Source organism: Clostridioides sp. ZZV15-6598, from assembly GCF_020657705.1.
In the GTDB taxonomy this organism is placed as follows: Bacteria; Bacillota; Clostridia; order Peptostreptococcales; family Peptostreptococcaceae; genus Clostridioides; species Clostridioides difficile_F.
Window position 1 is genome coordinate 1 of the sequence record NZ_JAGWCS010000014.1, and the last position, 55,108, is coordinate 55,108.

Below are 55,108 nucleotides of genomic sequence, written 5' to 3' on the forward strand. Positions count from 1 at the left end.
GTTGTATATAGTATTATAAATTATAATATAATTCCAAATAAAAATATGGATATTGCACCTACAGCTATTGATACTGCAATAGATTTAAACTTATAAGCTACTAATAGTACTATTATGCCTGAAATAATCTTAGGATTAGTAAATGAAAGGTATAGATTATCTCCGCTAAAGAAAATATCTTTTGCTATTAGTGAACTAAGTATAGCAATAGGTATAAATTTCATGACATCTTTAATAGATTCAGGCATATCATTTTTTGAGAATATTATCATAGGTAAAATTCTTGGAATATAAGTAACAATTGCCATGCCTAAGATAACGATAATTATGTAATTATTATTCATAGTTGCCTTCCTTTCTATGTGTTAATTTCTGAATATAAAAACCAAATAAAGCAGATAAAATAGATGCTATTATAATAACTAAACTATTCTTAAAGAAAGTATATAAAACCACTGATAATAATATAGAAAGTATAGAAACAAGTACATATATTTTATTTTTAATTTGATTAACTATTAGAGTAATGAACATAGCTGTCAGTAGAAAGCCAGCAACAGAATCGCTTATATGAACAATCTCTCCAAGAAATGCACCCACGAAGCAACTTACAGCCCATACTATTATACAAAGGTTATTTAAGTATAAAGCATGTGTATCAGTCCAATTTCCATAAGTATATTTTTCTAAGTTTATAGCAAATGTTTCATCTGTAACACCATGACAAAAATACATTAAAAATTTCATGTTCTTATTTTTTATGTGCATATGTAAGTTGGAGCTCATTAGAAAGTTGCGCAGATTTAATATAAATGTAGTTAAAATTATTGAAGTAATACTTCCGTTTGAAGCGAGCATAGAAGCAGCTACAAATTGTGAGCTACCAGCAAATACTATAAATGACATAAACAATATATAGAAGGCTGGTAGACCTGCTTTTTGAAGCATAATACCACAAATAAGTCCTAAGGGAATATATCCTAGAAATATTGGGATTGATGCTAGAAAGCTTTCTTTTAAGATTTCTCTTTTCGACACGTCTTTTTTCAAATACAATCACCCCTTAAAAATAATGAATATTTATAAAATTCTATAAATAATTGTTTCATTTTATTATAGCTATTTTAGCTAGTTATATCAATGATTAAGATGATAGTATGTAAGTATCAAAAAATTCACTTATAGTCTGTAGAACTTATGGTAATGATTTAATAAATAGTTTAATTCTATTAAAAGATTTCCTTTTATGCAATTTATTTATTGAAATATGATATAATGTATAGGTATATGGTATTATTTAACATGCAAGAGAAATTTCATTTGATTGGATTTTTTAGATACTAACAAAATCTAGTTTTTAATATTACTTTTTAATATTACTTACTGATATTAATTTTTAGAATAGTGCTTAAATGGGTTGTACAACATATAAAGATAATTATTCCCCTAGATAAATAAAATTAAGATATATAATATTTAAATTACAAAATATGAAATATAATTAATAATTAATTGTGAATAATGAACAATAAAATATACAAGGGGATTGTCTAATAAAAAAGGCAGTCCCCTTTTTACAAATAATTCTAAATTGTGATATAAATCTAAAAATTTTATCGTAATATTTAACAATTTAATGACAATAATTGATATAATTAATATAAATTAAGTATATAGTGTACTTATTTTATGTTTTTAGCAACAAATAGAGCATTTAAAAGATAAATTGTGCCACTTAAATTAAAGTTTAAGATGAACTATTAATGTAGATATATTAAAAACTTTTAGTAATGGAGAATATATGTGATATGAATAATAAAGTTAAGGTTGCAGTATTAGATACAGGAATAGATAAAGAACATGATTACTTAAAAGATAACTTAGTTGGAGGAATTGCTTTTGAATGTATACATGACTATATCTTTATATCAGACAAATTTGATGATGAAGATGGTCATGGAACTGCTTGTGCATCAATAATAAAAAAGGAGTATGAAGATGTAGAGCTATTTGTGATAAAAGTTTTAGGTAAAGATAGTATTGCAAATATAAAAGTTCTTGAAGAGGCATTAAAATACCTTTTGGATACTAATATAAGACTGATTAGCTTAAGTTTATCAGTTATAGGTGTAGAAAGTGTTAAAGGCTTATTTGAAGTTTGCTATGAATTGTTTAGAAAAGGAAAGATAATAGTATGTTCCTTAGCTAATAACTTTGACTTGAGTTATCCAGCTATGTTTAACAATGTTATAGGTGTAAGGGCTTCTACTTTGGATATAGAGAATTCTTTTTGGTACAATAAAAAATATGATGTTCAATGTGTTATGGATAGTAATTCATATATAAGTTGTGATATAAATAATTCTTTCAAATTACCGCCAAAATGTAATAGTTATGTAGCTGCAAAGTTTACTGGGAAAATAGCTAAAATATTGTCAGAAGAGCCAAACATAACAGTATCTGCGTTAAATAAAAAACTTGAGTCTCTAGCAACTAAAAATTGTTGGAGTAGTAGTGATTTAGACAACTATAGTAGGATTCCAGATTTTAAAGTGGATTTATATGATAAGGAAAATGCTCTGCTTATGGAAGTTGCTGATGTTATTAGAGATTGTTTAAATACTGAGGCTGATAATGAAAAATTATTTCAATGTAGCCTTTTTAATAAAGAGATAGGATTAGTTTATGATAATTGTTTTAATCTATTAGAAAAATTAGAGAACAGATTTGATTTGAAATTTAATTATATGGATATATCAAAATATGACTTAGTTTCCATATATACATTAACTGAATTAGTAGAAAGATATACAAATACAAAAGATAAATAAAAATTTATAAACCAAATATTAATGTAGAAGGTGTTAGATTATATGTATTCTTTGTCAGTAGATTAAAAGTGAAAAATATACTATAATTAGATAACATAAAATAAAATGCCAATACAGGGGGAATTAGATAATGAAATATGAAGAAGCATTAGAATATATATCACAAACCAATAAGTTTGGTATAAGATTAGGTTTAGAGAATATTGGGAAATTATTAGAACTGTTGGGAAATCCGCAAGAAACTTTAAATATAATACATGTAGCTGGAACTAATGGAAAAGGTTCGGTGTGTTCTTTTATTTCTAATATACTAAGAGAAAGTGGATATAAGGTCGGCCTATACACATCTCCGTATCTAGAAACTTTTACTGAGCGTATAAGAGTAAATGGAGAGAATATACCACAAGAAGATGTCGCTAGGATAATTGGTTTAATAAAAGAAAAGATAGAAGTTATGGTAAGTCAAGGTTATGTATATCCAACTGAATTTGAAGTGGTCACTGCAATGGCATTTTATTACTATTCAGAGCAAAAAGTAGATTTTGTAGCTTTAGAAGTTGGATTAGGTGGAAGATACGATGCTACAAATATAATAACAAAATCACTTGTAAGTGTAATAACATCTATAAGTTTAGACCATACAGGAATACTTGGAGATACAATAGAAAAAATAGCATATGAAAAAGCTGGTATAATAAAGGAAAATGGAATAGTACTTGTATATAACCAAACTGATGAAGCAAAGGATGTTATAAAGTCGGTTTGCAAAGAAAAAAATGCAAAATACATAGAAGTTAATTTTGACAGTATAAATATAAAAAAATCAAACATAAACTCTCAAGTGTATGATTGTAATGTAATGGGAGAAACTTATAAGAATCTTGAAATAATGTTGATAGGTGAACATCAAATAAATAATTCTATATTGGCAATGAGTGTACTAGAATATCTAAAAGATACAAAAAAATTAGATAATGTAAGTGAAGAATCTATAAGAAAAGGTCTTATAACTACCAAATGGCCAGGAAGAATAGAAAAAATAAAAGAAAGTCCAATCTTTATAATAGATGGAGCACATAACGAAGATGGAGCGAAATCTTTAGCAAAAGCACTTGATAAACATTTTAAAGATAAAAAACTAACTTTATTAATAGGCATGTTGGAAGATAAAGATATTGATGGTGTTTTAGATATACTAATGCCTAAATTTAGCAAGGTAGTGACGACAACTCCTAATAATCCAAGAGCTATAAATTCAGATATATTAAAAGAAAAAATATTAAAATATGTAAGTGATGTAACATCAAAACATGAAATAGAAGATGCAGTTAATTATACATTAGAAACATCAAACAAGGATGATATTATAATAAGTGCAGGTTCTTTATATATGATAGGCACAGTGAGAACTTTGGTAAAGAAATTATAATCTTATAAGATAAATACATAGAAATAAATATATAGATAAAAATAAAAGATATATAAAGAGGAGTTGGCTAAAATAATAGACAACTCCTTTTTTAATAAAATCAGTTTTTAGATGAGTTTATTACTATATATTAGTAATATCTAGATAGATTGGCGAATGGCTTTAGATAATTGGTCTGGGCAAGAAGTACCTTTGCCACCACAATCAATACCATTTAATTTATCAGCAATTTCAAGAGCATTTTGACCAATTATTAAACTCTTAAGTCCTAATAAATTTCCATTACATCCGCCTATAAACTCAGCATCAACAATCACATTATTTTCATCAACTTCAAAAAACATTTCTCTACAACAAACACCACTTGGGTTAAAAGTAACTTTCATAAAAAAGACCTCCATTAATTATTATTTCATTGTGTCAACATCAATAATAATACCAAATATATGTATAATAATGCAACTATAAAGCATAATACAAGCTAATAAAATAATATATTATTGTAGTATATGTATTGTAGAGAGGAGGGGTTATGTGAAAATCTATATTTCTAACTACCTATCAAAGAGCATTAGTATAGTTGATTATTCTACACTTGAACTAGAAAAAGAAATAGTATTAGAGGATAATATATATCCACATCATTTTTGCATAGAAAAGGAAAAAAATTTGATATACATACCTAGTTCGAGCAATGGAATACTATATGTTTTAGACTTAAATAATGATAAAATAATTGATACTGTTTCTATAGGAGGAAGTCTTAGTCAAGTTATGCTTAGTGATAATGAGTTATTTGTAGCAAATGAAGATTCAAATAGCATATATGTATTGGATAAAAACACATTAAATCCAATAGGAATCATTGGTGTTGACAATATGCCACATGGATTTGATTTTGACAGAGAGAGTAAAAAGCTATATGTACCATGTATAAATTCGATAGTATGTATAGACACAATAAATAAAAGTATACAAAAGAAAATCAATATGGACTTTAGAGCATGGCATATAGCACTTGATAAACAAAAGAAAGAAATGTATATATCAACACTTGATGGAAAGCTTGTAATAGTTGATGAAGTAAGTATGGATATAAAAAAGGTATTATATGAATTCTTATTGCCAGTAGAAATAAGGTTTAATTATAGTGGGAAAAAAGTTTATGTTGCTGACTTGGGTTATAATAATGTAAGAATTTTGGATTATACAACAAGTAAATATATTGGAAATATTGAGATAGATGGAATTCCTCAGGGATTAGAAATATCTAAAGATGAAAAGTTATTATTTGTATCGGATACTCAAGAAAACTCAGTTAAAGTCTATGAAACTGCAAATAACAAATTAATAAAAGTAATCAAGGTAGGAAAAGAGCCTACAACTATAGTTTGTTTGTAGGCCTTAATGTATGTCTCTTATAAGTAAGTCGATAACTTCAGCATACATATAAGATGCATTGTTTTTCCAATTGTTACAAATAAGTTTTGCTTGTTTCTCTGATGAAACATTTAGATTTAAATCTATTAAGTTAGATTGATTTTCTATGACTCTAAGATTGACAATAAATTCATTATCACTTTGTTTTACGAAGCTAGATTTTACTTGAGTATCTGCTAGTAAATTTTCTTTATTAGAATCTATATACTTGTCTATTTTTTCAGTAACACTAGTAGGTATTCGATTAAAAAAGTATTCTAGACTTTCTACGCCTCTTTGAGTAAGAGCATAATATTCTCTGTCAGAGTCTTTATATGTAGTCAAAAACTTAGATTCCATAAGCTGAGATAAAAGCTGTTGTAATGAAAAGTAATTCATCATTTCAGTCTCTAATACTACTTGAGTTATTTGAGAATTAGTTAAGTCCATTTTAATTTTTTCCAATATATACAAAATTAAAAGTTTGTGATAAGCTAATTCTTCAGATGAGTTTTCAAACATAAATATCATCCTCCGTCAAACTATTTCTATATATAATATATTAAACTAATTTATACAAAATTAAAAGAATAATTTATATAGTATCATTAATCTTTAACAAATTATATAAAATTAATTTTATAAATAAAGATAAGAAAACAGGGCTACCAATCGGCAGCCCTGTTGATACCCAGGTGTCAAAATTTACTATCTATTTTCCAGCCATTTGTCTTTCAGCCATTTCAACTAATTTCTTAGTCATGTATCCACCAACATATCCATTTTCTCTAGCTGTTAAGTTACCTTTATCTATGTTTTCATAGTTAGATAAACCTATTTCGTTAGCTATTTCTAATTTCATTTGATTTAAAGCAGCTTTTGCTTCTGGCACTACTGTTCTGTTTGAATTTGACATAGTAAATTTCCTCCTTAAATAATTAGTTTATGATGTCTAACAACACTTTTATTTATGTGATGTTAATACTAATTTCTCCAAAATAAAAACAATATATACAGAAAAATAAAGGTAAAAATGTAAAAAATATAAAAAAAATTAAAAAAAGTAGTGTTTTAAAGAATTTAATCGCCTAATATAGAGTTTATTTTTTTATTTGTTGTCCTATAAATTAAATATTACAGTACTTTTTTGAGCTAAAAAAAAATAAATTTTAAATATAGAAGAATTTATTTAAAAGGGGGAATAGTATGAAAAGAGAAGTTAAGAAAACTAAAGCTTTAATATATAGTGTTTTATTTTTTTCATTGTTATTGGTATTAATATTTGCTCTTGTTTATGGGATAAAATATGTGTGCTCTAAATCTGATAACTCAAAAATGCCTATATATAGAGTTGATACAAATGAGAAAAAGATAGCTCTAAGTTTTGATGTTGCTTGGGGGACTGATAACATGGATGATATTCTTAAAATTTTAGATAAACATAACATAAAAGCTACTTTTTTTCTAGTTGGTAGTTGGGTGGATGATAATGAAGAAATTGTTAAAGCTATAGACGAAAAAGGACATGAGATTGGAAATCATTCAAATACTCATGCTAATTTAAAAGAGATATCAAAAGAGGATATAACAGGAGAAATAGAAACTACATCAGAAAAAATATTTAATATAACAGGTAAAAAGACCAATTTATTTAGACCCCCTTTTGGAGATGTAAACAATAAAGCTATGGACATTTGTGGAGATTTAGGTTATAAAGTAATTAAGTGGGATGTAGATTCGATAGATTGGAAAGAGCTTGGCCCAAATCATGTAATTGAAAAAGTAATAAAAGAAGCTCAGCCTGGTTCAATAGTTTTATTTCATGCTAATATAAATGATGTAGATAACTATTTAGACACCATAATAAATCGACTTAAAAAAGATGGATATAGCTTAGTAAAAATATCTGATTTATTATATAAAGATAATTACATAGTTGATTCTAATGGAGTACAAAAAACAAAAAATTAATAATCAAAAAATGTATATTTTTAGCAGTGTTGTGGAAAATTGTATAGTAGATGTTAGAAAAGTGTCGATAAAAAGACGGTGTCTATTTTTTGACACTTTTTTATGTATGTATGTAATATCAATAATTATAGATTAAATCAGTAAAAAAAGCGTCTAATAATTGACTTTTTTTTATTGGGTTTAAATGATTAAATTGAATTGCAAAGGCTGAAAGATAGTATTTTCAAAGGGTATAACTTTGTTTAAAAGTTGGCATAGAAATTGCTTTGATAATAAGCGATATGTTCTATAGAAATAAACAATATGTTAAAGTCTTGTAATAGAAAAACAAGATTAATATTATTTGAACAGCTTATAAAAAAAATTAATATATTTAAGGGGGCGTACTAGTTGAACAAACTATATTCTATTTTATTAAAACAACACGTTGGTGGTCCAGATAAGCCAGTAGTAAGTGTTGGAGATGTAGTAAAAAAAGGAACTCTAATCGCAGAACCAGCTGGATTAGGAGCAAATATTTATGCCAGTGTTAGTGGAAAAATAAGTGAAATAAATGACCAAGCTATAGTAATTGAAGCTGATGAAGCACAAGATGATACTTTTGAACCATTAAAAGGAGAAAGTATACTTGACTTAATTAAAGAAGCTGGAGTTGTAGGAATGGGTGGAGCAGGATTCCCTACTCATATAAAATTAAACATAGATTTAAAAGGTGGAACAATATTAGCAAATGCAGCTGAATGTGAACCTTTATTAGCTCATAACATAAAAGAAATAGAAGAAAATCCAGAAATAGTTTACAAAGGTATAAAATATGCTATGGAAGTTACTAATGCTGGAAAAGGTATGCTAGCAATAAAAAGCAAACATCCAGAAGCAATAGCAGCATTCAAAAAAGTAATAAAACCAGGAGATAATATAGAAGTTGCTGAACTAGTTGATATGTACCCAATGGGAGAAGAGAGAGCTATAGTAAGAGATGTTCTAGGAAAATTACTTGAGCCAACTCAATTACCTTCAGAAGCTAACGCAGTAGTAATAAACGTAGAAACATTAACTAGAATAGTAGAAGCTGTTGAGCAAAAAAGACCAGTTATATCTAAAAATATAACTGTAGTTGGTCAATTAAACAGTGGAAAAGAATCTATAGTATTTGAAGATGTGCCAATCGGAACTACTGTTGGAGAATTAATTGAAAGAGCTGGTGGAATAAAAGGTGAATATGGTGAAATAATCCTAGGAGGACCTTTCACAGGAAAAGCTACTACTTTAGATACTCCAATAACTAAAACTAGTGGTGGTATAATAGTTACTATGCCATTTGTTAATGAAAAGAGAAAGATGGGTCTTTTAGTCTGTGCATGTGGACCTAACGAAGAAAGAATGAGAGACATAGCAGCTAAAATGGGCGTTACTAATATAGTATCAGTTCAAAAATGTAAACAAGCTCAAGAAATCAAAGGTGCATTAAAATGTGAAAATCCAGGACACTGTCCAGGACAAGCTCAAAAATGTATAGAATTTAAGAAAGCTGGAGCAGAAGTTATATTAATAGGTAACTGTACTGACTGTAGTAATACAGTAATGGGTTCTGCACCAAAATTAAAATTAGGTGTATATCACATAACTGACCATGTAATGAGAACAGTTAATCACCCATTAATAAGAAGAATAAAAGGTGACGTAAGATTAAAAATAAAATAATTAATTAATGTAAAATCATATAATAAAAACATCTTTAGAAGTGAATCTTAAAAATTACTTCTGAAGATGTTTTTTGATGTAACATACAAATTAAATTGATAAACTATGTAAATAAAATGGAAAAAATAGACAAAAATTAATCTATATTGTATAATAATGACAATAGCTATTAAAATTATATCAGGCAAAAATAGTAAAGCTCAAGTATGTGATTTGTATTGACATATATAAATTAAATTTAGTCAACTATCCAATAGAGTAAAAGTTTTTGTGTTATTTAAAGATACTCCATGGTATCTTTTTTAGTATAGAAACGAATTTTTGTCTTATATTAGAAAAATTATTTTGAAATATTAGTTTGTATTTTAATAACAGTTATAAAAAGTGCACTTAGAAAATTAAAACATTGAATAAAGCATTAAAAAAATAAAAATTACAAAAACCTATTTATAGAAACTGTGAAGTATATCTTAAATTTGGGCACTTAAGGGATATATGGAGTTAGTAGTGCAACCTGCTATAAATATAAATAGGAGTAACTTTTAATTATCAAAAATATATAAACAGATATAATAAAGTACATAAATCATAGTAAATATAAATAAATATAAAATATATTTTTGAAATAGCTCCCTACATTCATAAAGAGTGTAGAGTGGTAGAATATCTGCCCAAAACTCCTTTAATTGCTGGAAGTTCCTAAAGCTAACTAAACCACAACATAATCATGAAATAAGGATAGGTGTGATAGAGTGTCTATTTGCTAGATACTTGGCGGTTACGAAAGTAGAAAAAATTAGTTAGATAGCATAGGGTTAAATCCTAAGTGCCTTAAAAATGGATAATCAGCAGGTAAGCTTCGAAAAGAAGAAACTTCAACGACTAGAGAGAAATCTCGTACCTACAAGTGTGGGGAAATGGGGAGTACCTAATTATTAGGTAATGATATAGTCTGTGCTTAATAGAAATATTAAGAAGTTCATTAGAGAACTGGTTAGGATTAACGACCCTAATTGAACACGCTAAAGATGTATTGTGGAATCAAATCTATACAAGAATATAATATTTTGAATTATATTAGTATAGATACAATATATATTTTTAGTATCAGGAGAATTTTGAAAGTAAAAATTAAAAAATCAAGTATAATTAGTTTAGCCATCGTTTTTAGTATGGCATTTACTACATTTACACCAATAGTATCTTATGCTGCTGAAATGAATGGTAAAGATGTAGTACTTGATGGGGAGAAGCCATCAGAAGGACAAACTCCAGAAGGAGAACAGCCATCAGAAGGACAAACTCCAGAAGGAGAACAACCATCAGAAGGACAAACTCCAGAGGGGGAACAACCATCAGAAGGACAAACTCCAGAGGGAGAACAACCATCAGAGGGACAAACTCCAGAAGGGGAACAACCATCAGAAGGACAAACTCCAGAAGGAGAACAACCATCAGAAGGACAAACTCCAGAAGGGGAACAACCATCAGAAGGACAAACTCCAGAGGGAGAAAAGCCATCAGAAGAGCAGACTCCAGAGGGAGAGAAGCCATTAGAAGGACAAACTCCAGAAGAAAAACAACCTTTAGAAGAACTAGTAGTAGAGGAAGAGAACTTAAAGCAAAATATTGAGAAAATTCTTGATATGACTTTATCTCAAATAAATAAAATTGTATATAATTTCTGGGAAGATGAAGACTCTGTAAAAACAGATGAACAATCAGAAATTAGACAAATATTTACTCCACAAGATCAAAATTTACATCTATGGTATGATAAAAAAGCAAAAGTAAAAAATACATGTTTACTAAAAGAAGATGGTTCAGATAGACCTTATTATGATATAAGATTTGATGATACTACAAAGACACTAACTTTTGATTACATAGTAAAGGGTCTTATAGGTGCAAGTAGTAATAAAGATGGCAAATATATAATAGATGGAGAAGATGGCGAACAAACTGCTTTTTGTTATAATAATCATCTAAAACCTCCAACTAGTAATGGTAAGAGTCCATATTTACCAGCAGAAGATTTTAATGGTCAAGAAAATCAAAATGAAGATGCAGTTAAATCTATACTATATGCAGGTTCTGAATTTGATGGATTTGGATATAAACAACAATTTAATTTGGGTGGAGAAGAAAATGACTATATAGTTCATTCAGCTACTCAAAGTGCAATATGGATTATACTTGGACAAGTGGATGAACAAGAGAAACTTAAACAATACCAAAAAAGTATAAACTTTTATGATATACTTATAGAAAGTGCAAAGACTGAAGAAGAAAAAGCTGAATATAAAAAAGGTAAAGAACAAGCAATAAATACAAAAGCTTATTTGGAAGCATTGTTAAAAGCAGGTCGTGAAGAGTTAAAACCAGATGATACAGGAAAACCTAGCCTAAGCAATGGTTCAACTGATATTAAATTTGATAAAAATGAAGATGGAACTTATGAAACAGAAGCTATAGCTTTAGTGGGTTATAGTGGTGTAGTTAAGTTAAGATTGCCAGATGGAGTAACTGCTTATGATGAAGATGGTAATATAATAGGTACAGGTGAAGTAGAAGTTTCAACACAACATAAATTTATACTTAAAAGTGTTGAAAAGCCAGATGTAAAGGCTAATATCTCTGCTGTATCTTATGATTATATTTTCCCTAAAGCTATTCAATATTATAAGTCAGTTTTTGATTTTGGAGAGAAAGACCATTCATCTTTATTACCAATGAGTAAACAAAATTTATTGAGCTATACAATAGAACAAAAAAATGGTGAAGAAGTTAACTTTAATATAGGTTTACCAACAGATGGAGGTTCAGATGTAAATCCACCGGTGCCACCAACAGATGATACTGTAAATCCACCAGTACCACCATCAGGGGGAGGAGACTCAAATGGACATAAGCCATCACCACCAACAGATGACACAGTGATAAACCCACCAGTACCACCAACAGATGATACTGTGATAAACCCACCAGTACCACCAACAGATGATACTGTAATAAATCCACCAGTGCCACCAACAGATGATACAGTGGTAAATCCACCAGTACCACCAACAGGTGATAAAGTGGTAGATACATCAGTAAAACCAACAGATGATACTGTGATAAACCCACCAGTACCACCAACAGATGATACTGTGGTAAAATCACCAAAAACAAGTGATGAAACTCAAATAATGTCATATGTATTTATTGGTATCATTGCAATTTGTGGATTAGGGTATCAATGTAAAAGAGCAAAAAATTAATCTAGATTATTATTTATCATTAAGTTTAAAAATACATTGTCTCAAATTGATTTAAAAATCGTTTTGAGACATTTTTTTTGCGTAAGTATAACTTATTTTAAAGTGTACACTAACTGTTTTATGAATAGAAAAATGGTTTGAAGGTGAAAATAGTATTGAAAAAGTAATGCACTAAGTATATAATTCATTTGATTTTATTTATATAAATTAAATGCAAATTTTAGTGATTATATAAATTTAGATATTAATCTCTTAAGAAATTTTAATATTAATTATTCAATAAATTATTATTATAATATGCTAGAATAAATATATATAAATAAGTTTTGATGAGGTACTACTATAAAGGGGGGACTTTATGTTTTCGATACCAGAAGTAAAAAAAGTAGAAGAAGTAATGGATACAAAATTTACAACTATAGACGAAGACACAAAAATAGAAAGCGCAATAAAAGAAATGATAAGAAGTAATACAAAAACTCTAATGGTAATAGATTCATCTAGTGAATTAAAAGGCATTATATCTATGACTGATATACATAATCTTTATGAGATGCATAAGAAATATGAAGGCCAACCAGTAAAACTTATAATGAAAAAAGATGTTATATATGTCAGTGAAGGGTTAACCTTAGATGAGTGTAGAGATATAATGATATTAAAAAATATAGGTATTCTTCCTGTGCTTAGAGATAATAAAATCATTGGTGTCTTGAAACAAGAGCATATTAGAGATTATTTATACATGCACTTAGAAGATTATGGATTAACTTTAAAATACATTATAGGCCAGATTAAAGAAGGAATTTGTGCTATAAATAATGAAGGTGTTGTAATTCTATGGAATAATTTTATGGAAGAAAGGTATGATATAAAGTCTGAAGACATAGTTGGTCGACCGATGAACGAGTTTTTGGAAAATACTATTTCAGAAAAAGTATTGAATAGTAAAGTCGGTATGAGTGATTTATATTTTACTGACAAAAAAGAAAACATGTATGCATTAGTTCATGCAAATCCTATATTTTATAAAGAAGAATTTATTGGTGTTGTATGTACTGAAGTAGATGTTACAGAAGCTAAGATATTAGCTCTTGAACTTGAGAAAGTAAATGATACATTAAAATATTTAAAAGATGAAGTAAAAAATTTATCTAAAGGTAGCTTTGACAAGATTTTAGGTAAAAGTTATAAATTGGAAAAATCGAAAGCGGTTGCAAAACAAGTAGCTAGAACCAACAGTAGTATATTCATTTGGGGCGAAAGTGGTACAGGTAAAGAAGTATTTGCTAGAGCTATTCACGATTATAGCGAGAGAAAAGGTCAATTTATACCTGTTAACTGTAGTGCTATACCAAATGAATTATTTGAGAGCGAATTTTTTGGTTATGAATCAGGAGCATTCACTGGAGCAAGTAAAAAAGGTAGAATAGGTATATTTGAACTTGCGAAGGATGGGACAGTATTTTTAGATGAAATCGCAGATTTACCTCTTAGTATGCAAGCTAAATTGCTTAGAGTATTGCAAGAAAAAGAAATAAGAAGAGTTGGTGGAGATACTACAATAAAAATAAATCCTAGAATAATATCAGCTACTAATAAAGATTTAGAAAAAATGGTAAAAGCAGAAAAATTTAGAGAAGATTTATATTATAGATTAAATGTTGTGGAAATAAAAATACCACCTCTTAGAGAGCGAAAAGAAGATATAGGATTATTAGTGCATAGTTTCTTGGAAGAAATATGCAAACAAAATAATAAGCCTGTTCTTACAATAAGTAAAGATGTAATTGATATATTTCAAAATTATAGATGGAAAGGGAATATAAGAGAATTGAAAAACACAATCGAAAATATTGTTGTCTTATCCCAAAATCCTAGAATAGAAGTAGATGATGTACCAAGCTATATGATGGATTCTAGAAATAACAATACGGAGGAAGAAGAATATCCTCTAGATTTGACGAAAGCTACTCAAAAGATTGAAGTAAAAAATATAACAAAGGCACTTAAAATGTCTAATGGAAATAAAGCTAAAGCTGCTAAAATATTAAACATACCAAGAACAACGTTATATTATAAGATAGATCAGTATAAAATAAATGTGTCTAAAATATGACACATGACTAAATTTTGACAAAATAATAATCTTTAATTTCAAATCAAGCAAAATCAATGCTTGGAGTAGTATGATATATGTGAGTGTGTTAAAAAAAATAAAAAAGTGTTGATTAATTGACACTTTTTTTGTTTTGAGAAAATGTTTCCAAACATAAAAAACAAGGGATTGTAAATAAATATTTATATAACATTTGGCTAAAAATAGCGATAGAGTAAGGTTGTGCTATAGAAAATATCTTTTTGTTAATAAGTTGGCATAGGAATTGCTTATATATAAAGTGACTTCAAATGAGAAAAAAATAGTATTAATTATGATGATTTATGTAAGTTAAAAGGTCTTAACACTTAGGGCTGTTAGTAGGGAACAGTAAATATGTTAATTATTGAGAGTGTTAGGGCATCAATATAAATTAAAATCAAATGAAGGAGGCATTTTATTATGTCAATAACTTTAGAAACAGCTCAAGCCCATGCAAATGACCCAGCAGTATGCTGCTGTAGATTTGAAGAAGGAACAATAATAGCACCAGAAAATTTAGAAGACCCAGCAATATTTGGAGATTTAGAAGATTCAGGATTATTAGTTATTCCAGAAAATCACTTAACAGTTGGTCAAGTATTAGGAGCTAAATTAACAAAAACTTTAGATGCATTATCTCCAATGACTACAGATAATGTAGAAGGATATAAAGTAGCAGAAACAGATGCTGAAGAATCTGCTAAAGAAGTAGAAGCTCCAGTAGCTCAAGTAACACCAACTCAAGGTGCCACAGTTCAAGCTACAACAGGTCAAGTAATAAAAATACACATAAAAGAAGGTAAAGATATAAACTTAGAAATACCTTTGACAATAGCTGCTCAAATGGGAGTAGTACCACAAAAATAATAGTCAAAATATAACTATTAAAGCCGGTTTTAATTTACTTGATTCCTCAGTTAAGGGGTTACCTGTTGAGGAATCGAGATTTAAAATAATAAATAAGAAAATAATGTAAGGAGGTATTTTATACTATGTCAATAACTTTAGAAACAGCTCAAGCCCATGCAAATGACCCAGCAGTATGTTGTTGTAGATTTGAAGCGGGAACAATAATAGCACCAGAAAACTTAGAAGATCCAGCAATATTTGCAGACTTAGAGGATTCTGGATTATTAACAATACCAGAAAATGGATTAACTATAGGTCAAGTACTAGGAGCTAAGTTAAAAGAAACTTTAGATGCTCTATCTCCAATGACTACAGAAAATGTAGAAGGATACAAAGCAGGAGAAGCTAAAGAAGTAGTAGAAGAAACAGTAGTAGAAGAAGCTCCAGCAGCTTTAGAAGCAGTAGTGCCAGTAAGCACAGGAGTTTTAGGTGAAACAGTTAAAATACACATAGGTGAAGGTAAAGATATAAGCTTAGAAATACCTTTATCAGTAGCTGGTCAAGCGGGAGTTGTTGCTCCAGTAGCAAACGTTGCTGCTCCAGTAGCAGGTGCAGTAGCAGAAGTAGCTCCAAAAGCTGAAGAAAAGAAACTGTTAAGAAGCTTAACTAAAAAACACTTTAAAATAGACAAAGTTGAATTTGCTGATGAAACTAAAATAGAAGGAACTACTTTATACATCAGAAATGCAGCAGAAATATGTAAGGAAGCTAATGACACTCAAGAATTAGTTGTTGATGTTAAATTAGAAATAATAACTCCTGATAAGTATGAAACTTACAGTGAGGCTGTATTAGATATACAACCAATCGCTACTAAAGAAGAAGGCGAATTAGGTTCAGGTATAACAAGAGTTATAGATGGAGCTATAATGGTATTAACTGGTACAGATGAAAATGGAGTTCAAATAGGTGAATTCGGTTCTTCAGAAGGTGAATTAAACACTACTATAATGTGGGGTAGACCAGGTGCTGCTGACAAAGGTGAAATATTCATCAAAGGTCAAGTAACAATAAAAGCTGGAACTAACATGGAGAGACCAGGACCTTTAGCTGCTCACCGTGCTTTTGATTATATAACTCAAGAGATAAGAGAAGCTTTAAAGAAAGTTGACAACTCTTTAGTAGTAGATGAAGAAGTAATCGAGCAATACAGAAGAGAAGGTAAAAAGAAAGTTGTTGTTATAAAAGAAATAATGGGACAAGGTGCAATGCATGATAACTTAATATTACCAGTTGAACCAGTTGGTACATTAGGAGCTCAACCAAACGTTGACTTAGGAAACATGCCAGTTGTATTATCTCCACTTGAAGTATTAGATGGTGGTATCCATGCATTAACTTGTATAGGACCTGCATCAAAAGAAATGTCAAGACATTACTGGAGAGAGCCATTAGTAATAAGAGCTATGCAAGATGAAGAAATAGATTTAGTAGGTGTTGTATTTGTTGGTTCTCCACAAGTAAATGCTGAGAAATTCTATGTATCTAAGAGATTAGGTATGTTAGTTGAAGCTATGGAAGTTGATGGAGCTGTAGTAACTACTGAAGGTTTCGGAAACAACCATATAGATTTCGCATCTCACATAGAGCAAATAGGTATGAGAGGTATACCAGTAGTTGGTGTAACTTATTCAGCAGTTCAAGGTGCTCTAGTTGTTGGTAATAAATACATGACTCACATGGTAGACAATAACAAGTCTAAGCAAGGTATAGAGAATGAAATATTATCAAACAATACATTAGCTCCAGAAGAAGCTGTAAGAATTATGGCTATGCTTAAAAATGCTATTGCAGGTGTAGAAGTTAAAGCTCCTGAAAGAAAATGGAATCCAAATGTTAAGTTAAATAACATAGAGGCTATAGAAAAAGCTACAGGAGAAAAAATAGTATTAGAAGATAATGAGCAATCTTTACCAATGAGTAAGAAGAGAAGAGAAATATACGAAAAAGACGAAAACTAAAATTTAGATAATAACTAAGATTTAGATAAAAATATAAATTTAGATCCAAGTTTAAAATAAGTATAGAGAGGTAGAATTATAATGGATAGATTAAAATATATCTCATCAGAGACTTTTTATGAGGGTGTTATAGTCGAAATCATGGGTGGTGGAGTAACTATAGACCTAAAAGGTAGACTTGGACAATTTAAAATACCTAATAGAATGCTTATAACTGACTACGAACTTAAGATAGGTCAAGAGGTTGGATTCATGCTAAGCTATCCTGAGGTATTAAGTCCAGAGCCTAATCATGAGTATGTAGAAAATATTAGGAGAGAAAAAGAAAAGCAAGCAGAAATGCAAGCTAAAAAGAAGCAAGAAGAAGAAAAATAATAATAATTAATCGTTTGAAAATAGAAGGGAGAGGAAATATATGAGCCTTACAACAGTACAAGGACTTCAATCTGAAATATTTGTTCCAATAACACCTCCTCCAGTTTGGACTCCTGTAACTAAAGAATTAAAAGATATGACTATAGCTTTAGCTACAGCAGCTGGTGTTCACTTAAAATCTGACAAGAGATTTAATCTAGCAGGAGATACTACTTTTAGAGCTGTACCTAACACAGCTACAGTTGATGAAATGATGGTATCACATGGTGGATACGATAATGGAGATGTAAATAAAGATATAAACTGTATGTTCCCTATAGATAGATTACATGAATTAGCTGCAGAAGGATTTATAAAAGCAGTAGCTCCTATGCACTATGCATTCATGGGTGGTGGAGGAAACCAACATGTCTTCACTGAAGAAACTGGTCCTGCTATCGCTGCTAAACTTAAAGAAGAGGGAGTAGACGGTGTAGTCATGACAGCTGGCTGAGGTACTTGCCATAGAACTGCCGTGATCGTGCAGAGAGCAATAGAGGAAGCTGGAATACCTACAATAATAATTGCAGCTCTTCCTCCAGTAGTTAGACAAAACGGAACTCCTAGAGCAGTTGCTCCATTAGTTCCAATGGGTGCTAATGCTGGTGAACCACATAACATAGAAATGCAAACACATATATTAAGAGATACATTAGAGCAATTAGTTGCTATACCATCTGCTGGTAAGATAGTTCCATTACCATACGAATATAAAGCTCACGTTTAAAATGTAATTTATATTTGAAAATACAAAACCCTTCTTCTACATAATTAGGAGAGGGGTTTTAAGAACAAAGGTGGCTATTATGGAAGAAAAAATAATGAGAAGACTTGTTATAAAACCGTTTCATATGAATGAAGTTAATTTCGGTTCAAAAACTTCTATAAAGAAAGATGTACTTACAATTGATTTATCAAGTATAGATGAAATAAAAGCAAGAGAAGATTTAATAACAGATATAAAAGTAGATATTATAAAACCTGGAGATTATGACAGGGAAATTAATACTATTATGGACATTATACCAATATCAACCAAAGTTTTAGGCAGATTGGGAGAGGGAATTACACATACTTTAACTGGTGTATATGTAATGCTAACTGGTGCAGATGAAGATGGAAATCAAATGCATGAATTTGGTTCTTCAGAAGGAATTTTGAGTGAACAAATGGTGTTTGGTAGATATGGGACTCCATCAGTTGAAGATTATATAATCCATGTGGATGTAACTCTTAAGGGAGGTTTACCTTTTGAAAGAACACTTCCACTTGCAGCGTTTAAAGCCTGTGATGATTTTATACAAGAAATAAGAACGTCTTTGAAAATGGAAGACGGAAGAAATGCTACTCAAGTTCGTGAATATTTTGACAAAATTCGACCAAATGCAAAAAAGGTTGTCATAGTAAAACAAATAGCAGGTCAAGGAGCTATGTATGACAATCAGTTATTCTCAAAGGAACCTAGTGGTTTTGAAGGAGGAACATCAATTATAGATATGGGCAATGTACCTATGATTATATCTCCTAATGAATATAGAGATGGTGCCCTTAGAGCTATGACTTAAGAGAGGTGGATATTATGGGAATAGGACCTTCAACAAAAGAAACATCTCTTCATCACTTTAGAGACCCACTTTTGGATATAGTTGAAAGTGATAAGGATGTAGATTTACTTGGAGTAATAGTAGTAGGAACTCCAGATGGAAATGAAAATAAAACTTTTGTGGGACAGAGAACGGCCGCTTGGCTGGAAGCTATGAGAGTAGATGGAGCTATAGTCTCTTCAGATGGTTGGGGAAACTCACATGTTGACTATGCTAATACATTTGAAGAAATAGGAAAAAGAGATATACCTGTAGTTGGAGTAACATTTAATGGTACTCAAGCTAAATTTGTTGTAAGCAATCAATATATGAATACCATAGTTGATATGAACAAATCAAAAGAAGGTATTGAGACAGAAGTTGTTGGAGAAAACAACACAAATGAGATTGATGCTAAAAAAGCTTTGGCGTTTTTAAAATTAAAAATGAGAAAGCATGGATAAAAAATTTAAGTAAGGGGATGAGTTTTGTGGGAATTTCTACATCAATGAAAAACACATCACTTCAGATTTTTAGAGACCCATTACTTGATTTAATAGACAATGATCCTGACGTAGATTTGCTAGGAATAGTTGTAGTTGGTACATCAGAGCACAATGAATGGAAATCCTTTTTATCAACTAGGCTTGGAAGATGGGTTGAAGCATTGCGACCTGATGGAGTGATTATAACCTTAGATATGGCAGGAAACCAGCATATTGATTTTACAAATGCTATATCAGAGTTTGTAAAATCAGACATACCTACAGTAGGTCTTACTATTATGGGAGCAGATGGTCTAGTAGTTACTAATCAGTATTTAGATAAAGCTACCATAATTGATTATAAAAAGACAACAGGCTACATAGAAACAGAAGTAGTTGGAGACAATCACATGGATGAAGTTGATGTAAAAAAAGCATTAGCTTTTCTAAAACTAAAAATGCGTAAAAACGCAAAATAAACCTAAGGGGGAATTTGATATGAAATTTAGCAGAAGTATACAAGCTATAGACTCTCATACAGCAGGAGAAGCAACTAGAATAGTTGTAGGTGGAATACCTAACATAAAAGGAAATTCTATGCCTGAGAAAAAAGAATATTTAGAAAAAAATCTAGATTATTTAAGAACTGCTATAATGTTAGAGCCAAGAGGACATAATGATATGTTTGGTTCTGTAATGACTCAACCTTGTTGCCCAGATGCTGACTTTGGAATAATCTTCATGGACGGTGGCGGATACCTTAACATGTGTGGCCATGGTACAATAGGAGCTATGACAGCAGCTATAGAAACAGGTGTAGTTCCAGCAGTAGAACCTATAACTCATGTAGTTATGGAAGCTCCAGCAGGAATAATAAGAGGAGATGTTACAGTTGTAGATGGAAAAGCTAAAGAAGTATCATTCTTAAACGTACCAGCTTTCTTATATAAAGAAGGTGTTGAAGTTGACTTACCAGGTGTTGGAACAGTTAAATTTGATATATCATTTGGTGGAAGCTTCTTTGCTATAATACATGCAAGTCAATTAGGTTTAAAAATAGAACCTCAAAATGCTGGTAAATTAACTGAACTAGCTATGAAACTTAGAGATATAATAAACGAAAAAATAGAAATACAACATCCAACTTTAGCTCATATAAAAACTGTAGATTTAGTTGAAATATATGATGCGCCAACTCATCCAGAAGCTACTTACAAAAACGTAGTTATATTTGGTCAAGGTCAAGTTGACAGATCTCCATGTGGAACTGGAACAAGTGCTAAATTAGCTACTTTACATGCTAAAGGTGAATTAAAAGTAGGAGAAAAATTCGTATATGAAAGTATATTAGGAACTTTATTCAAAGGTGAAATAGTTGAAGAAACTAAAGTTGCAGATTTCAATGCTGTAGTACCTAAGATAAGTGGTTCTGCTTATATAACTGGATTTAATCACTTTGTAATAGATGAAGAAGATCCACTTAAACATGGATTTATTCTTAAATAGAAACAAATAAATTGGGAAATTAAAATAGAATAGTAACCTCTTGCTGGTTACTATTCTATAGCTTTTAGGCTATAAGATTCAGAATATATAAAAAAATAAAAAAACAGGAGGATGGATTATGGTAGCAATCTTAAAGGCATTATACGTAGTATTCGCAGCAATCTTTGCAGTTGTATTTGGTAAAGACGTAGCTAAAGCAAACAAAGAGGGGAAACTAGAAGAACAAAGTACTCCAAAAGTTGCTGTAACAGGATTTATAACAGATTTCTTTGATACATTAGGAATAGGATCATTTGCTCCAACAATAGCAATGTCAAAAGCTTTAAAATTAAACATACCAGATAAGAAAATGCCTGGTACGTTAAACGTAGCACATACTATTCCAGTTGTTACTGAAGCATTTATATTCACATCAATCATACCAGTTGATGGTGTAACTCTAGTATCTATGGTTGTAGCAGCAGCAGTTGGTTCATATATAGGTGCAGGAATAATAGCTAAAATGGACGAAAGAAAGATACAAATGGTTATGGGTGTGACTCTAGCATTAACAGCAATATTAATGTTATTAGGTCATCCTTGGGTTAATGTATTACCAGGTGGAGGAAATGAATTAGGTCTTACTGGTGTTAAATTAGTAATAGGTGTATTAGGTAACTTTATACTAGGTGCTTTAATGACAGCTGGTATAGGACTATATGCTCCAGGTATGGCAATGGTTTACTTTTTAGGAATGTCTGCAAAAGTTGCGTTCCCAATAGTTATGGGTTCTTGTGCATTATTAATGCCAGTTGCAAGTATGAAATTCATAAAAGAAGATGCATATACTAAAAAAGCATCAGTTATAATAGCTATCTGTGGTTTAATAGGGGTTTTCGTAGCAGCATATATAGTAAAAACTTTACCAATGGATATATTAAAAGCATTAGTAATAATAGTTATAGCTTACACTTCTGCTACAATGATAATGGCTGCAAATAAAAATAAAAAGACTGCTTAGTATTTATTAAATATTACAGCTAACAATAAAAATTATAAACTGCTTTGGAACGTTAGTATTAATGTTTTAAGGCAGTTTTTTATTTATTAGATATAATATATAAAGCAATTAGTATGCCAATTATGCAATATATATATAAATTTAGTAAATTAAGTATAAATTTAGTTATATTTTCTGAAATTAAGGTGTAAATTGAAGTTAAATATTTAAATTTAATACTATATAAAATAAAAAAATGTTCATATATTGATGTATATTAGCAAAAATATTAGTATAATAAGTCGAGTATAACTTATAATTGAAGAAAATTGAGTTTATAATGACTTGGTAATTATCTGAATCATTTGAATTAATTTAAAATATTGATATTACTTATGTGTATAAATTAGTTTTGAGTTATATATGACTTAAAAAAGAGATAAGAAGTAATTTAATAGTTAATTTTGATTAAAACAAATAATATATTATATAAATCGTATGATAATTTTATATACTTAAACCAAAAGATTAAATGAAATTTATAAATAAATAAAAAGTTTTAAACAGCAATCAAAGATTTGTAATAAAATACATCACTCACAAATATATTTATTATATAAGCTGATACCAGAAATATAAGAATTAACAATTGTGGAGGGATAAAATATGATAGCTGTTAAAGATGAGAATAACGTAGTAAACTTAAGAGGGGAGTTAGACAACAAGCTAGAATTTAGTCATGAGATATTTGGAGAGAAATTTTATAATGTAAAAATAAAGATAAACAGATTAAGTGATTCCTTTGATACACTTCCTATGACTGTGTCAGAAAGACTTCTTCAAGATATTGATATCAATAAACAAAATTTAGTCAATGTTGTAGGTCAATTGAGATCATATAATAAAACCTTAAATAATAAAAATAGATTAGTGCTTACAGTATTTGTTAGAGAAATAAAGGCTATAGAGGAGGAAAATAAAGACCCAAATAGCATATTCCTAGATGGGTATGTATGTAAAGAGCCTGTGTATAGGAAAACTCCTTTAGGAAGGGAAATAACTGATTTATTAGTGGCTATAAATAGACCTTATAATAAATCTGATTATATACCATCAATAGTTTGGGGAAGAAATGCAAAGTTTGCAAAAAACTTAAAAGTTGGTGATAGAATACAGCTTTGGGGTAGAGTTCAAAGTAGAGAGTATGAGAAAAAAATAGATGAGGATAATGTAGTGAAAAAAATGGCATATGAAGTATCTATATCAAAAATAAAAAGATTAGATGAAAATAATAATGACTAAATATTAAAAATATATTGTTTTTTTATCAAAAAAACTAATAAATTTTCTATAATAACGCATTAAAAATAAATAAAGATTGTTTAAAAAAATACTAATGAAATATCTCTTGAATAGTTGCTCGCCATTTATTATAATGTAAGCTGTACATAATTTATAATTGAGAAAATGAAGAGGTGAAGCATTGTGAAAAGCATATTATATCAGATAAATAGACAGCCAGTTAAAGCTAAATATACATCTGATGAATTAGAATGTTTTTTGGATACAATTGAGTATAATGTAGGGGATAAAATATTGCTTGTTGGTCATATAGGAAACCTAGGCAAGAGATTAAGAGGTCTTGGTACTTCTGTAACTATACTAGAGAATAGTAACTATGAAGATGTATGTTATTCTTTAGTGTATAATGAAAATTGCAATGTAGTTAAAGGTAAGTTAGAGTTTTTGCCATTTGATGATAATCATTTCAACAAGATAATAATAGTAGACCAATTTAATGTTATTACAGATTGTGAAAAAGCTTCATCTGAAATACAAAGAGTTTTAAAAGGTAATGGAGAGGTTATATTAGAAGATTTAAACTTAAAAAATTTAAAAGTTAAACTAAACTATCTTAAGCATAAATTTTGTGGTTCTGTAGCAAAGATTCACTATCCACATGAAGTATTTAATATATTTTCAAGATTAAATTTTGATGGTATGATTAAAGAGTCAAATAAATTAAAATATATTTATGTGGGAAAAAGAAGATAAATGAGTTAAAATATAAATATGGATATAATATAAAAGACTAGGTTAAGCCTAGTCTTTTGTTATAAGGAGATGTAGATATGGAAATAAATTATGAGTTAATAATAATTGTTATGCTCTTTGTAATCCTAATGTCAATTCAATTTACTTTAAATAAGATATATTTAATCCTTAAGGAAATAAGACAAATACTCATGTTAAGAAAAAATAAGGAATGATAACTATGATAGATTTAGAATATATAAAATCTGATATTCAGAACATAGCTGAAGCTATAGTTTCAGTGCTTAATATAGATGTAACTATAGTAAATAGAAACTTATTTAGGATTGCAGGTACAGGTATATATGTGGACAAAATAGGTGAAAAAGTAGATAAATATACAGCTTTTAAAAAGTCACTTACAGAACAAATCACAATACTAATTGATGACCCAAAGAGCAGTGATATATGTAGAGAATGTTATAAAAATAATGCCTGTGTGGAGTTTGCAGAAGTATGTTGCCCAATTATATGTGATGGAGAGTCTCATGGTGTTATAGGCCTTATAGCCTTTACAAAAGAACAAGCACAGATTATAGAAAATAACAAGAGTGGACTTATAAACTTTTTATGTAAAATGGCAGACTTGATATCCAATAAACTAAAAGCTCAAATTAAAACGTACGAACTAGAGTTAGAAAAGAAAAAATTAGAGACTTTATTAAACAATATGGATAAAGCTGTTGTGTCCATTGATGTAGATGGTAAGATTGATAAATATAATTCAAAGTTTAAAGAGCTTTTTAATCTAAAGGACAACATAGCTGGAAAAGATATATTCATTGAGCTAGATTTTATAAAGAAACCTTCTATAAATAACTTTAAGAAGGACAAATCATGTAGCTTTTTTTATAGGAGATATGGATGTGATTCAAAGGGAATATATAACATCAATAAAATAGTATTAAAAAATGAACTAAAAGGATATGTTATTGATTTTATAGATAAAAGAGATGCTATAAAAAACTACAACAAGATGAATAAAGACTATAAGATAAAGCTGGAAAATATAATTGGAGAGAGTATAGCTATAAGAAATTCAAAAAAAGAAGCCCTAATGGCTTCTAAATCCACTTCAACAGTACTTATTACTGGTGAAAGTGGAACGGGTAAAGAGCTATTTGCAAGAGCTATACACAACCATAGTAATAGGGTAGATAATCCTTTTATAGCTGTAAACTGTGCGGCGATACCAGATAATTTATTAGAGAGTGAATTATTTGGATATGAAGAAGGTGCTTTTACAGGAGCTAAAAAAGGTGGAAAACTTGGTATGTTTGAAATAGCCCATAAAGGAAGCATATTTTTGGACGAAATAGGAGATATGAGCTTGCATTTACAGTCAAAGTTGTTGAGGGTATTACAAGAAAAAGAGCTCAATAAGATTGGAAGTAAATCAAATGTTCTGATAGATGTAAGAATTATTGCTGCCACAAATAAAGATTTAGAAAAAATGGTTCAAAATGAAACCTTTAGAGAAGATTTATATTATAGATTAAATGTTATACCAATAAAGCTCCCAAGTTTAAGAGAAAGAAAAGATGATATACCACTTATAATAAAGCATATGATTAAGGAATACTCAAAAAAACTAGATAAAAATGTTATCGATATAGACACTAGGGTTGTTGATGCTATGATTGAATATAAGTGGCCAGGCAATATAAGAGAATTGCAGAATATTATTGAATATAGTGTAAATATGTCTTCATCGCCGATAATTACTATGAATGTAATTCCTCAAAAGATTAAAAATACATCGATAGAAGAATTAGAAGTTAGAAGTGATAAGATAATTCCACTAGACGAACTTGAGAAAATCGAGATAATAAAAGCTTTAAATAAATACAAAGATTATAAAAAAGATAAAGAGTTAACAGCTAAGGCACTTGGAATATCAAGAGCTACATTATATAGAAAAATTGAAAAATACAATATAATTTCTTAGTGATATAAAGTGATGTAAGAATATAATAAAAGGTTATATAAAATTTAAATATAAACAAATAGTAATAGTATATAAAGAACAGTGGATGTTTAAGCCTTAAGAATCCAAAAAATAGTAACTACTAAAATAATAATCGTCTCAAAATGATATAGAATCTCATTTTGAGATTTTTTTTTGTCTTTTTGCGAAATTGTCATCCATTTAGCAAGTGAAAAAAATATAAAAGTTTCATCTAAGTAAAAAAAATATATAATTAAAGCTAGTTATTTCAATATATACACAGTATTAAAATAAAAAAAGAGATGAAAATAAGAAATATGGCATATATCTTGCTATAAATATAGATAAGAAATTATTTAATAAAATTATTCAAGTACTAAAATTAAACTTAATTGGGAGGTTTATATATAATGAGAGATATAAGAAAAGAATTAGTGGAAATGTTAAAAGCAGAAGTTAAACCAGCAGTAGGATGTACTGAACCAGTAGCTTTAGCTCTAGCATGTGCAAAGGCAAAAGAATTACTAGGAGAAGAAATAGTAGAAAATCATATGCTAGTTAGCCCTAGTATCTATAAAAATGGTATGTGTGTAGGCATACCAGGAACTGAAAGATTAGGATTAAAAATAGCAGCAGCTCTAGGGATAATAGGAGGACATTCTGAAAACGGATTAAGTGTATTAGAAACTTTAACAAAGGAAGAAGTTAAAATAGCAGAAGACTATATGGACAACACTCCTTTATCAATAACACCTGCGGATACAAAAGAGAAAGTTTTTATAGAAGTTGCATTAAAAGGAGCAAATCATACTTCTAAAGTTAGAATAAGAACTAAACATGATAACTTTACATTCTTAGAAAAAGACGGAGAAGTATTATTGGATAATGAACCAAAAGTATCAGTTTCAAATGCTTCAGCAGAAAAAGTTGAGAGTTTGATGGACACTGTAACTATACAAGAATTAATAAAAAATGTAGAAGGTATTGATTTTAAAGATATAGAGTTTTTACTAGATGGAGTAAAAATGAACGAAGAAATGGCTGAATATGGCTTGAAACAAAAGACTGGAATTGGTGTTGGATACGGAATTAAAAAGTCTATGGAAGAAGGTCTTTTAGGTAATGATGTTATAAACTATGCAATGATGTTAACTGCTGGAGCTTCAGATGCAAGAATGGCAGGAGTAAAAATGCCTGTTATGAGTTCAAATGGTAGTGGAAATCATGGATTAACAGCAATTCTTCCAATAGTTGCTTACAATAAAAAGTTCCCACAATCTGATGAAAGATTAGCAAAAGCTTTGGCTATATCTCATTTAGTAACTGGTTATATTAAGAATTATACAGGTAGATTATCTGCTGTATGTGGCTGTGGAGTTGCAGCATCTACTGGAGCAACTGCTGGTATATCTTGGCTTATGGATGGAAGTGAAAAACAAATAGAAGGTGCAATAGAAAATATGATAGCTGACTTAAGTGGAATGATATGTGATGGAGCAAAAGCTGGTTGTGCATTAAAATTATCATCTGCTGCATCTGCTGCAATACAAAGTGCTATAATAGCTAAGCAAGACTGTTTTGTACCACCATTAAATGGTATAGTTGGTTCAAGTGTTGAGCAAAGTATACAAAACTTAGGAAGAGTAAGTGATAAAGGTATGTCTATAACAGATGAGATAATATTAAATGTAATGAATGATATGAATAAAGTTGACTAATTTACAATATTTCTTATATTGCAATATATAATGAAAGTAATATAAATAAATTTAATTAGTGCCCCTAATAAATTATGATTATATATAAATGGGAAAAACTTGCTAGTGCAAGTTTTTTCTTTTTTGTCTAAAATATATAGTATATGATTTAGTAGGGATATATGATTTACTTAAAATAGATAATATCTTGTTAATAATTGTTGAATATACTTAAAAACTCAATAATATTGGCTAATATTGAATAAGAGTATTGAAAAAGTGAGCAATCTCTTATAAAATTAAGAAGGATTATTACAATTGGAGGTCTTTTTATGGATATAGAAACAAAAAAATGGGAAGTATTGTATTCAGAAGAAAAAATTAATGATAAATTAAAAGAATTAGGAGCAATTATAGAGAAGGACTACAAAGATAAAAATCTTATGATTGTGTCTCTATTAAAAGGAAGTTTTATATTTTGTGCAGATTTAGTTAGAAATATAAATTTACCTCTTAGAGTTAATTTTATGACTACTTCTAGTTATGGAAATAGTGAAGAGAGTACTGGAACGGTTAAAGTTGTTTCAGATGTAACTACTGATATAAAAGGCTATGATGTATTAGTTGTAGACGATATTACTGACTCTGCCTTAACTATGGATTTTGTTTTAAAGCATCTAAAAGCTAAAAATCCTGCTAGTTTAAAATGTTGTGTACTTTTAGACAAGCCAAGCAGAAGAAAGGTTGATTTAGTACCAGATTATTGTGGGTTTGCGATAGAAGACAAATTCGTAGTAGGATATGGATTTGATTTTGAAGATTACTATAGAAATGTTCCTTATATATTTAATGTAACTGATGAAGATAGATAAGCAATTATTTAATTTTATAGGTACCTCAATATGATTTTTATGAATCATATTGAGGTACCTTTTGTTTGAGACATCTTTTATTTGGGATATCTTTTTATGTAGACTATTTAATATAAGTGGCATATTTCTGTCACTGTTTTGTGTACATAACCTTCTATTTTTTCTGTGTTTTATATATCCAATCTTATATCCCGTCTGTGTCTATCAGATATAAAAAGATTACTTAATGACATAATTACTGGAAATATTATAAAGCATATAATTGATATTTCAGGTAAAATTGTTGAAAGTGCAAATATAGCAATCAAGTATAGGAAAAAAATAAACATGTGAAGTAAAGAAAGTTTTTCTCTTCCTTGCCCTATTTCTCTGATGATATTATCTTTTTTATTTTCTTTTAAGAGAGTTAAAAATAATACTCTTATTCCAAAATCATTTAATAAATATACTATTGCATACCCAAGAGCAGGTATAATATTGTATTACTTTTCGTAAAGAACATTTTTAAGGTACATAAACAATGTGTATTCTTTATTGTTTATAATAAGAGTGAAGAATTTATACTTTCATTATGCTTGTATTAATTTCTTCAGAAGCTTATTTTCATTTTGATTATATAATAAGGTACCTTTTTATTTTGAGATTGATTTGAACTTATCTTGTATTTGTATCAAGTTATAAGTTTAATATAGTAAACTTGTTTTTGATAGTTTTATCCAAGTTTTGATTCTGTGTTTGGGGATATTAAAAAAAATTTTAAAAATTTGATAGGAAATACGATTTTTAATTGTATTAGTAGTTGTAGAAGCTTTTACAAAGGAGGAGTTAACTTGGAGGATAAATTAATAATTAAAAATATAATAAAGAAAAAAGAAAAGGGCATGGAGATGCTTATAGATGAGTATGGGAATTTTATAGCATCTATAGTTAGAAGAACTCTTATGGATGCTAAAATTTATGAGGAAGAATGTGTTGATGATGTGCTTTTGTCAATTTGGAATAACATAGAAAAATTTGATAATGAAAAAAACTCTTTTAAAAACTGGATAGGTTCTATTTCTAAATACAGAGCGATTAATTATAGGAAAAAGTATATAAGTAGTAATACTTATTTAAATATAGAACATGAAGAAATACCATATATAGATAAAGAGTTGGATATGAGAGAAATTGAAGAGGAAATAAATGACCTTATAAGCACATTAAATGATAAGGATGCAGAAATCTTTAGAAGGTATTATTTAGAAGACATATCACTAAAAGATATAGCTATACAAAATGAAACCACTGTTGAAAATTTACATAATAGATTATCAAGAGGACGAAAGAAGTTGAGATTGCATTTAAATAAAAAGAAAGCTTAGAGATAATAGATAAGATAATTAAGGATTTAAATATAGAAAATATAGAATAAAAGGAGAGTTTTTATGAAAGATAAATTTGATTTATTTAATGAAACAAATATAGATATAGAAAAATACGATGATGTTGTATTAAGTAATGAAGAAAAGGATGAAATGAAGAAGAGAATGAAATCTAAGATTCAATATAGTAAAAAGAATAATTTTAAGAGATATGCTTTAGTAGGAGGATTATCAGTAGTTATTTTAGGTTCGACTGCGTTTACTAATGAAACTACCTTAGCATATATGCAACATCTTGGAAAGCAAATAGAATATTTCTTTAATAAAGATACTGAAGAACTTAAACCTTATAAAAATATTGTAGATGAGGTTGCTACAGATAAAGGAATAGATATAAAGTTAAATGAGATTATGCTTGGTGATGGAGAATTATTTCTCAATATAAGTGTGGATGATAGCAAACTTGATAAAGATGCTTTGGGATTAAAGAAACAAGGAGGATTCTTAGGAATTGATGATATCAAAATAAAGGTTGGAGATATGAACTTTGTTTCAATAACAGGACCTTCTACATCAGAAAAAAATAAAGATGGTACTACTAATATGGTTATGACTTGTAAGCTTGATAATCTGGATAAAGATGGAGATGGAAAAGGTGATGTCGAAAATTTTGACTTATTAAAAAATGTAGATTTAAATAAAGACTATGATATAAACATAAGTATAAATAAAGTTGAATATGAGCTAAATAAGGATATAAAAACATCAAAAGAGATAGAGATAGGAAATATGGGAGGAGTAGAGGGTGAACACCTAAATGGATATCTTAGTGGAAATTGGGAATTTAATACAAGTATAAATGGTTCAAATATAGTCAAAGATACAAGAATTTATAATGTAGATAAAAGTGTAAAATTAAAAAATAAAAATATCGATGTTGATTTAGTCTTAAAAGAAGTAAGGGTTTCTCCTACGAAAATTAGAGTGATTTACGGATTTAAAACTAATAAATATAATTTTAATAAAGGTGATGATACACCAAAGATACTTGAGTTTGGACTTAAAGATGGAAGAGGAAAAGATTTAGAATTACTTAGTGGCGCAGGAGGTTATAACTTAAGTTACTCTAAGGGTAATTATATTGAATCTTCTCTAGAGTATGAAATTAAGAAAGATGTTAAAAAACTAAAAGTAACTCCAATAATAGAAGATTGGAGTAAAGAAATTAATAATATAACAGAATTTAAAAACCAAAGTATAGATGTTGATATAAGTAAATAGATGTATTATCACATAATAAATTGTCGATTCATACAATATATAGAGCAATGCTAGATATTTATCTAGTATTGCTCTAATTTTAAAAAGGGAGGATTTATTATATGGATGATTACAAAGACAATTCAGGTTCAAGTTTATATCAAGATGTAGGACCAACGGGACCAACAGGACCAATCGGTCCGACGGGTCCTAAAGGAGCAACGGGAGCGACAGGAGCAAATGGAATAACAGGTTCAACAGGAAATACCGGAGCAACAGGAGCAAATGGAATAACAGGTCCAACAGGAAATACTGGAGCGACAGGAGCAAATGGTGTAACAGGTTCTACAGGTCCTAAAGGGGCAACCGGAGCAACAGGAGCAAATGGAATAACAGGTCCAACAGGAAATACCGGAGCAACAGGAGCAAATGGAATAACAGGTCCAACAGGTCCTAGAGGAGTAACAGGAGTAAATGGAGCAACAGGTTCTACAGGCCCAACAGGAAATGCTGGAGCAACAGGAGCAAATGGGATAACAGGTCCAACAGGGAATACTGGAGCAGATGGAATAACAGGGCCAACAGGTCCTAGAGGGGCAACAGGAAATACAGGAGCAAATGGAATAACAGGGCCAACAGGAAATACAGGAGCGACAGGAGCAAATGGAATAACAGGCCCAACAGGAAATACAGGTTCAACAGGAGTGACAGGTTCTACAGGAAATACTGGAGCAACAGGAGTAGATGGAGCAACAGGTTCTACAGGACCAATAGGAGCAACAGGGGCGACAGGAGCAGATGGAGAAGTAGGTCCAACCGGAGCAGTGGGAGCAACAGGAGTAGATGGAGAGGCAGGTCCAACCGGAGCAGTAGGAGCAACAGGGGCAACAGGAGCAGATGGAAAGACAGGTCCAACAGGTCCAACCGGAGCAACCGGAGCAGACGGAGAAGTAGGAGCAACCGGAGCGGTAGGAGCAACAGGTCCAGATGGAAAGACAGGAGCAACAGGAGCAGTAGGGGCAACCGGAGCAACAGGAGCAGATGGAGAGATAGGTCCAACAGGAGCAGTAGGAGCAACAGGAGCAAATGGAGCAACAGGCCCAACAGGAGCAGTAGGAGCAACAGGAGCAATAGGAGCAACAGGAGTAGCAGGAGCAACAGGCCCAACAGGAGCAAATGGAGAAATAGGTCCAACAGGTCCAACAGGCCCAACAGGAGCAGATGGAAAGATAGGTCCAACAGGAGCAGTAGGAGCAACAGGAGCAACAGGAGTAGCAGGAACAATAGGTCCAACAGGAGCGACAGGAGTAGCAGGAACAATAGGTCCAACAGGTCCAACAGGAGCAACAGGGGCTAATGGAATAACGGGTCCAACAGGAGCAACAGGAGCTGCAGGAACGTTAGCATCAAATAATGCACAATTTATAGTTTCATCTCCAAGTTTAATAAATAATTCAGTAGTGACATTTAATTCATCATTTGTAAATGGAACAAATATAACTTTACCAACAAGTAGTACTATAAACCTTGCAGTTGGAGGTATATATAATGTATCCTTTGGTGTACGTGCCACACTTTCACTTGCAGGATTTATGGCAATTACTACTAACTTTAATGGCACAGCTCAAACTAACTTTGTCGCAAAAGCAGTAAATACCCTTACTTCATCAGATGTAAGCGTAGGGTTAGATTTCTTAGTTGATGCTAGAGCAGCAGCTGTTACTTTGAGTTTTACATTTAATTCAGGCACAACAGGTACTTCACCATCTGGATTTGTTTCAGTATATAGAATACAATAATTAACTTGATAGTTAAAGGATGGAAGTTATAAAAATCAAATGATAAAATTATATATGTTAATAACTAGAACAATAATCAAAAAATATGTTTTCATATAAGATAAAAATATAGATAAGATAAACTTTTAACAGATATATTAAAATCTCAATCTATTAGATATTCAAATTGATAAGTCCTAATATCTAAGTAGATTGAGATTTATTATGTATAAAGCAGATTAGTATTTATTACATATAAAAATATATAAAATTATCCTAGTATATCTGCCATTTTATAAAGTCCAGATTGTTTACTAACTAAAAATTTAGCTGCAACAATAGAACCATCTGCAAAGACTTCATCAGATTGAGAGTGATGACTTAATGTAAGGACTTCATTATCTCCTGCAAATATAACATCATGGTCACTTATTATATTTCCACCCCTTATAGAGTGGATTCCAATTTCATTTGTCTTTCTTTTGCAATCTCTACCATATCTTCCATGTTTATTTTCACTTTCAGGTAAGACCTCTTTAATTGCATTGGCTATCATATTAGCAGTACCACTAGGGGCATCTTCTTTTCTGTTATGATGTTTTTCTATGATTTCAATATCAAAACCTTCTAACATTTTTGATGCATCTTTAACTAATTTTATTAAAATATTTACACCAAGAGATGTATTTGAGGATAATAATATCGGAATATTTTTTGATGCTTTTTCTATTTCATTTAATTCATCCTCATCATATCCAGTAGTAGCTAATACTACAGGTGTATTATTTTTTAGTGCATATGATAGGATTGGAGCTAAGGTTTCATGATGTGAGAAATCTATTATAACATCTGCTTTTTCCGTTACATCAGTCATTGTCTTATAAAGTTTCGTATCGCCATGATAAGTATTTTCATCAGCAGACCTAGCTACACCACAAACCAACTCTAATTCACTATCTTTTTTTACACATTCTGCTAACACTCTTCCCATTGTTCCATTATAACCACTAATTATGACTTTTAACATAAAATCCTCCTATGAAATTAATAAAATTTTGTTATATTTCTATAAGTTTATTTTATCACTAATATAATTTATAGAAAATAATATTAGTGATAATAAACTTATAATTTACTGGATATTAAAAAAATTGTATTCAGATTTAATATATATTTAAATACAAGTTCATATCTAATAAAGTTTGCTTACAAATCAGTATTAGTATATTAAAATAACTAAGGATGTGTCTTTAAAAATATATAAATATAGAGTATTAATTTTAAACTCAACAATTTGAGCATTAAAAGTGATATTATTAAATTAGAAGTATCTTAACTTAATATAAAAAGATGGGAGAGGTGACTATGTTAAAAGAAGAAAAAACTTATCAAGAAAAGGATGCTAAAGTATTTAATGGAGTAGTAGCTTTGATAATGATTATCTTGTTTTTAATAGTTTCAATAGCTGTTATGGTTTTTGGAATAATAAAACTTGACAATGGGTTCACTGGAATAGGTTCGTTTATGTTAGTTTTAAGTATTTTGTTTATAGTGATAGATTTTATACTGTGCTTTGGACTAAAAATGATTAATCCAAAAGAAGCTATTGTTCTAGTTTTATTTGGGAACTACTATGGAACTATAAAAAAAGAAGGATACTATTGGGTAAATCCATTTTGTTCAGCGGTAAATCCAACATCATCAGGAATTAATGTATCAAAATCTTCGTCTACTGAAAAAGTAGATATATCCTCTAATCCAAGAGGAAAGAAAGTATCTTTAAAAACAATGACTCTTAATAATGAAAAACAAAAAGTTAATGACTTATTAGGAAATCCTATTATAATAGGTGTTGTTGTAATTTGGAAAGTTATAGATGCAACTAAAGCTGTATTTAATGTTGATAATTATAATACTTTTTTATCAATTCAATGTGATTCAACTATTCGTAATGTTTCAAGACTTTATCCATATGATGTGTCTGAAGATGGTGATGAAAAATCTCTTCGTGGTAGTAGTCAGGAAATAGCAGATAAATTACAAAAAGAATTACAATCTAGGGTAGATATTGCAGGGATTGAAGTATGTGAAGTAAGAATTACTCACCTTTCTTATGCACCAGAGATTGCAGCAGCTATGTTACAACGTCAACAAGCAGAAGCTATAATAGCAGCACGTAAAAAGATTGTTGAAGGGGCTGTAAGTATGGTAGAGATGGCATTAACTAATTTAAGTGAGAATAATGTTGTGACTTTAGATGAGGAACGTAAAGCAGCTATGGTAAGCAATTTATTGGTTGTTCTTTGTGGTAATAAAGATGCACAACCAGTAGTAAACAGTAGTTCAATTTATTAGGATATAAGCAATACCATTAAATTAAGAATGTTTAAATTGCATGCAAGTAAACTAGTAAATTAAGGGTATTTAACAAAGATAAATTAAATAGCTATAAAAAGAGAGTGTCTCTAATGAATTAAATTCATATAGAGACACCTTTTAATTAATAATAATATTATCTAATTAGTCTAAATGTCTAAGGTCTTCCATAAGTTTAGTCTTGTCAGCCGTTTTTTCGTCTTTCATTTTTATAACTTTAGCAGGAGAACCAGCAACAACAGCACCAGCTTCTACGTCAGTAGTTACAACAGCACCAGCTGCAACAACAGCACCTTTACCGATTCTAACACCTTCAAGAACAACTGCATTAGCTCCTATTAAAACATCATCTTCAACTATAACAGGAGTAGCAGAAGGTGGCTCTAAAACACCAGCAACAACAGCACCAGCACCTAAATGAACATTTTTACCAAGAGTACCTCTAGCACCAATAACAGCATTCATATCTACCATAGAACCTTCACCAATAACAGCTCCTATATTTATAACAGCTCCCATCATTACAACAGCATTTTTTTCTATAGTAACCATGTCTCTTATTATTGCACCTGGTTCGATTCTTGCGTGTTCACTTAAAGTATTTTTTAGAGGAATGGCAGAATTTCTTCTATCATATTCTACATGAGTATCTGTTATATCGTTACCATGTTTATCTAATACTTCCATTATATCTTCATAGTCACCTACAAATACATAAGAACCATTGTTTCCAAATACTTTAAATTTATCAGTTGATTGGAAATGTAAAGAGTTAGTATTTACATATACTTTAACAGGTGTTTTCTTTTTAACTTCTTTTATATATCTTGCTATTTCATAAGCATCGTTTAAATTTACCATTTGTTAATTCTCCTTGTATTTCATTATATTTCTTTTATTATATACTCATATATACTAATTTATCAACCTTAGTATATACTTACTATCCTAACATGCTATCCATGTTATAAAATCCTGGTTTTTGTTTAACTAAGTATTTAGCAGCAGCTATAGAACCACTTGCAAAAATACCACGAGATTGGGCTTGATGACTTATTGTAAGGACTTCGTTATCTCCAGCAAATAGAGCATCATGTTCACCAACAATATTTCCACCTCTTATAGCATGTATACCAACCTCATTTGGTTGTCTTTTTGCACTACGCCCATATCTACCATAATTATTTTCAACACTTGGTAAAACCTCTTTTATAGCGTTAGCAATCATAACAGCTGTACCACTTGGGGCATCTACTTTTCTGTTGTGATGTTTTTCTATTATTTCTATATCGAAACCTTCTAATAATTTAGCTGCATCTTTAACCAATTTCACTAATACATTTACACCAAGAGACATATTATATGATTGGAATACAGGAATAACTTTAGCCGCTTCATGTATTCTATTAATTTCTTCATCATTATATCCAGTAGTGGCAATTACTAAAGGAGTTTTAGTTTTTAAAACGTAAGATAAAATATTGTCTAAATTAGAGTGATGAGAAAAATCTATAACTACATCAGCTTCTTCAACTATAGTATTCATATCTTCATAAATTTTAAGATTGCCTTCACAGCTATCCATACCTCTAGCTGCAACGCAAACTAATTCTAGTTCACTATCATCTCTTATAGTATCGGCTAAAATCTTGCCCATTTTTCCATCATAACCAGTTGCTATAACTTTTAACATAATTTCCTCCTATGATTAAGGGCTAACTTTTGACCAAACTTAGTTTTTTACCATGCATTAATTTGTACTATGCATTAACTTTTAGTCCAAAGTTAACTAATTCTTTCTTTAATACCTCTAAGTTCGCTGGGTCCATTTCTGCTAGAGGAAGTCTTAAATCTCCAACATTGAATCCTAATAAATTCATTGCAGTCTTAACTGGTATAGGATTTACTTCTATAAATAAAGCTGCGATTAAAGCATCCATACCAAGTTGTAATTTTCTAGAACCTTCTATATCACCTTCAAAGAATTTAGCCACTAAATCGTGTGTTTCTTGAGGGCAAACATTAGCAAGTACTGATATAACTCCTTGACCTCCTAAAGACAATAAAGGAAGTATAGTATCATCATTACCAGAGTAGATAGCAAAGTCATCTGGAACTAAGCTAGCTATTTCTGCAACTTGTCCTAAGTCCCCACTAGCTTCTTTTACAGCAACTATATTATCTATTTTAGCAAGTTCAACTATAAGACTAGGGCTTATATTAACACAAGTTCTTCCAGGCACATTGTAAAGTATAATTGGAAGCTTAACACTGTTAGCGATTGTTTCAAAATGACGTTTAAGTCCAGCTTTATTGGCTTTATTGTAATAAGGAGTTATTATTAATAGAGCATCTACTCCTAATTTTTCGGCTTCTTGGCTTAAATTAACTGAGTGCATAGTATCATTAGAACCACTTCCTGCTATAACAGGAACTCTTTTATTAACTTTTTCAACAACATACTTAATAGTAGCAAGTTGTTCTTCATCAGTCATAGTATTAGCTTCACCAGTAGTACCACAAGCTACTATAGCATCAGTACCATTAGCGATTTGGTATTCAACCAATTCACCTAATTTGTCGAAATCAACTTTGCTATCCTTTGTAAATGGAGTAACTAGAGCAACAGCAGAACCTTTAAATATCATAAAAAATCAATCCCCTCTTTTTTAGTTTTGTGTTTTATATTACAGTTACTTCTAATGCTTATTTTTACTTATTATTAATATTTTACAAAATCATATATTTATACAAATTTGTATACTATACTAAATCATATGATATAGCCATTTCAGCTATTTGGATTGCATTAGTTGCAGCACCTTTTCTTATATTGTCAGCAACAACCCAAAGGTTTACACCATTATCAACACTAAAGTCTCTTCTAATTCTTCCAACAAACACTTCATCTCTATCATCAAATTCTACAGCAGTTGGATATTCATTTTTAGCAGGATTATCAACTACTACAACTCCTGGAGCTTCTTCAAGTGTTTTTACTAAATCTTCTAGTTCAAATGGATTATTAAACTCAATATTTATAGATTCACTATGACCATTCTTTACTGGCACTCTTACAGTAGTTGCAGTTATTTTTAAGTCGTAGTTATCAAGTATTTTCATAGTTTCGTTTACCATTTTCATTTCTTCCTTAGTATATCCATTTTCAGTAAATGAATCTATATGAGGAAGACAGTTATAAGAAATTTGATGTGGATAGAATCCAGTAGGATTACCAGTCATTCCTTTTTCTAAATCTTCAACCCCTTTAACACCAGAACCAGATACAGCTTGGTAAGTAGAGTAAACTACTCTCTTAATTTTGTATTTGTCATCAAGAGGTTTAAGAGGAACCATAGCTTGTATAGTAGAGCAGTTTGGATTAGCTATTATACCTTTATGTTTTTTTATAGCTTCTGGATTTACCTCAGGAACAACTAAAGGAACATCTGGATTCATTCTCCATTGACTAGAGTTATCTACTACTAAGATTCCATTTGATGCAGCTATTGGAGCATATTTTTCACTAATGCTTCCTCCAGCAGAGAATAACGCTATTTGTATTCCTCTATCAGTGAATGAAGTTTCTTTTAATTCTTCTACTATATATTCTTTACCACAAAACATTACTTTAGAACCAGCAGATTTAGAAGAAGAGAATAAAAATAGATTTTCTATTGGAAAATTTCTTTCTTCTAATACTTTTAAAAATGTTCTACCTACCATTCCAGTAGCACCAACTATTGCCACATTTACTTTTTTCATATTAAATTCACCCCAATTTTTAATTATTAAAACATTATTTAAATTTAGTTATACAAGTAAGATATGTTAATATTTTTATATATTTAAAAACTTTAGTATTATATTAACAACTTTAATTATATACAAAAAACGTACAAAGGTATACTTTGTACGTCTAGTTTATCACTCAAAGTAAACCTTGTAGCTCACCACCTACATAAATAAGTGACAGTATTACACATCTTATGTGTAATCCCAGAAAATATTATTGCAAGAAACATTTTCTTCGGCTATAAATCCTTTTTCCAATCATTAACACTTGCCAGCTCCTATTGGATACTCTTATTTACAGCTACCTCTACCCTAGGTTAATAGGATATTAAAATTTGATTATTCTAATAATAATACATATTTTAGAAAAAATCAACTTATTTATAGAAATATTGCTAAAATTTAAATCCAAAATTTGTCAATTCTTGTTTTAAAACATTAAGATTAGCTTCTTCCATTTCAGCTAAAGGAAGTCTTAAATCTCCAACATTAAAACCTAAAATATTCATAGCAGTTTTAACTGGAACTGGATTTACTTCTATAAATAAGGCATCAATTAAAGTATCCATATCAAGTTGTAATTTTTTAGAGCCTTCAATGTCACCTTCAAAGAATTTAGTTACTAAATCATGAGTTTCTTTAGGACAGATATTAGCAAGTACAGAGATAACACCACTTCCTCCTAATGATAATAGAGGTAATATAGTATCATCATTACCGGAGTATATAGCGAAGTCTTCAGGTACTAATTTAGCTATTTCTGCAACCTGAGCTAAATCTCCACTAGCTTCTTTTACAGCAACTATATTATCTATTTTAGCAAGCTCAGCCACAACTGATGGCTTTATATTTACCTTAGTTCTTCCTGGTACATTATATAAAATAATTGGTAATTTAACGCTTTTTGCTATTGTTTCAAAGTGAAGTTTAAGACCTCTTTCATTAGTCTTATTATAGTAAGGAGTTATGATTAAAAGACCATCCACTCCTAATTTTTCAGCTTCTTGGCTCATGTGAACAGACAACATAGTATTGTTTGAACCAGTACCTGCTATAACTGGTATTCTCTTATTGACTTTTTCAACTGTATATTTTATTACAGCAAAAATCTCAGATTCACTCATAGTAGTAGCTTCACCTGTTGTTCCACAAACAACTAATGCATCTGTGTCATTTTCAATATGGTATTCGATTAATTCACCTAACTTTTCAAAGTTGACATTGTTATCCTCCGTAAATGGGGTAACTAAAGCAACAGCAGAACCTTTAAATAACATATAATCAAATCTCCTTTTTTATTTAAATTTAATTTTTTAAGTACAATAATAATTATAGTACAAATTAATTAATTTTAATAGGCATAGTTAATATCTTAACTGTATAAAGTAAGATATTTATATTATATTAATATTAAAAAAATTTTAAATAAATGTTTTATTCTCAAAATATACATATTAATTTAATAAAATATACCAAAATGGAAATAAAAAATAAATTTTATGCGAATTTAATAACTAATAATTAATATATTTAGGTTATAATAAATATGTGCGTAAAAATAAATAATAAGCATTAACATAGAAAATTTAGGAGGAATAATATGGATACTTTAAAGGAACTTTTTAAAATAGGAAGTGGACCTTCAAGTTCTCATACTATGGGGCCACAAAGAGCTGCGGAAAGATTCAAAAATGAAAATCCAGATGCAGAAAGCTTTAGAGCAATATTATATGGTAGTTTAGCTGCTACAGGAAAAGGTCACTTAACAGATTATATAATTGAAAAAACTATAGCACCAAAGAAAGTTGAAATCGTTTGGGAAGAAGATATAATAAAAGATTTTCATCCAAATGGAATGAAGTTTGAAGCTTTAGATAAAGATGGAAATGTGACAGCTGAATGGACTGTATATTCTGTTGGTGGAGGAACTATAGCAGAAGAAGGTCAAAGAAACAGTAAAAGCAATAGTATATATCACCTAGACACTATGGATGAAATAGTGAAATGGTGTAAGGAAAATAATAAAACTTTAGTTGATTTTGTGTTAGAATGTGAACCATCTGATATAAAAGACTATATAAAAACTATAAGAGATGCTATGAGAAAATCTATTGATGATGGACTAAGCACAGATGAAGTAATACCAGGTAAATTATTATTAAAAAGAAGAGCAAATAATTTTTATAAAGCATACCAAGAAGATAAAAGTTTTTCAACGCTTGTATATGCATATGCACTAGCAGCTTCAGAGCAAAATGCTTCTGGTAATATAATAGTTACAGCACCAACTTGTGGTTCTGCTGGAGTAATACCAGGAATATTCTTTGCAATGCAAGATTTCTATAAATACGATGATGAAAAAATAATTGAAGCATTACTTGTAGCTGGAATAATTGGAAATATAATAAAAACTAATGCATCAATATCTGGTGCAGAAGTAGGATGTCAAGGTGAAGTCGGTGCAGCTTGTTCAATGGCAGCAGCGGCAGTAGCGTATTTAAAGGGTGGTACTATAGACCATATTGAATATGCAGCAGAAATAGCACTTGAACATCATCTAGGAATGACTTGTGACCCTGTATATGGATATGTTCAAATTCCATGTATAGAAAGAAATGCAATGGCAGCTCAAAGAGCTTATGATGCAGCTAAGTATGCATTATTAACTGATGGCTCACATTCTGTCTCCTTGGACCAAGTCGTTGAAACAATGAAAGAAACTGGGATTGATATGATGGATAAATACAAAGAAACTGCAAAAGGTGGACTTGCTAAACACTTCTTCTCTTGCTAAAATTAAAAATTTTTCAATAATAATTCCCCTGTTTTGATTTATGAAACAGGGGAATTATTATTAATGGTGAATTATTTAATAATGCAAAATATTTTTATATTCAATTTAGTTTTTTATTTTTAAATATGAAAGTATATTATATAATATTTTAATTATAAGAGATATAGAAATATTTTTATAATAAATTATAATTTGGAGGAGATTACATGAGAGAGGCATCGTATTTACAAGAACAACTTTATAAGCATAGGAATGCATTAAATCCTATTGCAGAAATTGGAAGAAAAGAGTATAAGACTTCAAAATATATAAGGGATTATCTGGATAAAATAGGAGTTGAATATGAAGTTTACTTAGAAACAGGAATAGTAGGTGTGATAGAAGGTAAAAAACCAAGAAAAGATATAGCTTTTAGAGCTGATATAGATGGTCTTCGTAGTGAAGAAGGTGTAAAACACTTATGTGGTCATGATGGACATGCTACTATATTACTTGGATTAATTGAGTATTTAAATGATAATAAAGAAAATTTAAATGATAATGTTGTATTTATATTCCAACCAGCAGAAGAAGGGCCGGGGGGAGCAAAAGCATTGATAGATGCAGGTGTGCTTAAAAAATACAATGTGGATGAGATATATGGGCTTCATATATACCCAGAATTACCAGAAGGTTATGTAGGCACAAGAGAAGGATACTTCATGGCTCAAATAGGAGATATTGATATAGAAATAGTGTCTAAAAGTGGACATGGAGCTATGCCACAAAATGGAATTGATGGTATAGTGATAGCTTCAAACTTTATAAGTTCACTTCAAACTATAGTATCAAGAAATATAAGCCCAATAGACAATGCAGTTTTGACTATAGGTAGAATTGAAGGTGGAGCTAGAAGAAATATAATAGCTGAGAATATAAAGATGGAAGGGACTATTAGATGTTTTAGTCCAGAAGTGTATGAGAGAATGAAACTTAGAGTTAAAGAACTTGCTAGAGGCTTTGAATTGTCTTATAACTGTAAGGTAAATATAAATATTATGGATGATTATATAGCTGTTAAAAATGATAAGGACTTGTATAAAGAGTTTGTAGAAGCTGTTGGAAAGGATACAGCTATAGAATTAGACCCACTTATGATATCAGAAGATTTCTCTTATTATCAAAAAGAAGTTCCAGGGCTGTTCTTTATGTTGGGCTCAAGAAATGAGGAGAAAGGATTTGTAAATGGGCTTCATAATATAAACTTTAATTTTGATGAAAAAATATGTGTAGATGCACTAAATGTTTATGCAAAATTATTAAAATATAAAAAGGCTATAGATTAAGAAAAAATAATTTTAAAAAGTCATAAATTTAAAATATTTAAATTTAAAGCTATGATAAATACCCCTTACTTATTTGTATAAATTTCTTTTAATTGACAAAAATACAAATAAGAAGGGGTGATTTTTTTGAAAGAAAATATGAAAAGAGAAAAGAAGATAACTAATAGCAAGAATACTAAAATATTGACAAATGATGATATAATGAAATATGAGATAGCCTCAGAACTAGGTCTTATGGATAAAGTTGGAGAACGTGGATGGGCAGGGCTTACAGCTAAAGAAGCTGGAAGAATTGGAGGTATGCTTACATCACGTAAAAAGAGGCTAAGAAAGATTGTGGAGGAGCAGAATAAAAAGGATGAGTCAATATAGTGATTTTGCGTTTGTATATGATGAACTTATGAATGAAGTGGATTATGATGGATGGGTTAAATATATAGAAGATATAATAGATACTGAAGGTGTAAAAGTAAAAAATATATTGGAATTAGCATGTGGTACAGGTAATCTCACAATTCCATTAACTAAAAAGGACTATGATATAGCTGGGATTGATATATCTGATGAAATGCTTAGTGTAGCAAGAGAAAAGGCAGAAAGAGAAGGCGTAGAGTTAGTATTACTTCAGCAAGATATAGCAGAGCTTGACTTTGATATATCCGATTTGGATTGTGTACTTTGTGCCTGTGATGGATTTAATTATATAACTTATGATGATGATTTAGAAAATGTATTTTCAAAAACATATGAATTATTAAAAAAAGATGGAATCTTTATATTTGATATAAGTTCATTTTATAAATTAGCCAATATATTAGGAAATAATATGTATGGAGAAAATAGAGAAGATATAGCTTATATGTGGCAAAATTACTTTGATGATGAAGAAAATTTGATTGAAATGGAACTTACATTTTTCATTAAAGATGAAGATGGAAAGTTTGAAAGATTTGAAGAAGTACATCAACAAAGGGCGTATACTGAGGATGAAATAGTTGATATGCTTAAGGAATCTGGATTTAGGGATATAAAATCTTATGGAGATTTTACATTTGAAAAACCTAATGAAGAAAGTCAAAGAATATTCTTTGTATGTAAAAAATAAAGATTTTCTTATTGTGTACAAAAAGAAGTGTTATTAATATAAAATATTATTGATGAAGATATAAAATGTTATTGGTAAAAATAAAAGAGGTAAAGTTTTTTGTATTAAAAATTAAAGTAATTTAAAATAGTAAGATAGAAAAAAGTAATGATATAGAAAAATAGTATGATTAACAAAATGTGGAGGAATACAAATGAAAGATTATGTACTAAGAGCGACATCAGGAAATGGTCAAGTTAGAGCATTTGTTGCAACTACTAGAAATACAGTAGAAGAAGCTAGAAGATTACATGAAACTACAAAAGTAGCAACAGCAGCACTTGGTAGAACATTAACAGCAACATCTATAATGGGATTGATGATGAAAAATGACAGTGATAAATTGACTGTAATAATAAAAGGTGGTGGACCAATTGGAACTATCATCGCAACAGCAAATTCTAAGGGAATAGTAAAAGGATATGTAGGAAATCCTCATGTAGAAGTTGACGATTATCCAAATGGAAAGCTGAATGTTGCAGCAGCAGTGGGTACAGAAGGTGTTGTAAAAGTTATTAAAGACTTAGGTCTTAGAGAGCCATACAATGGAACTTATCCATTAGTAAGTGGAGAAATTGCAGAAGACTTTACTTATTACTTTGCAGTGTCAGAACAAACTCCATCAGTGGTAGCTTTAGGTGTTCTTACAAAAGATGATGAAGTCGAGTTTGCTGGAGGTTTTATAGTTCAATTAATGCCAGATGCAGAAGAAGAAACTATCGCAAAATTAGAAGAAAATGTAGCTAAATTACCTTCAATAACTAATATGTTAAAGGAAGGAAACTTGCCAGAAGATATATTAAATAGAGTTTTAGATGGTTTAGAGCCTAAAGTACTTGATACTTGTGAAGTTGGATTTGAGTGTGAGTGTTCAAAGGAAAGAGTAAAAACTGCTTTAGTGGCAATAGGTAAAAAATCTTTGGCTCAAATAATAGAAGAAGATAAGCAGGCAGAAGTTGGATGTCAGTTCTGTAATGAGAAATATATGTATAGTGAAGAAGAATTGCTTGAAATTTTAAAGGAAATGTAGAACAAAAGGAATGTGGAATATTAAAATAGTAGCATTAATAGTGGAATATTAAAGTATTAGTATTAATATAGAAATTGAAATATAATTCATTAAAAATAAGAGTTATATGTTAAGATATGTTGAGAAAGAAATCTAAGATATGCTGAGAAAGACAAACTTAATAAATTTTAAGAATTAAAGGGCTTTCTAATCGTAGTATTTGTAATATTGCGATTGGAGAGCTTTTTTAGTTCATTGTGGCTTGTGTCAAAGATTGTATAAAGCTACAAATTATTGTAAAATAATTTGTATATTTTAACCTATTTACAACAAAAATTTATAAGATATTTGAATTGATAAAAAGGAGAAAATTTTAAAAATGAAAAATAAAAAAAAGTACATAGTCATAAGTATATTAATACTATTTATGATATTTTTAATGGCTATTAACCTTAATGGTAAACTCGAAACACCTATTCCACGGAGCAATAGCAGAAAATTTAAATCTAATGCTGTATTTTACCCACAGCATCAAGATGATGAAGTCCTATGGGGAGGAAGTGCTATTGTCAATGCAATAAAACAATGTGGGGCTGATAATGTATATGTTGTGTTGGTATCAGATGGTTCTGGAGTAAACGTTTTTAGAGCTAACACTAAGTTTAGAAATTTAACTAGGAAGCAAAAGGAAGAGCTTAGGAACAATGAATTTAAGTCAGCATTAAAAGAGCTTGGAGTAAAACCACAAAATATAATTATACTTGCTGATATAGACAAAAAAGAGGGAACACATTATAAGTTAATGGAAAAGACAATATTAGATTTTGAACATAAATTTAAGGGTGATGTCACTCATATAGCTCATCATTATAAGTACGATGACCATATAATGCATAGAAAAAATGGGGTAGTTTTAAAGAAGCTTAAACGTGAACGTAAGATAAAAGATGACTTGTATTTTATAAAACCGAAATATGTAAAGTACATACCAAGAAATGAAAGAGCCATCTATAAAGCAATTAATTTTAATGATTATAGTAAGGTCAAAAGTGCGTGTTATGAATATAAGGTTGTAAATTCAAAACGAAAAATGTATGGTATAGGGTATATTTCAGCACATAGCTATTTTGAACACCTTTTAAATGACCCTGAACTTACGTCTGTGTTAAGTGAAGATTAAAGTAATTTACATAAAGCTATCTTAAAAATATTATTTACTAAGGATAAAAAAGTATTTGAGAATAGTAAGAATATATTATGATTAGATAAGGTTTAGTATCTCAGTTATGATTTTAAAAATCATAACTGAGATACTTTTTTTACGCTCTTAATAAGTTTATATAGATTTTTTATATGAAATTTTAAACCCTACAGTATACAACCAAGGGATAGGTCACATGTTATAATCAGCCATGTTTAAATATTAATATAATTTGCTATAAAAACAATTTAGGAGGAGAAAGTATGAATAATGAATTTATAGTTTTAAAAGGATGTAAGGAAAATAATTTAGATAATATTTCATTAAAAATACCTAAAAGAAAAATAACCATATTTACAGGTGTGTCTGGTTCTGGAAAATCATCTATTGTTTTTGAAACAATTGCAAAAGAATCACAACGTCAATTAAATGAGAGATTTAGCACTTTTGTAAGAAGTTTTTTACCTAAGTATGGAGAAGTTAAAGCTGATTGTATAGAAAATTTATCAACACCGATTATTATAGACCAAAGTAGACTTGGGGGTAATTCAAGGTCAACTTTAGGTACTATCACAGATGTAAATTCATTTTTAAGGGCTTTATATTCTAGATTTGGAAGCAAGTATATAGGTAATGCTAACATGTTTTCTTTTAATGATATCAATGGTATGTGTCCAAATTGTCATGGGCTTGGGAAAAAGCTAATACCTAACATGAAGCATATTCTTGATATGAATAAATCGCTAAGTGAGGGTGCTATATTGCTTTCAGGTTTTGGAGTGGGTTCTTGGCACTGGAATATATTTGCCGAATCAGGATACTTTGATATTGATAAGAAAATATGTAATTATTCAGAGAAAGAGCTAGAAAAATTTTTATATGGTGAGCCAGAAAAGATTACAACAGAAGAAGCCGGAAAAATCAATATAACATATGAAGGCTTAATGACTAAGTTTAATCGTCTATATCTAAGTAAAGAAGGAGAAATTTCTGAGACTACTAAGAAAAAATTGAGCAAACTCCTTATAGAAGACAAGTGCCCTGTTTGCAATGGAAGAAGACTTCATGAAAGAGTATATAAATCTTTAATTAATGGCTATAATATTGCAGATTTGACAAGTATGCAACTTGATGAATTAGTTAAGGTTATTAAAGATATAAATGAGCCAGAAGCACAACCTCTACTTAAAGGGATATTAGAAAAACTAAATAACATCATAGATATAGGTCTAGGGTATTTAACTTTAGATAGGGAGACATCATCACTATCAGGTGGAGAATCTCAGCGTATAAAGATGGTAAAATATTTAAATAGTAACCTTGTAGATTTGATGTATATTTTTGATGAGCCAAGTATAGGTCTTCATCCAAGAGATGTTTATAAATTAAATAATCTTTTAAGGAAATTACGTGATAAAGGAAATACAATTATAGTTGTTGAGCATGACCCAGATGTTATTAAAATTGCAGACCACATTGTAGATGTAGGTCCAAAAGCTGGTAAGTATGGTGGTAAAGTTGTATATGAAGGAAGTTATGAAAAGTTGCTTTCAAGTGGGACATTAACAGGAAATGCCTTAAATAAATCTCTTTTTATTAAGGAAAATGTAAGAGAACATAGAGGATATTTAGAGGTTAAAGATTGTAATCAAAATAATTTAAAAAATATATCTATAAAGATACCTAAAGGTGTATTAACTTTAGTGACAGGAGTAGCAGGAGCTGGTAAGAGTACCTTAATTAAACATGAATTTTTAAAGCAAAATACAGATACTGTATTAATAGACCAAAGCCCTGTATCAGCTAATTCGAGGTCAAGCTTAGCAACATATAGTGGAATTATGAACGATATAAGAAACATTTTTGCAAAAGCAAATGGCGTTAAAGCGTCTTTGTTTAGCTCAAACTCAGAAGGAGCTTGTGATAATTGTAAAGGGTCTGGAATAGTACAAACAAACCTTGCATTTATGGAAAGTATAAAAAGTACTTGCAATGTTTGTGAAGGCAAAAAATTTAAAAAAGAAGTTTTAGAATATAGATTTCAAGGGCAAAATATAATAGAAATTCTTGAAATGTCGGTTTCAGATGCGATTGAATTTTTTAGTTTAAAACAGATTAAAAAGAAATTACAGTACATTGAAAAAATGGGAATTGGATACCTTACTTTAGGACAAACTCTGGATACATTATCTGGAGGAGAATGTCAAAGATTAAAGCTTGCTAATGAATTAAATAAGGAAAGTTCAGTGTATATATTAGATGAGCCGACAACAGGACTTCATATGGCTGACATTGAAAATTTTATAAATATAATTGAAGAGATTGTAGATAATGGAAATACAGTTGTCATAATTGAACATAATATAGATATAATTAAAAGAGCAGATTGGATTATTGATATGGGTCCTGAAGGAGGGACAAAAGGTGGGAAAGTAATCTTTGAAGGAACTCCAAAACAATTGTCTAACAATAAAATATCGCTAACGGCAAAATATATAGTATAATAAATAAAATACAATAAATATAGCTGATATATGAGTAAATATAATGGGTATATAATATGATAGTTAAGTCTAACAATAATAAATAATATGATAAATATTCAAATTTAATTAAATATAGTGTCAGAAATCCGTTTAAATAGCAAGTTTTTAACGGTTCTGACATTTTTTCTTATTTTCATGAAGATTGACATGTTAGGATTTTATATTAGTTACTTTTTAGTGCCTACTTGAAAGTTTGATATTATGACCTTAACATGTAATTTATGGAATAATTTACTTAGTGTAGTAAAATGAGGGCTATCACTAAACTATAATTGTATAATTTGAATCTTATTAAGTAAAACTCATAAAAAGGAGTTGAGGTAATGCTAAACGATATGCTAACACTATTATCTGAAAGAAGTGATTTTTTTATAAAACTATCCATCGAACATTTAACAATTTCTATTATTTCTATAATAATTGCAATTGTCTTAGGTGGTATAATTGGTATCATTGTAAGTGAATTTCACAAGTCTTCTAAGCCAATCTTAGGAACTATCAATTTTCTATACACTATACCATCTATTTCTATGCTAGGTTTTTTGATACCATTTTCTGGAATTGGAAATACTACAGCTGTTATTGCTCTTACTATATATGCATTATTACCTATGGTTAGAAATACATATACTGGAATTACTAATGTAGATAAAAATATTCTTGAAGCAGCTAAAGGTATGGGAAGTACAGACTTTCAGATACTATATAAAATAAAACTTCCACTAGCCTTACCTGTCATTATGTCTGGTATTAGAAATATGGTTATTATGACAATTGCATTGACTGGTATTGCTTCATTTATAGGTGCTGGTGGTTTGGGTGTAGCTATATATAGAGGAATTACAACAAACAACACAGTAATGACAGTCACTGGAAGTATTCTTATTGCTCTATTGGCTTTGTTATTTGATTTTATTCTAGGATTAGTAGAAAGATTTTTACAAAGAAAAAGAAAAAAGAAAAATAGGAAAAAAGTATTTGCCATTCTAGGAAGTCTTATCCTTATAATAACTATCTTTACATCTTATTTTTTTAATTCTACAAAGACTCAAACTATTCATATAGCTACAAAACCAATGACTGAACAATATATTCTTGGTGAAATGTTAGATATTTTAATTGAAAAAAATACAGATTTGAAAGTAGAAATCACACAAGGTGTAGGTGGAGGAACATCCAATATTCAGCCAGCTATGGAGAATGGAGAATTTGATATTTATCCAGAATATACAGGTACAGGCTGGAATATGGTACTTAAGAAAAATGAATTATATACTGAAAATATGTTTGAGAAGTTACAGTCTGAATATAAAACTAAACTTAAGATGCAGTGGACTGGTATGTATGGTTTTTCTAATAGTTATGCATTGGCAGTTAGAAAAGACATTGTAGATAAATATAAATTGAAAAATATTTCAGACTTAAGAGATATATCTTCTGAATTGACATTTGGTGCTGAATACGATTTTTATGAGAGAGAAGATGGCTACACTCCACTATGTAATACCTATGACTTACACTTTAAAAACACAGTTGATTTAGATATTGGACTTAAATATCAAGCAATCAATGAGGGAAAAATTGATGTAATGCCTATATTTACAACTGATGGACAGTATAGTGTTTCAGATGTTGTAGTTTTAAAGGATGATAAAAGCTTTTATCCATCTTACCAATGCGGAAATGTTATTCGTTCAGAGGTGTTAGAGGAGCATCCAGAACTTTCAAAAGTATTCGAGATGGTGAAAGATATTTTAACTGATAAAGAAATGGCTAAATTGAATTATGATGTAGAAAATAATAATTTAGAGCCTAGAGAAGTTGCACGTGAGTTTTTGAATAAAAAAGGACTTTTATAATTGGAGGAAATATAATGACACCTATTATACAATTTAAAAATATTGAAAAACAATATAATGATAAAACAATCATAAATAATCTCAATTTAGACATAGAAAAAGGAGAATTTTTAACTGTCATTGGGTCATCTGGAAGTGGAAAGACAACACTTCTAAAAATGATTAATGGTCTTATTTTGCCAGATGGAGGAGATATTTTAATTAACAAAACAGACATTAAAAATGAGGACTTAATTAAATTAAGAAGAAAAATAGGCTATTGTGTTCAGGGAAGTGTTCTTTTTCCTCATATGACTGTTGAAGAAAATATTTCATATGTGCCAAATCTCCTTAATCGAAAAAATAAGTCAGAGATAAAAAATGCTGTAGACAAATGGATGCAGATAGTGGGATTACCAAATGATATGAAAACAAGATACCCATCCGAATTATCAGGTGGTCAGCAACAGCGTGTAGGGATTGCACGTGCCTTAGCTTCTTCACCAGAAATCTTATTGATGGATGAACCTTTTGGTGCTGTTGATGAAATCACAAGAAAACAGTTACAAAAAGAGATAAAAGAAATTCATAAAAAAACAGGAATTACGATTGTATTTATTACACATGATATTTATGAAGCCTTGATTTTGGGTACAAAAACTTTAGTATTAAATCATGGAATTATTCAACAATATGATACTCCTGAAAATATCTTAAATGCACCTGCAAATCAATTTGTAGACCAGTTACTAAATGTAAAAAAATCTATAACAAGTTATGATGATTTAAAAGAATAAAGTTAATCTAAAAATTAAATTATGATAATACTGAAAAGCTATTGACCTTGAGTTAACTTTAAGTCGTATACTAAAAATGTAAGAATAGTTAAACAAGGCATAGGAGGTATTAAATATGGATAGAGAAAAAGATTTAGGTACAGGAGCAGTTTTCCCTATTGGCGGAGAAAACAAAGCATTTGCACAGTATTTTACAGGAGAATGTTATTTAAATATGCTTACTACTAAGGGCGTGGTAATTGGTAATGTGACTTTTGCTCCTTCTACAATCAATTCATGGCATATACATCATAAGGGTGGACAGATTTTACTTGTAACTGGAGGCAGAGGATATTATCAAGAGTTTGGCAAACCAGCACAGGAATTGCATGCAGGTGATGTAGTTAATATACCACCAGATGTGAAGCACTGGCATGGAGCTTCACCAGATAGTTGGTTTCAGCATTTAGCTGTAGAAGTACCAGCAGAGGGAGCCTTCAATGAATGGTTAGAGCCTGTATCTGATGAAGAATATAGCAAATTAAAATAAAAAGTTTATAAACTTATAAAAAATGATGAGTGTATATTAAGTAAAACTACTAAATATACACTTTTTTTTATTTTGAATTAATAAAAACTTGAGAAAATAATAGTTTTTTAGAAAATAAAATTAGTATAATAAAATAGTAAACCCTAATGATTTGATGTGTATAAAAATATGGAGGAAATAAAATGGAAACTATAATGGTTGTAGAAGATGATATTATGCTTAATAATGGTATATGTTTCAACTTACAAAGTGATGGATTTCGAGTGGTACCAACATATAGTCTAAAAGAAGCTAAAGAAAAATTTGAGAAAGAAAAAATAGATTTAATGATATTAGATGTAAATCTTCCTGATGGAAATGGATTTGACTTGTGCAAAGAAATAAGAACTAGTTCAAAGGTAGGTATTCTATTTTTGACAGCCTGTGATATGGAATCTGATATTGTAAATGGATTTAAGATAGGAGCAGATGATTACATAACAAAACCATTTAGTATAAATATATTGCTACAAAGAATAAAAGCACTGCTTAGAAGATGTAATGTTGAAATACAAGAAGAAGTCTTATTTGAGGGAGAATTTGAATTTAATTTTGATAAAATGACTGTAACTAGAAATAGCGAAAATATAATTCTTTCACCTATAGAATATAGAATTCTAAAGAAATTGGTACAACATAAAAATGAAATAGTTACAAGACAAGCGTTGATAGATGCAATATGGGACAATGATAGTGAGTATATGGAAGAACATGCATTGACAGTAAATATAAATAGATTGAGAAAGAGAATAGACCAGAAAATATCAAAGCATAAGTACATAAGGACTATCTATGGAATAGGCTATATGTGGGTTGGTGAACAAGATGAAAAATAATAAAAATTTAAGTAAAAACTATTACAAAAACATTTCTATTATATATTTCATAGTATCATGTCTATCCTTAATAATAATAAGAATGCAAACTAACAAAATTTTATATATGCATCCTGATTTAGCTGAATTTATTGTGAATATTAATTGTATAATTTTAATTTTTATAGTTACTATGTTTTTCATATCGTTATTTTTTGTATATAAAATAAGAAAAGACATAGTTGAATTTAGTAGCAATATCATATATAACATAGATGAATTTATATCGGATAATAAAAATATGCACTTTGATTTAAATAAAGATACTTTAACTGCCAAAGTTCAAAATAAAATTAAATATATGATAGAGGTTATGGAAGTTAAAAACAGTAAGTATTCAGAGGAAAAAGAAAATATAAAAACTTTAATATCAGATATATCGCATCAAATAAAAATACCAATAGCTAATATATCTATGTATAATGAGACTCTAATACACAAAGAGTTAGATAGAAAAAATCAAATATTGTTTTTAGAAAACATGCAAAGTCAGGTAAATAAATTGGACTGGCTGGGAAAAGCACTTATAAAGATTTCTAGATTAGAAACTGGTATTATATCTTTGAATACGACTAAAAGTAGAATAAGTGAGACTATTGCAAGTGCATTAAGTGGAGTGTTTTTAAAATTAGAAGAAAAAAATATATTACTAGAAATTGATTTAGATGATAAAATTGAAGTTTGTCACGATAAAAAGTGGACTAGTGAAGCTTTATTTAATATTATAGAAAATGCAGTAAAGTATACCCATGAGGGAGGAAAGATAAGTATAAAGACTGATAAAATGGATATATTCACTAAAATTATCATAAGTGATAGTGGAATAGGCATAGATGAGAGTGAAATAAATAATATATTTAAAAGATTCTATAGGAGTATAGAAGTTGGAAATATAGAAGGTATTGGAGTAGGCTTATACTTAGCAAGAGAAATTATAAATAAACAAAATGGATATATAAAAGTAGATTCTCGAAAAAATGTTGGAACTACGTTTAATGTTTATATGAAAAATTAAACTCAACATTTACTTAAAACTGAGATTTATAATATATAACTTGAAAATAAAATTTAAAATTCTTAAAAGTAGTGTATATAGTGTTTGTTGGATAACATCATATGCACTATTTTTATTTTTTCTTCAATAAATATCACAAAATATCTTAAAAAACATTACGAAATATCTTAAAATATCTCAAAATTGTTATAATTCATATCTAAAATATAACAGTACTG

47 protein-coding genes, 1 pseudogene and 2 riboswitches are annotated in these 55,108 nt (G+C 29.5%); of the genes and pseudogenes, 37 read left to right on the forward strand and 11 right to left on the reverse strand.

Annotated elements, in window-relative coordinates:
• Window positions 1–20 precede the first annotated feature (20 nt).
• Together KGF50_RS04445 and KGF50_RS04450 are read right to left on the reverse strand one after the other, a co-directional pair.
• Window positions 21–344: an AzlD domain-containing protein gene (locus KGF50_RS04445; RefSeq protein WP_227846978.1), complete on the reverse strand. Its 324-nt coding sequence runs from the start codon at window positions 342–344 to the stop codon at window positions 21–23.
• On the reverse strand, window positions 337–1,050 hold the full coding sequence (locus KGF50_RS04450) for an AzlC family ABC transporter permease (protein WP_227846979.1): 714 nt from the start codon (window positions 1,048–1,050) through the stop codon (window positions 337–339). Before KGF50_RS04450 ends, KGF50_RS04445 begins: the two co-directional genes overlap by 8 nt.
• A 758-nt stretch (window positions 1,051–1,808) precedes the next feature.
• Here KGF50_RS04450 and KGF50_RS04455 point away from each other — a divergent pair.
• Both KGF50_RS04455 and KGF50_RS04460 read left to right on the forward strand, forming a co-directional pair.
• Complete coding sequence (locus KGF50_RS04455; protein ID WP_227846980.1) at window positions 1,809–2,831, forward strand: S8 family peptidase; 1,023 nt, start codon at window positions 1,809–1,811, stop codon at window positions 2,829–2,831.
• A 130-nt stretch (window positions 2,832–2,961) separates the two neighbouring features.
• Window positions 2,962–4,260 carry a bifunctional folylpolyglutamate synthase/dihydrofolate synthase gene (locus KGF50_RS04460; RefSeq protein WP_227846981.1) on the forward strand — a complete coding sequence of 433 codons (1,299 nt, stop codon included), beginning with the start codon at window positions 2,962–2,964 and terminating at the stop codon, window positions 4,258–4,260.
• A 140-nt stretch (window positions 4,261–4,400) separates the two neighbouring features.
• Here the strand turns inward: KGF50_RS04460 and KGF50_RS04465 are convergent, their stop codons facing one another.
• Window positions 4,401–4,646, reverse strand: coding sequence for a TIGR03905 family TSCPD domain-containing protein (locus KGF50_RS04465; protein WP_227433701.1), 246 nt, complete (start codon window positions 4,644–4,646; stop codon window positions 4,401–4,403).
• Window positions 4,647–4,794: 148 nt separating this feature from the next.
• On the opposite strand from KGF50_RS04465, the gene KGF50_RS04470 reads away from it, so the two are divergent.
• Window positions 4,795–5,661, forward strand: a complete 867-nt coding sequence (locus tag KGF50_RS04470) for a YncE family protein (protein ID WP_227846982.1) — start codon at window positions 4,795–4,797, stop codon at window positions 5,659–5,661.
• A gap of 3 nt (window positions 5,662–5,664) precedes the next feature.
• Here the strand turns inward: KGF50_RS04470 and KGF50_RS04475 are convergent, their stop codons facing one another.
• Window positions 5,665–6,201 (reverse strand): DUF4364 family protein, encoded by a 537-nt coding sequence (locus KGF50_RS04475; RefSeq protein ID WP_009891708.1) that lies wholly within the window; start codon window positions 6,199–6,201, stop codon window positions 5,665–5,667.
• A 190-nt stretch (window positions 6,202–6,391) separates the two neighbouring features.
• Complete coding sequence (locus KGF50_RS04480) at window positions 6,392–6,595, reverse strand: alpha/beta-type small acid-soluble spore protein (protein ID WP_003422115.1); 204 nt, start codon at window positions 6,593–6,595, stop codon at window positions 6,392–6,394.
• Between the two features lie 290 nt (window positions 6,596–6,885).
• On the opposite strand from KGF50_RS04480, the gene KGF50_RS04485 reads away from it, so the two are divergent.
• The 21 genes and pseudogenes from KGF50_RS04485 to KGF50_RS04580 all read left to right on the forward strand — a co-directional run bounded on the left by KGF50_RS04485 (window position 6,886) and on the right by KGF50_RS04580 (window position 33,628).
• Complete coding sequence (locus tag KGF50_RS04485; RefSeq protein WP_227846983.1) at window positions 6,886–7,650, forward strand: polysaccharide deacetylase family protein; 765 nt, start codon at window positions 6,886–6,888, stop codon at window positions 7,648–7,650.
• A gap of 390 nt (window positions 7,651–8,040) precedes the next feature.
• A complete protein-coding gene (prdC, locus tag KGF50_RS04490; protein WP_227846984.1) occupies window positions 8,041–9,354 on the forward strand; it encodes a proline reductase-associated electron transfer protein PrdC in 1,314 nt (437 codons plus the stop codon).
• A 442-nt stretch (window positions 9,355–9,796) separates the two neighbouring features.
• A riboswitch (cyclic di-GMP riboswitch) is annotated at window positions 9,797–9,882 on the forward strand.
• 590 nt (window positions 9,883–10,472) lie between these two features.
• On the forward strand, window positions 10,473–12,617 hold the full coding sequence (locus KGF50_RS04495; protein ID WP_227846985.1) for a Cys-Gln thioester bond-forming surface protein: 2,145 nt from the start codon (window positions 10,473–10,475) through the stop codon (window positions 12,615–12,617).
• Between the two features lie 358 nt (window positions 12,618–12,975).
• Window positions 12,976–14,736 carry a sigma-54 dependent transcriptional regulator PrdR gene (gene prdR, locus KGF50_RS04500; protein WP_227846986.1) on the forward strand — a complete coding sequence of 587 codons (1,761 nt, stop codon included), beginning with the start codon at window positions 12,976–12,978 and terminating at the stop codon, window positions 14,734–14,736.
• A gap of 441 nt (window positions 14,737–15,177) precedes the next feature.
• Window positions 15,178–15,439: pseudogene (locus KGF50_RS22525) on the forward strand (D-proline reductase (dithiol) proprotein PrdA); the annotation flags it as partial.
• Window positions 15,440–15,749: 310 nt separating this feature from the next.
• Complete coding sequence (prdA, locus tag KGF50_RS04510; protein WP_227846988.1) at window positions 15,750–17,627, forward strand: D-proline reductase (dithiol) proprotein PrdA; 1,878 nt, start codon at window positions 15,750–15,752, stop codon at window positions 17,625–17,627.
• Window positions 17,628–17,708: 81 nt separating this feature from the next.
• On the forward strand, window positions 17,709–18,002 hold the full coding sequence (locus KGF50_RS04515; RefSeq protein WP_227433709.1) for a CBO2463/CBO2479 domain-containing protein: 294 nt from the start codon (window positions 17,709–17,711) through the stop codon (window positions 18,000–18,002).
• Window positions 18,003–18,042: 40 nt separating this feature from the next.
• Window positions 18,043–18,768: a D-proline reductase (dithiol) protein PrdB gene (gene prdB, locus KGF50_RS04520; protein WP_079739805.1), complete on the forward strand. Its 726-nt coding sequence runs from the start codon at window positions 18,043–18,045 to the stop codon at window positions 18,766–18,768.
• A gap of 79 nt (window positions 18,769–18,847) precedes the next feature.
• Entirely contained in the window at window positions 18,848–19,606 is a 759-nt protein-coding gene (gene prdD / locus KGF50_RS22300; protein ID WP_255287823.1) for a proline reductase cluster protein PrdD, read from the forward strand.
• Window positions 19,607–19,620: 14 nt separating this feature from the next.
• Window positions 19,621–20,088: a glycine/sarcosine/betaine reductase component B subunit gene (locus KGF50_RS22305; RefSeq protein ID WP_054271688.1), complete on the forward strand. Its 468-nt coding sequence runs from the start codon at window positions 19,621–19,623 to the stop codon at window positions 20,086–20,088.
• 17 nt (window positions 20,089–20,105) lie between these two features.
• Window positions 20,106–20,588: a glycine/sarcosine/betaine reductase component B subunit gene (locus KGF50_RS04530; RefSeq protein WP_227846989.1), complete on the forward strand. Its 483-nt coding sequence runs from the start codon at window positions 20,106–20,108 to the stop codon at window positions 20,586–20,588.
• 19 nt (window positions 20,589–20,607) lie between these two features.
• Window positions 20,608–21,615 carry a proline racemase gene (locus KGF50_RS04535; protein ID WP_227846990.1) on the forward strand — a complete coding sequence of 336 codons (1,008 nt, stop codon included), beginning with the start codon at window positions 20,608–20,610 and terminating at the stop codon, window positions 21,613–21,615.
• A gap of 118 nt (window positions 21,616–21,733) precedes the next feature.
• Complete coding sequence (locus tag KGF50_RS04540) at window positions 21,734–22,615, forward strand: TSUP family transporter (RefSeq protein WP_227828326.1); 882 nt, start codon at window positions 21,734–21,736, stop codon at window positions 22,613–22,615.
• A 645-nt stretch (window positions 22,616–23,260) separates the two neighbouring features.
• Window positions 23,261–23,896 (forward strand): single-stranded DNA-binding protein, encoded by a 636-nt coding sequence (locus tag KGF50_RS04545; protein ID WP_227846991.1) that lies wholly within the window; start codon window positions 23,261–23,263, stop codon window positions 23,894–23,896.
• 183 nt (window positions 23,897–24,079) lie between these two features.
• Complete coding sequence (locus KGF50_RS04550) at window positions 24,080–24,649, forward strand: class I SAM-dependent methyltransferase (protein ID WP_021386272.1); 570 nt, start codon at window positions 24,080–24,082, stop codon at window positions 24,647–24,649.
• Between the two features lie 211 nt (window positions 24,650–24,860).
• On the forward strand, window positions 24,861–26,636 hold the full coding sequence (locus tag KGF50_RS04555; protein WP_227846992.1) for a sigma 54-interacting transcriptional regulator: 1,776 nt from the start codon (window positions 24,861–24,863) through the stop codon (window positions 26,634–26,636).
• A gap of 410 nt (window positions 26,637–27,046) precedes the next feature.
• Window positions 27,047–28,354, forward strand: a complete 1,308-nt coding sequence (locus KGF50_RS04560; RefSeq protein WP_227846993.1) for an L-serine ammonia-lyase, iron-sulfur-dependent, subunit alpha — start codon at window positions 27,047–27,049, stop codon at window positions 28,352–28,354.
• 311 nt (window positions 28,355–28,665) lie between these two features.
• Window positions 28,666–29,205: a hypoxanthine phosphoribosyltransferase gene (gene hpt, locus KGF50_RS04565; protein ID WP_227846994.1), complete on the forward strand. Its 540-nt coding sequence runs from the start codon at window positions 28,666–28,668 to the stop codon at window positions 29,203–29,205.
• An 830-nt stretch (window positions 29,206–30,035) separates the two neighbouring features.
• Window positions 30,036–30,569, forward strand: coding sequence for a sigma-70 family RNA polymerase sigma factor (locus KGF50_RS04570; protein ID WP_227846995.1), 534 nt, complete (start codon window positions 30,036–30,038; stop codon window positions 30,567–30,569).
• A 63-nt stretch (window positions 30,570–30,632) separates the two neighbouring features.
• Window positions 30,633–31,850: a DUF4179 domain-containing protein gene (locus KGF50_RS04575; RefSeq protein ID WP_227846996.1), complete on the forward strand. Its 1,218-nt coding sequence runs from the start codon at window positions 30,633–30,635 to the stop codon at window positions 31,848–31,850.
• 101 nt (window positions 31,851–31,951) lie between these two features.
• Complete coding sequence (locus KGF50_RS04580; protein WP_227846997.1) at window positions 31,952–33,628, forward strand: exosporium protein; 1,677 nt, start codon at window positions 31,952–31,954, stop codon at window positions 33,626–33,628.
• A gap of 250 nt (window positions 33,629–33,878) precedes the next feature.
• Here KGF50_RS04580 and dapB (KGF50_RS04585) read toward each other — a convergent pair whose 3' ends face one another.
• Complete coding sequence (gene dapB / locus KGF50_RS04585; RefSeq protein WP_227846998.1) at window positions 33,879–34,634, reverse strand: 4-hydroxy-tetrahydrodipicolinate reductase; 756 nt, start codon at window positions 34,632–34,634, stop codon at window positions 33,879–33,881.
• A gap of 338 nt (window positions 34,635–34,972) precedes the next feature.
• On the opposite strand from dapB (KGF50_RS04585), the gene KGF50_RS04590 reads away from it, so the two are divergent.
• Window positions 34,973–35,962 carry an SPFH domain-containing protein gene (locus KGF50_RS04590; RefSeq protein WP_227846999.1) on the forward strand — a complete coding sequence of 330 codons (990 nt, stop codon included), beginning with the start codon at window positions 34,973–34,975 and terminating at the stop codon, window positions 35,960–35,962.
• Window positions 35,963–36,127: 165 nt separating this feature from the next.
• Here the strand turns inward: KGF50_RS04590 and dapD are convergent, their stop codons facing one another.
• The 5 genes from dapD to dapA (KGF50_RS04615) all read right to left on the reverse strand — a co-directional run bounded on the left by dapD (window position 36,128) and on the right by dapA (KGF50_RS04615) (window position 41,055).
• Window positions 36,128–36,844, reverse strand: coding sequence for a 2,3,4,5-tetrahydropyridine-2,6-dicarboxylate N-acetyltransferase (gene dapD / locus KGF50_RS04595; protein ID WP_227847000.1), 717 nt, complete (start codon window positions 36,842–36,844; stop codon window positions 36,128–36,130).
• Between the two features lie 82 nt (window positions 36,845–36,926).
• A complete protein-coding gene (gene dapB / locus KGF50_RS04600; protein ID WP_227847001.1) occupies window positions 36,927–37,676 on the reverse strand; it encodes a 4-hydroxy-tetrahydrodipicolinate reductase in 750 nt (249 codons plus the stop codon).
• A gap of 67 nt (window positions 37,677–37,743) precedes the next feature.
• Window positions 37,744–38,631, reverse strand: a complete 888-nt coding sequence (gene dapA, locus KGF50_RS04605; RefSeq protein WP_227433724.1) for a 4-hydroxy-tetrahydrodipicolinate synthase — start codon at window positions 38,629–38,631, stop codon at window positions 37,744–37,746.
• A 115-nt stretch (window positions 38,632–38,746) separates the two neighbouring features.
• A complete protein-coding gene (locus tag KGF50_RS04610; protein WP_227433725.1) occupies window positions 38,747–39,748 on the reverse strand; it encodes an aspartate-semialdehyde dehydrogenase in 1,002 nt (333 codons plus the stop codon).
• 173 nt (window positions 39,749–39,921) lie between these two features.
• Window positions 39,922–40,096, reverse strand: a riboswitch (Lysine riboswitch).
• 77 nt (window positions 40,097–40,173) lie between these two features.
• Window positions 40,174–41,055, reverse strand: coding sequence for a 4-hydroxy-tetrahydrodipicolinate synthase (gene dapA, locus KGF50_RS04615; protein ID WP_227847002.1), 882 nt, complete (start codon window positions 41,053–41,055; stop codon window positions 40,174–40,176).
• Between the two features lie 323 nt (window positions 41,056–41,378).
• On the opposite strand from dapA (KGF50_RS04615), the gene KGF50_RS04620 reads away from it, so the two are divergent.
• The 12 genes from KGF50_RS04620 to KGF50_RS04675 all read left to right on the forward strand — a co-directional run bounded on the left by KGF50_RS04620 (window position 41,379) and on the right by KGF50_RS04675 (window position 54,890).
• The gene (locus tag KGF50_RS04620; protein ID WP_227847003.1) at window positions 41,379–42,572 is read left to right on the forward strand and encodes an L-serine ammonia-lyase; all 1,194 of its coding nucleotides are present in this window, start codon (window positions 41,379–41,381) and stop codon (window positions 42,570–42,572) included.
• 206 nt (window positions 42,573–42,778) lie between these two features.
• Window positions 42,779–43,897, forward strand: a complete 1,119-nt coding sequence (locus tag KGF50_RS04625; RefSeq protein ID WP_227847004.1) for an N-acetyldiaminopimelate deacetylase — start codon at window positions 42,779–42,781, stop codon at window positions 43,895–43,897.
• A gap of 138 nt (window positions 43,898–44,035) precedes the next feature.
• Window positions 44,036–44,269 carry a small, acid-soluble spore protein, alpha/beta type gene (locus KGF50_RS04630; RefSeq protein WP_227847015.1) on the forward strand — a complete coding sequence of 78 codons (234 nt, stop codon included), beginning with the start codon at window positions 44,036–44,038 and terminating at the stop codon, window positions 44,267–44,269.
• A complete protein-coding gene (locus KGF50_RS04635; RefSeq protein WP_227847005.1) occupies window positions 44,256–45,002 on the forward strand; it encodes a class I SAM-dependent methyltransferase in 747 nt (248 codons plus the stop codon). The genes KGF50_RS04630 and KGF50_RS04635 overlap by 14 nt, the downstream gene beginning before the upstream one ends.
• A 193-nt stretch (window positions 45,003–45,195) precedes the next feature.
• Window positions 45,196–46,071 carry an Hsp33 family molecular chaperone HslO gene (hslO, locus tag KGF50_RS04640; protein ID WP_227847006.1) on the forward strand — a complete coding sequence of 292 codons (876 nt, stop codon included), beginning with the start codon at window positions 45,196–45,198 and terminating at the stop codon, window positions 46,069–46,071.
• Window positions 46,072–46,429: 358 nt separating this feature from the next.
• Window positions 46,430–47,230 (forward strand): PIG-L family deacetylase, encoded by an 801-nt coding sequence (locus KGF50_RS04645; RefSeq protein ID WP_227847007.1) that lies wholly within the window; start codon window positions 46,430–46,432, stop codon window positions 47,228–47,230.
• 284 nt (window positions 47,231–47,514) lie between these two features.
• Window positions 47,515–49,755 carry an excinuclease ABC subunit UvrA gene (locus KGF50_RS04650; RefSeq protein ID WP_227847008.1) on the forward strand — a complete coding sequence of 747 codons (2,241 nt, stop codon included), beginning with the start codon at window positions 47,515–47,517 and terminating at the stop codon, window positions 49,753–49,755.
• A 365-nt stretch (window positions 49,756–50,120) separates the two neighbouring features.
• On the forward strand, window positions 50,121–51,656 hold the full coding sequence (locus KGF50_RS04655; RefSeq protein WP_227847009.1) for a glycine betaine ABC transporter substrate-binding protein: 1,536 nt from the start codon (window positions 50,121–50,123) through the stop codon (window positions 51,654–51,656).
• Window positions 51,657–51,670: 14 nt separating this feature from the next.
• A complete protein-coding gene (locus tag KGF50_RS04660; RefSeq protein WP_227847010.1) occupies window positions 51,671–52,432 on the forward strand; it encodes an ABC transporter ATP-binding protein in 762 nt (253 codons plus the stop codon).
• Between the two features lie 115 nt (window positions 52,433–52,547).
• Window positions 52,548–52,961, forward strand: a complete 414-nt coding sequence (locus KGF50_RS04665; protein ID WP_227847011.1) for a cupin domain-containing protein — start codon at window positions 52,548–52,550, stop codon at window positions 52,959–52,961.
• Window positions 52,962–53,143: 182 nt separating this feature from the next.
• Complete coding sequence (locus KGF50_RS04670) at window positions 53,144–53,836, forward strand: response regulator transcription factor (RefSeq protein WP_227847012.1); 693 nt, start codon at window positions 53,144–53,146, stop codon at window positions 53,834–53,836.
• A gap of 133 nt (window positions 53,837–53,969) precedes the next feature.
• A complete protein-coding gene (locus KGF50_RS04675) occupies window positions 53,970–54,890 on the forward strand; it encodes a sensor histidine kinase (protein WP_227847014.1) in 921 nt (306 codons plus the stop codon).
• The last annotated feature ends 218 nt before the right edge of the window (window positions 54,891–55,108 follow it).

What these genes read in the sequence shown, in the direction of transcription:
- KGF50_RS04445 (WP_227846978.1), bottom strand. Translation starts at nt 344, where the DNA reads ATGAATAATAATTACATAATTATCGTTATCTTAGGCATGGCAATTGTT.
- KGF50_RS04455 (WP_227846980.1), top strand. Translation starts at nt 1,809, where the DNA reads ATGAATAATAAAGTTAAGGTTGCAGTATTAGATACAGGAATAGATAAA.
- KGF50_RS04460 (WP_227846981.1), top strand. Translation starts at nt 2,962, where the DNA reads ATGAAATATGAAGAAGCATTAGAATATATATCACAAACCAATAAGTTT.
- KGF50_RS04465 (WP_227433701.1), bottom strand. Translation starts at nt 4,646, where the DNA reads ATGAAAGTTACTTTTAACCCAAGTGGTGTTTGTTGTAGAGAAATGTTT.
- KGF50_RS04475 (WP_009891708.1), bottom strand. Translation starts at nt 6,201, where the DNA reads ATGTTTGAAAACTCATCTGAAGAATTAGCTTATCACAAACTTTTAATT.
- KGF50_RS04480 (WP_003422115.1), bottom strand. Translation starts at nt 6,595, where the DNA reads ATGTCAAATTCAAACAGAACAGTAGTGCCAGAAGCAAAAGCTGCTTTA.
- KGF50_RS04485 (WP_227846983.1), top strand. Translation starts at nt 6,886, where the DNA reads ATGAAAAGAGAAGTTAAGAAAACTAAAGCTTTAATATATAGTGTTTTA.
- prdR (WP_227846986.1), top strand. Translation starts at nt 12,976, where the DNA reads ATGTTTTCGATACCAGAAGTAAAAAAAGTAGAAGAAGTAATGGATACA.
- prdA (WP_227846988.1), top strand. Translation starts at nt 15,750, where the DNA reads ATGTCAATAACTTTAGAAACAGCTCAAGCCCATGCAAATGACCCAGCA.
- KGF50_RS04515 (WP_227433709.1), top strand. Translation starts at nt 17,709, where the DNA reads ATGGATAGATTAAAATATATCTCATCAGAGACTTTTTATGAGGGTGTT.
- prdD (WP_255287823.1), top strand. Translation starts at nt 18,848, where the DNA reads ATGGAAGAAAAAATAATGAGAAGACTTGTTATAAAACCGTTTCATATG.
- KGF50_RS22305 (WP_054271688.1), top strand. Translation starts at nt 19,621, where the DNA reads ATGGGAATAGGACCTTCAACAAAAGAAACATCTCTTCATCACTTTAGA.
- KGF50_RS04530 (WP_227846989.1), top strand. Translation starts at nt 20,106, where the DNA reads ATGAGTTTTGTGGGAATTTCTACATCAATGAAAAACACATCACTTCAG.
- KGF50_RS04535 (WP_227846990.1), top strand. Translation starts at nt 20,608, where the DNA reads ATGAAATTTAGCAGAAGTATACAAGCTATAGACTCTCATACAGCAGGA.
- KGF50_RS04540 (WP_227828326.1), top strand. Translation starts at nt 21,734, where the DNA reads ATGGTAGCAATCTTAAAGGCATTATACGTAGTATTCGCAGCAATCTTT.
- KGF50_RS04545 (WP_227846991.1), top strand. Translation starts at nt 23,261, where the DNA reads ATGATAGCTGTTAAAGATGAGAATAACGTAGTAAACTTAAGAGGGGAG.
- KGF50_RS04555 (WP_227846992.1), top strand. Translation starts at nt 24,861, where the DNA reads ATGATAACTATGATAGATTTAGAATATATAAAATCTGATATTCAGAAC.
- KGF50_RS04560 (WP_227846993.1), top strand. Translation starts at nt 27,047, where the DNA reads ATGAGAGATATAAGAAAAGAATTAGTGGAAATGTTAAAAGCAGAAGTT.
- hpt (WP_227846994.1), top strand. Translation starts at nt 28,666, where the DNA reads ATGGATATAGAAACAAAAAAATGGGAAGTATTGTATTCAGAAGAAAAA.
- KGF50_RS04575 (WP_227846996.1), top strand. Translation starts at nt 30,633, where the DNA reads ATGAAAGATAAATTTGATTTATTTAATGAAACAAATATAGATATAGAA.
- KGF50_RS04580 (WP_227846997.1), top strand. Translation starts at nt 31,952, where the DNA reads ATGGATGATTACAAAGACAATTCAGGTTCAAGTTTATATCAAGATGTA.
- dapB (WP_227846998.1), bottom strand. Translation starts at nt 34,634, where the DNA reads ATGTTAAAAGTCATAATTAGTGGTTATAATGGAACAATGGGAAGAGTG.
- KGF50_RS04590 (WP_227846999.1), top strand. Translation starts at nt 34,973, where the DNA reads ATGTTAAAAGAAGAAAAAACTTATCAAGAAAAGGATGCTAAAGTATTT.
- dapD (WP_227847000.1), bottom strand. Translation starts at nt 36,844, where the DNA reads ATGGTAAATTTAAACGATGCTTATGAAATAGCAAGATATATAAAAGAA.
- dapB (WP_227847001.1), bottom strand. Translation starts at nt 37,676, where the DNA reads ATGTTAAAAGTTATAGCAACTGGTTATGATGGAAAAATGGGCAAGATT.
- dapA (WP_227433724.1), bottom strand. Translation starts at nt 38,631, where the DNA reads ATGATATTTAAAGGTTCTGCTGTTGCTCTAGTTACTCCATTTACAAAG.
- KGF50_RS04610 (WP_227433725.1), bottom strand. Translation starts at nt 39,748, where the DNA reads ATGAAAAAAGTAAATGTGGCAATAGTTGGTGCTACTGGAATGGTAGGT.
- dapA (WP_227847002.1), bottom strand. Translation starts at nt 41,055, where the DNA reads ATGTTATTTAAAGGTTCTGCTGTTGCTTTAGTTACCCCATTTACGGAG.
- KGF50_RS04620 (WP_227847003.1), top strand. Translation starts at nt 41,379, where the DNA reads ATGGATACTTTAAAGGAACTTTTTAAAATAGGAAGTGGACCTTCAAGT.
- KGF50_RS04625 (WP_227847004.1), top strand. Translation starts at nt 42,779, where the DNA reads ATGAGAGAGGCATCGTATTTACAAGAACAACTTTATAAGCATAGGAAT.
- KGF50_RS04630 (WP_227847015.1), top strand. Translation starts at nt 44,036, where the DNA reads ATGAAAAGAGAAAAGAAGATAACTAATAGCAAGAATACTAAAATATTG.
- KGF50_RS04635 (WP_227847005.1), top strand. Translation starts at nt 44,256, where the DNA reads ATGAGTCAATATAGTGATTTTGCGTTTGTATATGATGAACTTATGAAT.
- hslO (WP_227847006.1), top strand. Translation starts at nt 45,196, where the DNA reads ATGAAAGATTATGTACTAAGAGCGACATCAGGAAATGGTCAAGTTAGA.
- KGF50_RS04645 (WP_227847007.1), top strand. Translation starts at nt 46,430, where the DNA reads ATGAAAAATAAAAAAAAGTACATAGTCATAAGTATATTAATACTATTT.
- KGF50_RS04650 (WP_227847008.1), top strand. Translation starts at nt 47,515, where the DNA reads ATGAATAATGAATTTATAGTTTTAAAAGGATGTAAGGAAAATAATTTA.
- KGF50_RS04655 (WP_227847009.1), top strand. Translation starts at nt 50,121, where the DNA reads ATGCTAAACGATATGCTAACACTATTATCTGAAAGAAGTGATTTTTTT.
- KGF50_RS04660 (WP_227847010.1), top strand. Translation starts at nt 51,671, where the DNA reads ATGACACCTATTATACAATTTAAAAATATTGAAAAACAATATAATGAT.
- KGF50_RS04665 (WP_227847011.1), top strand. Translation starts at nt 52,548, where the DNA reads ATGGATAGAGAAAAAGATTTAGGTACAGGAGCAGTTTTCCCTATTGGC.
- KGF50_RS04670 (WP_227847012.1), top strand. Translation starts at nt 53,144, where the DNA reads ATGGAAACTATAATGGTTGTAGAAGATGATATTATGCTTAATAATGGT.